Source organism: Sinomonas cellulolyticus, from assembly GCF_014656475.1.
GTDB classification, from domain to species: Bacteria; Actinomycetota; Actinomycetes; order Actinomycetales; family Micrococcaceae; genus Sinomonas; species Sinomonas cellulolyticus.
Genome location: NZ_BNCM01000007.1, coordinates 56467 through 111891 on the forward strand (window position 1 = coordinate 56467; position 55425 = coordinate 111891).

General features: G+C 70.6%; 57 protein-coding genes and 1 riboswitch (2 of these 58 cut by a window edge). Of the genes, 24 read left to right on the forward strand and 33 right to left on the reverse strand.

Annotated features, from left to right (window positions below; genetic code table 11):
• Positions 1-112, forward strand: partial view of an AMP-binding protein gene (locus IE231_RS10455; RefSeq protein ID WP_189693913.1) — the 3' end only. It extends 1658 nt beyond the left edge of the window; 112 of the gene's 1770 nt are visible here — the last part of the coding sequence; the start codon falls outside the window, past its left edge; it ends in the stop codon at positions 110-112.
• A gap of 1 nt (position 113) precedes the next feature.
• Positions 114-617, forward strand: coding sequence for a MarR family winged helix-turn-helix transcriptional regulator (locus IE231_RS10460; protein WP_189693914.1), 504 nt, complete (start codon positions 114-116; stop codon positions 615-617).
• A gap of 12 nt (positions 618-629) precedes the next feature.
• Here IE231_RS10460 and mmsB read toward each other — a convergent pair whose 3' ends face one another.
• The 4 genes from mmsB to IE231_RS10480 form a co-directional block, all read right to left on the reverse strand.
• A complete protein-coding gene (gene mmsB, locus IE231_RS10465; RefSeq protein ID WP_189693915.1) occupies positions 630-1571 on the reverse strand; it encodes a 3-hydroxyisobutyrate dehydrogenase in 942 nt (313 codons plus the stop codon).
• Positions 1572-1602: 31 nt separating this feature from the next.
• The gene (locus tag IE231_RS10470) at positions 1603-2682 is read right to left on the reverse strand and encodes an enoyl-CoA hydratase/isomerase family protein (protein ID WP_189693916.1); all 1080 of its coding nucleotides are present in this window, start codon (positions 2680-2682) and stop codon (positions 1603-1605) included.
• Positions 2682-4184 (reverse strand): CoA-acylating methylmalonate-semialdehyde dehydrogenase, encoded by a 1503-nt coding sequence (locus IE231_RS10475; protein WP_189693917.1) that lies wholly within the window; start codon positions 4182-4184, stop codon positions 2682-2684. The genes IE231_RS10470 and IE231_RS10475 overlap by 1 nt, the downstream gene beginning before the upstream one ends.
• Before the next feature lie 102 nt (positions 4185-4286).
• Positions 4287-5201: an aminodeoxychorismate lyase gene (locus tag IE231_RS10480; protein ID WP_189693918.1), complete on the reverse strand. Its 915-nt coding sequence runs from the start codon at positions 5199-5201 to the stop codon at positions 4287-4289.
• 40 nt (positions 5202-5241) lie between these two features.
• On the opposite strand from IE231_RS10480, the gene cls reads away from it, so the two are divergent.
• Positions 5242-6699 (forward strand): cardiolipin synthase, encoded by a 1458-nt coding sequence (gene cls / locus IE231_RS10485; protein ID WP_189693919.1) that lies wholly within the window; start codon positions 5242-5244, stop codon positions 6697-6699.
• A 23-nt stretch (positions 6700-6722) separates the two neighbouring features.
• Here the strand turns inward: cls and pabB are convergent, their stop codons facing one another.
• The 4 genes from pabB to IE231_RS10505 are packed head-to-tail and all read right to left on the reverse strand — an operon-like array spanning position 6723 to position 10903.
• Complete coding sequence (gene pabB / locus IE231_RS10490; RefSeq protein ID WP_229866695.1) at positions 6723-8837, reverse strand: aminodeoxychorismate synthase component I; 2115 nt, start codon at positions 8835-8837, stop codon at positions 6723-6725.
• Positions 8834-9364, reverse strand: coding sequence for a low molecular weight protein-tyrosine-phosphatase (locus IE231_RS10495; RefSeq protein WP_189693920.1), 531 nt, complete (start codon positions 9362-9364; stop codon positions 8834-8836). Before IE231_RS10495 ends, pabB begins: the two co-directional genes overlap by 4 nt.
• Before the next feature lie 44 nt (positions 9365-9408).
• Positions 9409-10029 (reverse strand): LysE family transporter, encoded by a 621-nt coding sequence (locus IE231_RS10500; RefSeq protein WP_189693921.1) that lies wholly within the window; start codon positions 10027-10029, stop codon positions 9409-9411.
• A gap of 43 nt (positions 10030-10072) precedes the next feature.
• The gene (locus tag IE231_RS10505; RefSeq protein ID WP_189693922.1) at positions 10073-10903 is read right to left on the reverse strand and encodes a methyltransferase domain-containing protein; all 831 of its coding nucleotides are present in this window, start codon (positions 10901-10903) and stop codon (positions 10073-10075) included.
• A gap of 154 nt (positions 10904-11057) precedes the next feature.
• Here IE231_RS10505 and IE231_RS10510 point away from each other — a divergent pair, with 154 nt between their 5' ends.
• The 8 genes from IE231_RS10510 to IE231_RS10545 all read left to right on the forward strand — a co-directional run bounded on the left by IE231_RS10510 (position 11058) and on the right by IE231_RS10545 (position 18522).
• On the forward strand, positions 11058-11468 hold the full coding sequence (locus IE231_RS10510; RefSeq protein ID WP_189693923.1) for a hypothetical protein: 411 nt from the start codon (positions 11058-11060) through the stop codon (positions 11466-11468).
• Positions 11469-11558: 90 nt separating this feature from the next.
• A complete protein-coding gene (locus tag IE231_RS10515) occupies positions 11559-12971 on the forward strand; it encodes an MFS transporter (RefSeq protein ID WP_255430077.1) in 1413 nt (470 codons plus the stop codon).
• A 112-nt stretch (positions 12972-13083) separates the two neighbouring features.
• Positions 13084-13302 (forward strand): hypothetical protein, encoded by a 219-nt coding sequence (locus IE231_RS10520; RefSeq protein WP_189693924.1) that lies wholly within the window; start codon positions 13084-13086, stop codon positions 13300-13302.
• 187 nt (positions 13303-13489) lie between these two features.
• A complete protein-coding gene (dnaK, locus tag IE231_RS10525) occupies positions 13490-15367 on the forward strand; it encodes a molecular chaperone DnaK (protein ID WP_189693925.1) in 1878 nt (625 codons plus the stop codon).
• A gap of 2 nt (positions 15368-15369) precedes the next feature.
• Complete coding sequence (locus tag IE231_RS10530; RefSeq protein WP_189693926.1) at positions 15370-16029, forward strand: nucleotide exchange factor GrpE; 660 nt, start codon at positions 15370-15372, stop codon at positions 16027-16029.
• A 110-nt stretch (positions 16030-16139) separates the two neighbouring features.
• Positions 16140-17120, forward strand: a complete 981-nt coding sequence (locus IE231_RS10535) for a DnaJ C-terminal domain-containing protein (protein ID WP_189693927.1) — start codon at positions 16140-16142, stop codon at positions 17118-17120.
• 3 nt (positions 17121-17123) lie between these two features.
• Positions 17124-17543 carry a heat shock protein transcriptional repressor HspR gene (locus IE231_RS10540; RefSeq protein ID WP_189693928.1) on the forward strand — a complete coding sequence of 140 codons (420 nt, stop codon included), beginning with the start codon at positions 17124-17126 and terminating at the stop codon, positions 17541-17543.
• A 139-nt stretch (positions 17544-17682) separates the two neighbouring features.
• On the forward strand, positions 17683-18522 hold the full coding sequence (locus IE231_RS10545) for a DMP19 family protein (RefSeq protein WP_189693929.1): 840 nt from the start codon (positions 17683-17685) through the stop codon (positions 18520-18522).
• Between the two features lie 9 nt (positions 18523-18531).
• On the opposite strand, the gene IE231_RS10550 is transcribed toward IE231_RS10545, so the two are convergent.
• Both IE231_RS10550 and IE231_RS10555 read right to left on the reverse strand, forming a co-directional pair.
• On the reverse strand, positions 18532-18699 hold the full coding sequence (locus tag IE231_RS10550; protein WP_189693930.1) for a hypothetical protein: 168 nt from the start codon (positions 18697-18699) through the stop codon (positions 18532-18534).
• Positions 18700-18816: 117 nt separating this feature from the next.
• Positions 18817-19407, reverse strand: coding sequence for a COG4315 family predicted lipoprotein (locus IE231_RS10555; RefSeq protein WP_229866697.1), 591 nt, complete (start codon positions 19405-19407; stop codon positions 18817-18819).
• A 145-nt stretch (positions 19408-19552) separates the two neighbouring features.
• Between IE231_RS10555 and IE231_RS10560 the strand changes: the two genes are divergently transcribed.
• Together IE231_RS10560 and IE231_RS10565 are read left to right on the forward strand one after the other, a co-directional pair.
• Positions 19553-20062: a sigma-70 family RNA polymerase sigma factor gene (locus tag IE231_RS10560; RefSeq protein ID WP_189693931.1), complete on the forward strand. Its 510-nt coding sequence runs from the start codon at positions 19553-19555 to the stop codon at positions 20060-20062.
• Between the two features lie 5 nt (positions 20063-20067).
• Positions 20068-20796, forward strand: a complete 729-nt coding sequence (locus tag IE231_RS10565; protein WP_229866733.1) for an anti-sigma factor family protein — start codon at positions 20068-20070, stop codon at positions 20794-20796.
• Between the two features lie 9 nt (positions 20797-20805).
• Here IE231_RS10565 and trmB read toward each other — a convergent pair whose 3' ends face one another.
• The 3 genes from trmB to IE231_RS10580 all read right to left on the reverse strand — a co-directional run bounded on the left by trmB (position 20806) and on the right by IE231_RS10580 (position 24385).
• Positions 20806-21660: a tRNA (guanosine(46)-N7)-methyltransferase TrmB gene (gene trmB, locus IE231_RS10570; protein ID WP_189693933.1), complete on the reverse strand. Its 855-nt coding sequence runs from the start codon at positions 21658-21660 to the stop codon at positions 20806-20808.
• Between the two features lie 91 nt (positions 21661-21751).
• Positions 21752-23056: an MFS transporter gene (locus IE231_RS10575; protein WP_189693934.1), complete on the reverse strand. Its 1305-nt coding sequence runs from the start codon at positions 23054-23056 to the stop codon at positions 21752-21754.
• Positions 23057-23092: 36 nt separating this feature from the next.
• Entirely contained in the window at positions 23093-24385 is a 1293-nt protein-coding gene (locus IE231_RS10580; RefSeq protein ID WP_189693935.1) for a M20 metallopeptidase family protein, read from the reverse strand.
• A gap of 89 nt (positions 24386-24474) precedes the next feature.
• Between IE231_RS10580 and IE231_RS10585 the strand changes: the two genes are divergently transcribed.
• From IE231_RS10585 to IE231_RS10595, 3 genes are all read left to right on the forward strand, one after another.
• Positions 24475-25539: an Lrp/AsnC family transcriptional regulator gene (locus IE231_RS10585; protein ID WP_189693936.1), complete on the forward strand. Its 1065-nt coding sequence runs from the start codon at positions 24475-24477 to the stop codon at positions 25537-25539.
• Positions 25540-25807: 268 nt separating this feature from the next.
• Positions 25808-27490 (forward strand): DEAD/DEAH box helicase, encoded by a 1683-nt coding sequence (locus tag IE231_RS10590; protein ID WP_189693937.1) that lies wholly within the window; start codon positions 25808-25810, stop codon positions 27488-27490.
• 75 nt (positions 27491-27565) lie between these two features.
• On the forward strand, positions 27566-28045 hold the full coding sequence (locus IE231_RS10595) for a pyridoxamine 5'-phosphate oxidase family protein (RefSeq protein WP_189693938.1): 480 nt from the start codon (positions 27566-27568) through the stop codon (positions 28043-28045).
• Here IE231_RS10595 and IE231_RS10600 read toward each other — a convergent pair.
• The 3 genes from IE231_RS10600 to IE231_RS10610 form a co-directional block, all read right to left on the reverse strand.
• Entirely contained in the window at positions 28014-28379 is a 366-nt protein-coding gene (locus IE231_RS10600) for a DMT family transporter (RefSeq protein WP_189693939.1), read from the reverse strand. The two genes, IE231_RS10595 and IE231_RS10600, sit on opposite strands and share 32 nt — an antisense overlap.
• A gap of 2 nt (positions 28380-28381) precedes the next feature.
• On the reverse strand, positions 28382-28711 hold the full coding sequence (locus tag IE231_RS10605) for a DMT family transporter (RefSeq protein WP_189693940.1): 330 nt from the start codon (positions 28709-28711) through the stop codon (positions 28382-28384).
• Between the two features lie 9 nt (positions 28712-28720).
• Positions 28721-28785: riboswitch (guanidine-III (ykkC-III) riboswitch) on the reverse strand.
• A 2-nt stretch (positions 28786-28787) separates the two neighbouring features.
• Positions 28788-30392, reverse strand: a complete 1605-nt coding sequence (locus IE231_RS10610; protein ID WP_189693941.1) for a sialidase family protein — start codon at positions 30390-30392, stop codon at positions 28788-28790.
• A 43-nt stretch (positions 30393-30435) separates the two neighbouring features.
• Here IE231_RS10610 and IE231_RS10615 point away from each other — a divergent pair, with 43 nt between their 5' ends.
• The 3 genes from IE231_RS10615 (at position 30436) to IE231_RS10625 (ending at position 32015) form a co-directional block, all read left to right on the forward strand.
• A complete protein-coding gene (locus IE231_RS10615) occupies positions 30436-30837 on the forward strand; it encodes a YccF domain-containing protein (protein ID WP_189693942.1) in 402 nt (133 codons plus the stop codon).
• Positions 30838-30917: 80 nt separating this feature from the next.
• The gene (locus IE231_RS10620) at positions 30918-31523 is read left to right on the forward strand and encodes a YceI family protein (protein ID WP_189693943.1); all 606 of its coding nucleotides are present in this window, start codon (positions 30918-30920) and stop codon (positions 31521-31523) included.
• A gap of 9 nt (positions 31524-31532) precedes the next feature.
• Positions 31533-32015, forward strand: a complete 483-nt coding sequence (locus IE231_RS10625; protein ID WP_189693944.1) for a 2'-5' RNA ligase family protein — start codon at positions 31533-31535, stop codon at positions 32013-32015.
• A 99-nt stretch (positions 32016-32114) separates the two neighbouring features.
• Here the strand turns inward: IE231_RS10625 and IE231_RS10630 are convergent, their stop codons facing one another.
• Positions 32115-33029, reverse strand: coding sequence for a DUF4031 domain-containing protein (locus tag IE231_RS10630; RefSeq protein WP_189693945.1), 915 nt, complete (start codon positions 33027-33029; stop codon positions 32115-32117).
• 138 nt (positions 33030-33167) lie between these two features.
• On the opposite strand from IE231_RS10630, the gene clpB reads away from it, so the two are divergent.
• On the forward strand, positions 33168-35807 hold the full coding sequence (gene clpB, locus IE231_RS10635; protein ID WP_189693946.1) for an ATP-dependent chaperone ClpB: 2640 nt from the start codon (positions 33168-33170) through the stop codon (positions 35805-35807).
• Between the two features lie 106 nt (positions 35808-35913).
• On the opposite strand, the gene IE231_RS10640 is transcribed toward clpB, so the two are convergent.
• Positions 35914-36336, reverse strand: a complete 423-nt coding sequence (locus IE231_RS10640) for a septum formation family protein (RefSeq protein WP_189693947.1) — start codon at positions 36334-36336, stop codon at positions 35914-35916.
• A 463-nt stretch (positions 36337-36799) separates the two neighbouring features.
• Between IE231_RS10640 and IE231_RS10645 the strand changes: the two genes are divergently transcribed.
• Together IE231_RS10645 and IE231_RS10650 are read left to right on the forward strand one after the other, a co-directional pair.
• Complete coding sequence (locus tag IE231_RS10645) at positions 36800-37030, forward strand: DUF3073 domain-containing protein (protein WP_189693948.1); 231 nt, start codon at positions 36800-36802, stop codon at positions 37028-37030.
• 72 nt (positions 37031-37102) lie between these two features.
• Positions 37103-37975 carry a Sir2 family NAD-dependent protein deacetylase gene (locus IE231_RS10650; protein WP_229866699.1) on the forward strand — a complete coding sequence of 291 codons (873 nt, stop codon included), beginning with the start codon at positions 37103-37105 and terminating at the stop codon, positions 37973-37975.
• 28 nt (positions 37976-38003) lie between these two features.
• Here the strand turns inward: IE231_RS10650 and IE231_RS10655 are convergent, their stop codons facing one another.
• The 14 genes from IE231_RS10655 to IE231_RS10720 form a co-directional block, all read right to left on the reverse strand.
• Entirely contained in the window at positions 38004-39200 is a 1197-nt protein-coding gene (locus tag IE231_RS10655) for a cytochrome P450 (protein ID WP_201896911.1), read from the reverse strand.
• Positions 39201-39249: 49 nt separating this feature from the next.
• Positions 39250-40437 carry a phosphoribosylformylglycinamidine cyclo-ligase gene (purM, locus tag IE231_RS10660; protein ID WP_189693949.1) on the reverse strand — a complete coding sequence of 396 codons (1188 nt, stop codon included), beginning with the start codon at positions 40435-40437 and terminating at the stop codon, positions 39250-39252.
• The gene (gene purF / locus IE231_RS10665; RefSeq protein WP_189693950.1) at positions 40434-42104 is read right to left on the reverse strand and encodes an amidophosphoribosyltransferase; all 1671 of its coding nucleotides are present in this window, start codon (positions 42102-42104) and stop codon (positions 40434-40436) included. The genes purM and purF overlap by 4 nt, the downstream gene beginning before the upstream one ends.
• A 12-nt stretch (positions 42105-42116) precedes the next feature.
• Entirely contained in the window at positions 42117-42584 is a 468-nt protein-coding gene (locus IE231_RS18505) for a hypothetical protein (RefSeq protein ID WP_306341565.1), read from the reverse strand.
• A gap of 160 nt (positions 42585-42744) precedes the next feature.
• A complete protein-coding gene (locus tag IE231_RS10675) occupies positions 42745-44241 on the reverse strand; it encodes a nucleobase:cation symporter-2 family protein (protein WP_189693951.1) in 1497 nt (498 codons plus the stop codon).
• 239 nt (positions 44242-44480) lie between these two features.
• Entirely contained in the window at positions 44481-45425 is a 945-nt protein-coding gene (gene pucL / locus IE231_RS10680; protein WP_189693952.1) for a factor-independent urate hydroxylase, read from the reverse strand.
• A gap of 4 nt (positions 45426-45429) precedes the next feature.
• The gene (gene uraH / locus IE231_RS10685; protein ID WP_189693953.1) at positions 45430-45771 is read right to left on the reverse strand and encodes a hydroxyisourate hydrolase; all 342 of its coding nucleotides are present in this window, start codon (positions 45769-45771) and stop codon (positions 45430-45432) included.
• Positions 45772-45775: 4 nt separating this feature from the next.
• Positions 45776-46321 carry a 2-oxo-4-hydroxy-4-carboxy-5-ureidoimidazoline decarboxylase gene (gene uraD, locus IE231_RS10690; protein ID WP_189693954.1) on the reverse strand — a complete coding sequence of 182 codons (546 nt, stop codon included), beginning with the start codon at positions 46319-46321 and terminating at the stop codon, positions 45776-45778.
• Between the two features lie 275 nt (positions 46322-46596).
• Positions 46597-47070: a thioredoxin-dependent thiol peroxidase gene (gene bcp, locus IE231_RS10695; protein ID WP_189693955.1), complete on the reverse strand. Its 474-nt coding sequence runs from the start codon at positions 47068-47070 to the stop codon at positions 46597-46599.
• Between the two features lie 23 nt (positions 47071-47093).
• Positions 47094-48434, reverse strand: a complete 1341-nt coding sequence (allB, locus tag IE231_RS10700; protein ID WP_189693956.1) for an allantoinase AllB — start codon at positions 48432-48434, stop codon at positions 47094-47096.
• The gene (locus tag IE231_RS10705) at positions 48431-49597 is read right to left on the reverse strand and encodes a glycerate kinase (protein WP_189693957.1); all 1167 of its coding nucleotides are present in this window, start codon (positions 49595-49597) and stop codon (positions 48431-48433) included. Before IE231_RS10705 ends, allB begins: the two co-directional genes overlap by 4 nt.
• 16 nt (positions 49598-49613) lie before the next feature.
• Positions 49614-51422: a glyoxylate carboligase gene (gene gcl, locus IE231_RS10710; protein WP_189693958.1), complete on the reverse strand. Its 1809-nt coding sequence runs from the start codon at positions 51420-51422 to the stop codon at positions 49614-49616.
• A gap of 183 nt (positions 51423-51605) precedes the next feature.
• Complete coding sequence (locus IE231_RS10715; protein WP_189693959.1) at positions 51606-52496, reverse strand: 2-hydroxy-3-oxopropionate reductase; 891 nt, start codon at positions 52494-52496, stop codon at positions 51606-51608.
• Positions 52497-52535: 39 nt separating this feature from the next.
• Positions 52536-53333, reverse strand: coding sequence for a hydroxypyruvate isomerase family protein (locus tag IE231_RS10720; protein ID WP_189693960.1), 798 nt, complete (start codon positions 53331-53333; stop codon positions 52536-52538).
• 176 nt (positions 53334-53509) lie between these two features.
• Between IE231_RS10720 and IE231_RS10725 the strand changes: the two genes are divergently transcribed.
• Positions 53510-53794: a hypothetical protein gene (locus tag IE231_RS10725; RefSeq protein WP_189693961.1), complete on the forward strand. Its 285-nt coding sequence runs from the start codon at positions 53510-53512 to the stop codon at positions 53792-53794.
• Between the two features lie 257 nt (positions 53795-54051).
• Here the strand turns inward: IE231_RS10725 and IE231_RS10730 are convergent, their stop codons facing one another.
• Entirely contained in the window at positions 54052-55266 is a 1215-nt protein-coding gene (locus tag IE231_RS10730; protein ID WP_189693962.1) for an MFS transporter, read from the reverse strand.
• Between the two features lie 66 nt (positions 55267-55332).
• Between IE231_RS10730 and IE231_RS10735 the strand changes: the two genes are divergently transcribed.
• Positions 55333-55425: the beginning of an MmcQ/YjbR family DNA-binding protein gene (locus IE231_RS10735; protein ID WP_189693963.1), read on the forward strand. 216 nt of this gene lie beyond the right edge of the window; only the first 93 of its 309 coding nucleotides appear in the window; it begins with the start codon at positions 55333-55335; its stop codon lies beyond the right edge, outside the window.

Consider the following 55425-nt stretch of genomic DNA (forward strand, 5'->3'; position numbering starts at 1 on the left):
GGAGGCACGGCACGGGGCGGCTACCGGGGCCGTCCGGACGGAAACGGCCGCCCCGGCCGCCGGGTACGGGGTCGAGTACTCTGAGACCGACTTCCCGTCTCTGAAGGACTAGCATGCCCACGCCGCTTCCCCGCGACCCGATCGCCGATGCCCAGCGCAACTGGGAACGGCACGGGTGGGGGGACGTCGCGGCGCCGATGGCGGCCATCACCGCGATCATGCGGACCCAGCAGATCCTGCTTTCCCGCATCGAAGAGGTGCTCAAGCCGCTCGGGCTCACCTTCGCCCGGTACGAGATGCTCGCGCTGCTGGGCTTCGCCCGGACGGGTGCGTTGCCCATGAGCAAGGCCAGCGCCCTGCTCCAGGTGCACCCCACGTCGGTGACGAACGCCGTTGACCGGCTCGAGGCCGCGGGGTTCGTCACCCGGACGCCGCACCCCACGGACGGGCGCACCACGCTCATCGAGCTCACCGACTCGGGCCGCGCCGTGGCCGAGAAGGCGACGGCGGCGCTCAACTCCGAGGTGTTCGGGCGCTCGGGGTTCACAGGCAGCGACGTCGAGGACCTCATCCGGATCCTCGGCGAGTTCCGCCGCGAGGCGGGGGACTTCGCGTAGAGGGCTGGGCCCTCAGACGGCTGTCGGCTCGGACTGCTCCCGGATCGTGTTGATGATGCCCGAGAAGTCCTTGCCTGCACCGTCGCCCGCGGCGAACTCGTCGTAGATCTTGGAGGCGAGCTGCCCCATCTCGGCCGAGACGCCGGTGTGGTCCAGCGCGTTGACCGCCAGGCGCAGATCCTTGGCCATGAGCGCACCGGCGAACCCGGGCTGGTAGTCGCGGTTGGCGGGGCTCGTGGGCACGGGGCCCGGGACGGGGCAGTTGGTCGTCAGGGCCCAGCACTGGCCGGAGGCGTGGGCGGCCACGTCGAACAGCGCCTCATGCGTGAGGCCGAGCTTCTCGCCGAGCACGAACGCCTCGCTCACCGCGATCATGGACACGCCCAGGATCATGTTGTTGCAGACCTTCGCCGCCTGCCCGAGCCCGTGGGCGCCGCAGTGGACCACACGCTTGCCCATGGCCTCCAGCATGGGGCGCACGGTCTCGAAGTCCTCGTCCTGCCCGCCCACCATGAAGGTCAGCGTTCCGGCCTCCGCACCGACCACGCCCCCGGACACCGGCGCGTCCACGGCGCGGTGCCCCGCGTCGATCGCGGCCTGGGCGGCCTCCTGCGCCTCGGTGACGTTGATCGTGGAGCAGTCGAGGAACAGGGTCCCCGGGGCGGCGAGCTCGAGGAGCCCCGGCTGGCCGCCGCTGCCCCGGTACACGTCCAGGACCTGCTGGCCCTTCTGGAGCATGGTCAGAACCACGGAGGCGCCCGCCGCGGCCTCGGCCGCGGATCCGGCCATCGGGACGCCGTGGGCCTTGGCTGCCTCGACCGCGGCGGGCATCGGGTCGAAACCGACCACCGAGTATCCCGCCGCGATGAGGTTGGCCGCCATCGGGCCGCCCATGTGTCCGAGTCCGAGGAACGCGATGGTGCCCGGCTTCTGGGCCGCCGGCTGGTCGGTCATGGCTTCTCCTTCGGGGTGCGGATTGATGCGGTCACGGCGCGGCCACCGTGGCGACGAGGCCGAGCTCCCGCTCGCCCAGCGGCGCGAAGAACGACTCGACATCGGCGCGGGACACGCCCGCGAGCGTCGCCGGCTCCCAGCGGGGGCTGCGGTCCTTGTCGATCACCTGGGCTCGGATCCCCTCGCGGAAGTCGTGCCCGGCCAGGAGCCGCAGCCCGATCCGGTACTCCTCCTCGAGCGCTTCCTCGAGCGCCTCCGGCACCGGCCCGCGGGCCCTCGCCCGGCGCAGCGCCTCGAGGGCCACCTTGACGGAGGTGGGGGACTTCGACTCGATCGTGTCCGCGGCCTCGGCGGCCGCGGGGGCCTCGGCTGCGCGCAGCCGGGCCACGATCTGCTCGGCATCGGCGGCGCTGTAGGCCGCATCGATCCAGCCGCGCTGCGCGGCCAGCTGCGAGAGGGGAGGCTCCGACGCGAGGCGCGCTACAGCGTCGTCCGCACGCTCCCGCTCGAGTGCCGAGGCGAGGGCGTCGAGCCGCGCCCTCGGCACGAAGAAGTCCGCGAGGCCCAGATGCAGCGCATCGGCGCCGTCGAGGTGTGCACCGGTGAGTGCCGCATGGGTGCCCGACTCGCCAGGGGCGCAGGCCAGCAGGAGCGTGCCGCCGACGTCGGGGACGAACCCGATCGTGGTCTCCGGCATCCCCGTGCGCGTGCGCTCGGTGACCACCCGATGGGAGCCGTGGGCCGAGACGCCCACCCCGCCTCCGAGCACGAGACCGTCCATGAACGCCACGTACGGCTTGGGGTAGCGGCTGATGAGCGAGTTGAGGCGGTACTCGGTGCGCCAGAAGCGCGCGGTGGCGTCGCCGCCGTCGAGCATGTCGCGGTAGATCGCCACGATGTCCCCGCCGGCGCAGAGGCCGCGGTCCCCCGCGCCGCGCACGAGGACGGTCTGCACCGACTCGTCCTCGGCCCACGCCGTGAGCTGGGCGAGCATGGCGGCCGCCATGCCTTCAGTGAGGGCGTTCACCGCGCGCGGCCGGTTGAGCACGACGACGCCGAGCCGGCCCCGGCGCTCGAACAGGACCTCCGGCTGAGGTTCTTCGGGCGCCATCAGCTGCCCGCCGGCATGACGAAGCTTGCGCCCTGGCGGACCCCGGACGGCCAGCGGGTCGTGACGGTCTTGGTCTTGGTGAAGAAGCGGAACGCGTCCGGGCCGTGCTGGTTGAGGTCCCCGAAGCCCGAGGCCTTCCATCCGCCGAACGTGTAGTAGGCGATCGGCACGGGGATGGGCACGTTGACCCCGACCATGCCGACCTCGACGCGGCTCGCGAAGTCGCGCGCGGCGTCGCCGTCGCGCGTGAAGATCGCCACGCCGTTGCCGAACTCGTGCTCGCTGCACAGGCGCAGGGCCTCGTCGTAGTCCGCGGCGCGGACCACGCTGAGCACCGGGCCGAAGATCTCCTCGCGGTAGATCGACATGTCCTCGGTGACGTGGTCGAACAGGGTGGGGCCTACCCAGAACCCGCCCTCATGGCCCTCGACCGTGTGGCCCCGGCCGTCCACGACCAGGTCCGCGCCGGCCTCGACGCCCGCGGCGATGTAGCCCTCGATGCGCTCCTTGGCCGATGGTGCGACCACGGGGCCGAAGTCCGCGTCCTTGTCCATGCTCGTCCCGACGCGGAGGTCCTTGATGCGCTCCTGGAGCTTGGCCACGAGCGCGTCTGCGGTCTCCTCGCCCACCGGGACGGCAACGGAGATCGCCATGCAGCGCTCGCCTGCCGAGCCGTAGCCCGCGCCGATCAGCGCGTCCGCGGCCATGTCCAGGTCCGCGTCCGGGAGCACGACCATGTGGTTCTTCGCGCCGCCGAAGCACTGGGCGCGCTTGCCATGGGCTGCGGCCGCCGCGTAGATGGATTGGGCGATCGGCGTGGAGCCGACGAAGCCGATGGCCTTCACCCGCGGATCCTCGATGAGCGCGTCCACGGCCTCCTTGTCGCCGTTGACCACGTTGAACACGCCGTCCGGAAGGCCGGCCTCCGTCAGGAGCTCGGCGAGGCGGAGCGGAACGGAGGGATCGCGCTCGCTGGGCTTGCAGATGAACGCGTTGCCGGCGGCGAGGGCCGGGCCCGCCTGCCACAGGGGGATCATGGCGGGGAAGTTGAAGGGGCTGATCCCTGCGACGACGCCGAGCGGCTTGCGCAGCGAGTGCACGTCGATCCCCGTGCCGACGCTGTCCGAGAACTCGCCCTTGAGCAGGTGCGGAGCCGCGCCGGCCGAGAATTCGACGACCTCAAGGCCGCGCTGCACGTCCCCCTTCGAGTCGGCGAAGGTCTTGCCGTGCTCGGAGGAGAGCAGCTCGGCGAGCTCGTCCATGTGCTCGTTGGCGAGGTCGACGAACTTCAGCAGGATCCGGCCGCGCCGCTGCGGGTTCATGGCTGCCCACTCCGCCTGGCCCTTCTCGGCACTGGAGATCGCTTCGCCGACCTCCTCCCTGCTGGCCAGCGGCAGGCGGGCCTGCACTTCGCCCGTGCAGGGGTTGAAGACGTCGCTGAAGCGCCCCGACGTGCCGTCGACGCGCGCACCGCCGATGTAGTGGGTGAGGTCGCGGACCATGGCAAGCTCCTTCGCTTGAGGGGATGTGATCCAAGTCATCTGCAATCGAAGATACTCGGACTTCCAACTAAATTCCAGAGCTGGCCGCGCTTGATGTCCCGGTCAGGGGATCCTGTCGAACAGGGCCGCGAGTTCCTCCGTCAGGGCCTTCGCGAGCGAGGGATCGGAGCCGATGGGCTTGCCGTCCAAGTGGTTCACGGGGGTCAGGAGCCGCACGGAGGAGATCAGCCACACGGCATCAGCGTCGAAGAGGTCGTCGGGGACGAGGGGTCCGTAGCCGAGCTCCCACCCGGCCTCCTTGGCCGCGGCGAACAGCGCGCCCTGCGAGGTGCCCGGCAGAATGCCCGAGTCCAAGCGCGGGGTGACGAGCCTCTTCAGGGTGACCCGGCCGGCGTCGTCCTTCTCGGCATGCGCGAGCAGCACGGTCGAGGTGGGCCCCTCGAGGACCTGGCCGTCCGAGGAGGTGAAGATGACGTCGTCGGCGCCGTGCGAGTGCGCGTACCGGAGGGCTGCCATGTTCACCGCATACGAGAGCGTCTTGGCACCGAGCAGGAGCCACGGGGCGCGCTCGCCGAGGTCGGAGTCGTAGCCGCGGTCCAGGAGCAGGACGTCGATGCCCTCCTCGCGCTGACGCTTCGCCGCGGGGGCCGGCGCGGAGGCGGCCACCCAGCACGTCGCCTCGCCCGAACCCTCGACGCCGCGCGTCGCCACGAGCTTGACGACCACCTCGGTGAGCGGCCCGACCACGCGCTGGTACTCGTCGAGCGCGGTGACGATCGCCCGCTCCCAGGCCTCGTGCCCCGGCACGTCCAACTCGAGCACCCGCGCGGAGTGCTGCATGCGGGAGAGGTGGGCTGGAAGCTTGCGGACGTGCCCGTCGAGGACCAGGAGCGTCTCGAACACCCCGTCCCCGCGCGTGGCCCCCAGATCGGTGGCGAACAGCTGCGGCTTGGAGGCGTCCTCGATCCGCCCTCCGGGGAGCGCGCGGTCGAGGAACACGAGAACGGTCTGCGTCATGGGGACAGCTTAGGCGCCCGGCAACCGTAGGCTTGGGGCCATGCTCCTGCAGCTCCCGCTCATCGGGCTCCTGCCGAACTGGCTCACGTTTGCCCTCGGTGTGGTGGACCTCGTGATCCGCATCGTCATGCTCGGCGTCATCCCCGGCAACCGCCGGCCCACCACCGCGATGGCGTGGCTCCTGGCGATCTTCTTCGTCCCCACGCTCGGCCTGGTCCTGTTCCTCATGTTCGGCAACTTCCGGTTCTCCGGGAAGCGCCGCGACCAGCAGCAGGAGGTCAGTGCACGTGTCCGGGCCGCGCTCGCGGACTCCCACGACGTCGAGACCGAGTTCGAGGGCCCGGACTGGCTGCAGTCGGCGGCGAAGCTCAACCGGGGCCTCGGGTCATTGCCCATGGTGAACGGCAACCGCGTGCGCCTCATCCCGGGCTACGAGGACGCGATCGCCGAGATGACGGAGGCCGTCCGCGGCGCCGAGCGGTACGTCAACGCCGAGTTCTACATCGTTGCGTGGGACGACGTCACGGACAAGCTGTTCACGGCCCTCGCCGAGGCGGCCGAGAGGGGCGTGGAGGTCCGCTTCCTGTTCGACCACATCGGCTCCCTCCGCATCCCCGGCTACCGCGCATTCCTCAAGCGGCTGGGCGACACCGAGATGCAGTGGCGGCGCATGCTCCCCCTCCTGCCCGTGCACGGCCAGTGGCGGCGGATGGACCTGCGGAACCACCGCAAGATCCTCGTGGTCGACGGCGAGACCGCGTTCACCGGCTCGCTGAACCTCATCGAGCGCGCGTACCACCGGCGCGGACACCGGAAGTGGGTGGAGCTCATGGCCCGGGTCGAGGGGCCCGCCGTCACCACGCTCAACGTCGTGTTCGCCACCGACTGGCTCTCCGAGACGGACGAGATGCTGGAGGCGCAGCTCGTGGCCCCCGAGCCCGTCGGGGACGAGCCGGCGCAGGTGGTCCCGAGCGGCCCGGCGTTCGCCAACGAGAACAACCTCCGCCTGTTCAACACGCTCATCTACTCCGCCCAGCGCCGCCTCTCGATCTGCAGCCCCTACTTCGTTCCCGACGACTCGCTGCTCTACGCCGTCACGACGGCGGCGCAGCGCGGCGTCGAGGTGGAGCTGTTCGTCTCCGAGCAGGGCGACCAGTTCCTCGTGCACCACGCCCAGCAGTCCTACTACGAGGCGCTCCTCATGGCCGGGGTGGCGATCTACCGGTACCCGAAGCCCTACGTGCTGCACGCGAAGCACTTCACGGTCGACGACGAGGTGGCGGTCCTGGGCTCCTCGAACATGGACATGCGCTCCTTCTCGCTCAATATGGAGGTCTCGCTCATGCTCCCCGGCGCAGAGATCGTGCAGCAGATGCGCAAGGTCGAGGACATGTACCGGGAGGTCAGCAAGCGCCTCGACCTGCACGACTGGCGGAAGCGGCCGCTGCTGAGCCGGTATGTGGACAACATCGCGCGGCTCACGGCCACGCTCCAGTAGCGCGGACGGGCTCACCCGCCGACTCAGCCCGGGAACTCGGATCCGAGCGTGCTCAGGACGGCGAAGGCCTTCGTGCGGATCTCCTCGTACTCCTCGGCAGGGTCTGAGTCGGCCACGACGGCGCCGCCCACTCCGAGCGTGAGGCGGGTGCCGCCGTCGTCCGCGGCGCCGAGCTGCTCGAGGACCAGGGTGCGGATCACCACGGACAGGTCCGCAGCGCCTGTCCGGGAGAAGTAGCCGATCACGCCCGAGTAGACCCCGCGCGGGCCCGCCTCGAGCCGGTCCAGGATCTCCATGGTGCTGATCTTCGGCGCGCCCGTCATCGACCCGGGCGGGAAGGCGGCAGCGATCGCCTCGGCCCTGGACGCACCGGGCCTCAGGCGCGCCTCGATGGTGCTCACGAGCTGGTGGACTGTCGCATAGGTCTCGACCGCGAACAGGCGTGAGACGGCCACCGAGCCGGGCACCGCGTGGTGGCTGAGGTCGTTGCGCAGCAGGTCGACGATCATGAGGTTCTCGGCGCGGTCCTTGGGGTTCGCCGCGAGCTCGGTGCGCACGAGGTCATCCGCCGCGGCGTCGTCGTCGCCCGCATCCGGGGAGCGGCGCCGGGTGCCCTTGATGGGTTCGGCGCGCAGGGCCCCGTCCGCCGCGACCGAGAGGAACCGTTCGGGGGACGTGCTCGCGATCGACAGGTCCCCGAACGCCGCGAAGGCCGCGAACGGGGCCGGGCTGCGGCGGCGCAGCCCCCTGTAGATGGCCAGGGGCGCCGCGCTGCCGCGGGGCACCGTTGCCTCGAGCGCCGTGGTGAGGCACACCTCGTAGGTGTTGCCGTCGGCGATCTCGGTCTGCGCCGCGCGGACCTTGTCCATGTACCGCGCGGCCGAGTCGCGGCTGGCGAACGCCGGCCCGGGTCGGGAGGCCGCGGCGTCAGGTGCGGCGGCGGCCCCGTCCCGGGAGCACTGCAGGACCGCCTCCGACGCCCGGTCGAGCCAGGCGTCGGCGTCGGGCGCGGCCAGGGCCAGGAGCCACGCCTCGCCCCGGACGTGGTCGAGGACGACGGCCCGCGCTGCGCAGACCAGCTGCGCGTCGGGAACCCCGGCGTCGACGTCTGATCCGCCGCACTCCCTCTTGAGCTCGTACCCCAGATAGCCGAGCCAGCCCAGCGCGAACCCGCACTCGAGGTCCGCGACGGCGGGGTGCTGGGTGCGGCCCCACTCGGCGTCGAGCCAGCGGAAGAACGGCGACCGGAAGCGCGCTGTGACGGGTGCGTCGGTCGCGGGGCCCTCCACGACCTCGGTCCAGCCCCTCCGGTGCGCCATCCCGCGCCCGAGCAGGCCGCCGCCGTCGGCCATGATGCTGAAACGATTCCTCGGCGCCGTCCCCGCGCCCGCGGGTGCACTCGCGGCGTCGGACGAGTCGAGCCACACGGCGTGGGCCGAGGTGCCGAACAGCTCCTCGAACAGCCGCTCGGGATCCGGTGCCGTGGCGAGCCTGCGCACGACGACGTCGCCGGACTCCCGCGCGGACCGTTCCGGTGCGAGCACGTCGCGCAGCTGCGGCAGACCCGCGAGCGCGTCGAGCACGCGGTCCGTGAGGCCTTCCGCCCTGTCCTGTCCGCTGTGCGAGGCGACGGTCACGGCGGCCGCCGAGGCGGCGTCGTCGTCCGCGAGCCACGCTTTCTCCTGCCCGGCCCAGCGGTCCCAGTGGGGCGCGTAGACGTCGCCGTCGCGGGCGAGCGCCCGGCGCTTGCGCTCCTCGGCGGACGCCTCGACCCAGACGAGCGCGTCGGCGAGCCCGCGCAGGGGTGCCGCGCCCGCGCCCACGCCTTCCAGGAGCACGACGTCGGCCGGCTCGGTCAGGCGCTCGGGCCCCTCCCGGTCGGCCGTCCAGTCCCAGGCGCGCCAGCGGGCAGCCTCACCGCGCCGCAAGGGTGCGAGGATCTGCTCGGCGCAGCGCCGGATCCCCTCGGCGAGCCCGTCCCACCCCGGGTAGAGGTCCTCGAGATGCACGAGCGCCACCGAGCGGTGCTCGCGCAGCGCCGCCGCGAGCTCGACCGCGAGCGCTGTCTTCCCGGCCCCTGAGCGGCCGTCGATCGCGATCACGACCGGCCGGGCCGGTCCACCGGCCACGCTGCTCACGCGTCGCTGGGCAGGGCGCACTCGGCGAGCTCGCGCCGTACGTGGGCCACGATCCCCGGCACGGACGCGGCGATGAGCTTCCACGTCACTTCGAAGTCGCTCTGGTCGCCGAACCACGGGTCCTCGATGCCCTGGTCGAGGTGGTCGAGGTGCGCGACGGCGGGGTCGAACTCCCGCATCATGCGGACCTTGTCCTCGGTTCCGGCGGGGGCGTGCTCGCGGAGGTGCCCGTAGTGGTCCACGTCGAGGGCGAGGATGAGCTCGCGCTCGGTGTACCACGAGGCCTCGAACTGGCGCGCCGTGTGGCCGCTCGTGCGCAGGCCGTGCCCGTCCAGGACCCGGGCCGCGCGGGGGTCGATGGGCCTGCCCGCCTCCCAGCCCGTGGTGCCCGCGGAGTCGACGGCAACCCGATCGGCCAGCCCCGCGGCACGCAGTGCGTCGGCGAGCATGAACTCGGCCATGGGCGAGCGGCAGATGTTCCCGGTGCAGACCGTGATGATCCGGTAGGGGCTCGCCATCGAGTTCATGCGACTAAGCATAGGGTCCTCGCGCTGCACGGTACGCATCGCGGTCAGACGACGGCCAGGAGCACGCCGACGCCGACGAAGAGGACGCCGAACACGCGGTTGAGCACCCGCTGCCCCTGCTCGCTCCGGGTGAAGCGCTGGAAGCTCTTCGCGGCGAGCGCGAAGAAGAACCACATCACCACGATGTCCACCACCACGATCGTCGCCCCGATGACGAGGTACTGGCTCCACAGGGGCAGGTCGGGCCGCACGAAGCCCGGGATGAAGGCGAGGAAGAAGACGATCGCCTTGGGGTTGAGGAGGTTGACCCACAGTCCGCGCTGGAACATGGACCACGCGGGCTCATTGGCAAGCGCCGCGACGGCCTCGTGCGAGGTGTCCGGCTTGCTGAGGAACTGGCGGATGCCCAAGTACACGAGGTACGCGGCCCCGAGGTAGCGGATCACGTTGAAGGCCACAGGCGAGCTCGCCACGAGCACCCCGAGCCCGGCGGCGACGATCGCAAGGTGTACGACGAGCGCTGCCTGCTGCCCCAGCACTCCCCAGATGGCGCGGCGGAATCCGGAGGTGAGCGAGTTGCTCATCGTGTTGATGGCGCCGGCGCCGGGGGTGAAGCTGATGAGCAGGCAGGCGCCCACGAGGGCGCCCCAGACTGAGAAGGGCACCAGACAAGCCTAGGGCCCCCCACAGGCCCGGGCTCGCGCCGGTCTAGGCCCGGGCGATGACCTCGCCGTTGGGGATAAGGAACCAGCCGTCGGCGGAGGAGCCCCAGCGGTGCCAGCCGGCGGCGATGCGCTCGAGGTCGGCCTGCTGCGCGAACCCGTAGTCGAGGGCCTGTTCGGCGAAGGCCGAGTGCAGCACCCGCTCGCCCCAGACCCTCGCCTGCCAGGCCCTCTGCTGCGGAGTCGCGTAGAGCCAGTTGCTGGAGGTGGGCGCGACGTCGGTGAAGCCGGCCTCCTGCATCCAGCTCACGAGCCGCCGGCCGGCGTCGGGCTCTGCGCCGTTGTGCCGGGCGATGCGCTGGTAGAGGTCCATCCACTCTTCGAGCTCGGGCAGCTCTGGGTACCAGCTCATGCCGTGGAAGTCCGCGTCCCGCACGGCCACAATGCCGCCCGGCTTGGCCACCCGCCGCATCTCCCGCAAGGCCGCGACCGGGTCGGTGAGGTGCTGGAGGACCTGGTGGGCGTGGACCACGTCGAAGGCCTCGTCCTCGAGATCGAGGTCGTACACGTTCCCCGTCGTGAAGGAGGCGTTGGTGAGGCCGCGCTCCTCGGCGAGGGCGCGCGCCTGGGCGACGATCTCCTCGGAGCGGTCCAGCCCCAGCACCGTCCCGGGCTCGACCAGACGGGCGAAGTCGCACGTGATGCTCCCCGGACCGCAGCCGACATCGAGGACGGACAGTCCGGCGGCGAGGTGGGGCACCAGGAACGCGGCCGAGTTCGCTGCCGTGCGGGCGGCGTGGGCCTGCACGACGCTCTCGTGGTGGCCGTGGGTGTAGACGTCGTCGGGGGTCTGGGCGGCGCTGTCCGGAGCATCCATGCCTCCACGGTACCGAAGCCGTCACACAGGGCTGTGAGGTTGGCTACGAAAGGGCCCAAAGCGTCGGGTAGGCAGGTCAGCGGTCCGTAGACTGGAGAGCGAATCATATACGACTTTGAGGGCCGATGGTGCCCCTCGCCCGAGAGGAGCGCGAATGTCCCTGGCCCAGAACTCCCAGACCGCCGCCGGAGTCCGTCGCCGTGGCCGCATGCGCCTCGGCGAGGACATCCTTCTGGCCCGCCACGGCAGCAGCATCGTGAGCATGCGGCTGGACCGCCGCGCCGACTGCATGGTCGCCACCCTGCGCGACGGCAGCATCGACTGCGCCTCGAACCGGATCCTCGCAACGGGTCCCTCGCCGCTAGCACGCTTGGGGGCCCAGGTGCAGGCCCTGCGGGAGGACCGCGCCGAGGTGAGCCGCTCCGAGGTCAAGACGCTCCTCAAGTTCAGCGCCATCTGGCTCGCCATCAGCGTCGTCTTCACGGTCGGCGTCGTGTGTCTCGCGGCGTTCGCCCCGGGCGGTGCGGACGCGGTCGGCCAGTCGATGATGTACCCCGCCTTCTGATTCGAGCCGCCGTACTGCCTGGGGCTCGCAGCGTCTCGCGTGGCCCCCGGCTGGGCGCCGTGAAGGGTGGGGCACCCCTAGGCTGGTCCGGTGACTCCCGCCTCTGCGTGGAACCCCAGGCTCGCGCTCCTGGTCGCCGCCACCTATTTCATGGAGTTCCTCGACGGAACTGCGCTGGCGACCGCCCTGCCGGCGATCGGCTCCGACTTCGGAGTGGCCCCCGCTGACGCGAACGTGGCCATGACGGCCTACCTCATCACGGTGGCCATGGGCATTCCTGTCAGCTCGTGGCTGGCCGAGCGCCTCGGGCCGCGTCCGGTCTTCATGGCTGCCATCATCGTCTTCACGGTTGCTTCCCTCGCGTGTGCCCTGAGCCCCGGCCTCGCGCTGCTGACCGCCTTCCGTGCAGTCCAGGGCTTCGGCGGAGCCATGATGGTGCCTGTCGGCTCGCTCGTCGTACTGCGGAGCACGCCCAAGGAGGAACTGCTGCGGGCCACCGCGTTCCTTGTCTGGCCCGGCCTCCTCGCCCCGGTCCTCGCGCCGCTCGTCGGCGGGGCACTCACCCAGTTCCTCTCGTGGCACTGGATCTTCCTCATCAACCTCCCGCTCGGCGCCGCGGCCCTCGTAGCGGCCGCGAGACTCGTCCCGGCGGGTGGGGCGGACGCGGGGCGCCGGCTCGACTGGCCGGGCCTGGGGCTGACCACGCTGGGCGTCGCGGGCGTCGTCGTGGGGCTCGAACTGCTCGGCCACGGCGGGGACTCCGCGTGGGGCCTCGCCGTTGTCGCCGCCGGTGCGGCCGCTCTCGCCGGAGCGGTGGCATGGATGCGCCGCGCGTCCCAGCCTCTCTTCGATTTCCGGGTCCTTGCGGTGCGCACCTTCCGCGCCAACCAGACGGGGGGATTCGTCTACCGCCTCACGATCTCCGCGGTGCCGTTCATGCTCCCGCTCATGCTCCAGGACGGGTTCGGCTGGGATCCGGTGCGCGCCGGGCTCATGGTCGCTGCGGTGTTCGTCGGGAACATCGGCATCAAGCCCGCCACGACCCCGCTCATCCGGGCCCTCGGCTTCAAACCCGTGCTCGTCGGGTCGGCGGCCGCCTCCGCGCTCACCTTCGCAGCCTGCGCGCTCGCCACCCCGCAATGGCCGGATGCCGTCCTGTTCGGCGTCTTGCTGCTCTCGGGCGTGTTCCGTTCCATCGGCTTCTCGGCCTACATGACGCTCCAGTACGCCGACGTCGGAGCCGAGCAGCTGCCGAGCGCCAACGCAATCTCGAACACGTTCGTCCAGCTGGGGAACGCGCTCGGGGTGGCAGTGGGCGCGCTGCTCATCCGCCTCGCCGGTGCCGTGATGCACGACGCCGGTCTGGTCGCCTCGGCGGCCACGGGCGCCGCGGCGCCGTACCAGGCGGCGTTCGCGGCGATCGCGGTGCTCATGCTCCTCTCGGTCGCGGACAGTGTCCTGCTCCCGCGCCGCGCCGGGACCCAGGTGAGCGGACGCCGCTAGCCGTCCTTTGCGAGGCCTTGCGTCTGGCTGGGCTGATTGGGTTCAAGAGGCTCGGTCAGGGCAATGAGAGCGGGTCAGACCTTTCCACCCCGCCAAGCAGGAGGTTGCCCTGATGATTGAGAAGCTGCATGACATGGGGATCAAGAGCGAGTATGCGTACATGGCAGGATTCGGGTCGATCGGGCTCTCGTTCGTCTCCTGGCTCATCAGCAGGCTCAACCCGAACCACGACCGAGCCCAGTCAGACCGCTGGGGGATCTTCGTGGGCCACTGGGCATCGACCTTCTTCACCGTGGGCATCGCCCTCAGGCTTGAGGAGAAGGGCCGCTGAGCTTCGTCCTGGCCTTCTAGACCCTGACTTCCTCTTGCAGCGAACATGAGTCATGCCGACTCAAGTTTATTTGACATGGGATCGTTGCTGCGTAGACTTGAGTGCAGACCGCTCAACTTGGTGAGGCCTCTTCGGCCCTCTGGGTCCGGGCGATTCACGCAAGACCAGCAACCAGCAGGAGGAACCTATGTCCCGTGCAGTCGGCATCGACCTGGGCACCACCAACTCCGTCGTCTCCGTCCTGGAAGGCGGTGAGCCGACCGTCATCGCAAACGCCGAGGGCGGCCGCACGACCCCGTCCGTCGTTGCGTTCTCCAAGACCGGCGAGGTGCTGGTCGGCGAGATCGCCAAGCGCCAGGCGGTGAACAACGTCGACCGTACGATCGCCTCCGTCAAGCGCCACATGGGCACCGACTGGACGATCTCGATCGACGACAAGAAGTACACGCCGCAGGAGATCTCGGCGCGCATTCTCATGAAGCTCAAGAACGACGCCGAGTCGTACCTGGGCGAGAAGGTGACCGACGCCGTCATCACCGTTCCGGCGTACTTCAACGACGCCGAGCGCCAGGCCACCAAGGAGGCCGGTGAGATCGCCGGCATGAACGTCCTGCGCATCATCAACGAGCCCACCGCGGCCGCCCTCGCCTACGGCCTCGACAAGGGCAAGGAAGACGAGCTCATCCTCGTCTTCGACCTCGGCGGCGGCACCTTCGACGTCTCCCTCCTCGAGGTCGGCAAGGACGAGGACGGTTTCTCGACCATCCAGGTCCGCGCCACCGCCGGCGACAACCGCCTCGGCGGCGACGACTGGGACCAGCGCATCGTCGAGTACCTGCTCAAGCAGCTCAAGGTCAAGGGCGTTGACCTGTCGAAGGACAAGATCGCCCTCCAGCGCCTCCGGGAGGCTGCCGAGCAGGCCAAGAAGGAGCTGTCCTCCTCGACCAGCACCAACATCTCGCTGCAGTACCTCTCCGTCACCCCGGACGGGCCGGTCCACCTCGACGAGTCCCTCACCCGTGCCAAGTTCCAGGACCTCACGAAGGACCTGCTCGAGCGCACCCGGAAGCCGTTCCACGACGTGATCGCCGAGGCTGGCATCAAGGTCGCCGACATCGACCACGTGGTCCTCGTCGGCGGCTCGACCCGCATGCCCGCCGTGTCCGAGCTCGTCAAGGAGCTCACGGGCGGCAAGGAGCCGAACAAGGGCGTGAACCCCGACGAGGTCGTCGCCGTCGGTGCCGCGCTCCAGGCCGGTGTCCTCAAGGGCGAGCGCAAGGACGTCCTCCTCATCGACGTCACCCCGCTCTCCCTCGGCATCGAGACCAAGGGCGGCGTGATGACCAAGCTCATCGAGCGCAACACGGCCATTCCGACCAAGCGCTCCGAGACCTTCACCACGGCGGACGACAACCAGCCCTCCGTGTCCATCCAGGTGTTCCAGGGCGAGCGCGAGTTCACCCGCGACAACAAGCCGCTGGGCACGTTCGAGCTCACCGGCATTGCCCCGGCGCCGCGCGGCATCCCGCAGATCGAGGTCACCTTCGACATCGACGCCAACGGCATCGTGCACGTGTCCGCGAAGGACAAGGGCACCGGCAAGGAGCAGTCGATGACCATCTCGGGCGGCACCGCGCTGTCCAAGGAGGACATCGAGCGCATGGTTGCCGACGCCGAGGCGCACGCAGCCGAGGACAAGAAGCGCCGCGAGGCCGCCGACACCCGCAACTCCGCCGAGCAGCTCGCCTACTCCGTGGACAAGCTCATCGCCGACAACGCCGACAAGCTGCCCGAAGAGGTCAAGACCGAGGTCCAGGCCGACGTCGACGCCCTCAAGAAGGCGCTCGAGGGCTCCGACAATGACGAGGAGGTGAAGGCCGCGTTCGAGAAGCTGCAGCACTCGCAGACCAAGCTCGGGGAGGCCATCTACGCCTCGTCCCAGGGCGGCGCGGCAGCGGGCGACGGCGCGCAGGCCGGCACGCATGACGCCGGCTCGGCTTCGGGCGCGAACGCGGACGAGGACATCGTCGACGCGGAGATCGTGGACGAGGACGAGAAGAAGTAACCATGGCACGCCAGGGAAACGAGAACGAGCACGAGAATGAGCGCCCTGACCCCGTGATCCGGGACAACCGCAAGGTTGACCCGGTCACGGGCCAGGCCCGGCACTCCGACGCGGGGGACCCCCAGGCCCCGCACCCGGAGCACGAGGACATGCGCCCGGTCGACGAGCCCCACGACGCTGACGACGCCCTTGCCCAGGCCGAGCAGATCCTCAAGGAGGCCGCCGCCGAGCAGGAGGGGCCGAGCGCCGTCGAGGCGGAGCTCCGCAACGACCTGCTGCGGCTCCAGGCCGAGTACGTCAACTACCGCAAGCGCGTGGACCGCGACCGCGCGGTGGCCGGCGAGGTCGCCGTGTTCGGCGTCCTGAACTCGCTGCTGCCGGTGGTCGACGACCTCGACGCCGCGCGGGCGCACGGCGACCTCACCGACGGTCCCTTCGCGGCCATCGCGGCGAAGCTCGAGGCTGTGCTCACGAGCCAGGGGCTCCAGCGGATCGACCAGACGGGCGTCGAGTTCGACCCGAACATCCACGAGGCCCTCATCCAGCAGCCGGCCGAGGGCATCAGCGTGGACACGGTCCAGCAGGTCCTGCGCGTGGGCTACAAGACCGAGTCCCGCCTGCTGCGGGCGGCCCAGGTCATCGTCGCGGTTCCGCAGGGCTGACACCCACCACCGCCGCGGCGGCTGCGGGGCCCCGCAGCCGCCGCGGCTTCGCGGCAATCTCGCCTTCGGGGCGGAAACTAGACTTTACAGACAAGATTTAAGGAGCGTTCGTGGCCAGTCAGGATTGGGTGGAGAAGGACTTCTACGCCATTCTCGGCGTGTCCAAGGACGCCTCCGAGGCCGACATCAAGAAGGCCTACCGCAAGCTCGCCCGCAAGTACCACCCCGACCAGAATCCGGGGGATGCCGAGGCCGAGAAGAAGTTCAAGGACATCACCGAGGCGAACTCCGTCCTGTCCGATCCCGAGGAGCGTCAGCAGTACGATGCCATCCGCGCCATGGGTGGCGCCCGCTTCTCCGCGGGCGGCCCCGGTGCCGGAGCCGGCGCGGCGGGATTCGAGGACCTGTTCGGCGGCCTGTTCGGCGGCGGCGCGGGTCGTCACTCGCGAGGGTTCAGCACCGGCAACCTTCCCCCGGAATTCGCCGACCTCTTCGGTGGCGGCGGGTTCGGAGGCGCTGGCTTCCAGCCCCCGCCCCAGAAGGGCGCGGACCGCCAGGCCACCACGACGATCTCGTTCGCCGGCTCGATCCGCGGCACCACGGTCGGCATGCGCGAGCAGAACGGCGAGGTCATCGACGTCCGCATCCCCGCGGGCATCCGCGACGGCCAGAAGGTCCGCGTCCGCGGCAAGGGCGGCCCCGGCTCGGCCGGCCCGGGCGACCTCATGGTCACGGTCCACGTCAAGCCGCACGGCTTCTACACCCGCGACGGCGACAACCTCCGCATCCACGTCCCCGTGACCTTCGACGAGGCCGCGCTCGGAGCGCAGATCGAGGTGCCTGCCGTGGACGGCTCCACGGTGAAGATGAAGATCCCCGCAGGCACGAGCTCCGGCCGGACCCTGCGGGTCAAGGGCAAGGGCGTCAAGACCTCCAAGGGCTCTGGCGACCTGCTGGTGACCGTTGACGTCGTCGTGCCCCAGAACCTCTCGAAGGAGGCCGAGGAGGCCGTCAAGGCGTTCGCCGAGGCCACCGCCAAGAACGGCCAGTCCGATCCGCGCGCCCACCTCGCGGAGAAAGCGAGGCTCTAGGCCATGGCCATCGACCCGTACGCGCCGATCTTCGTGATCTCCGTGGCGGCGGAGCTGGCCGAGATGCACCCCCAGACCCTGCGCCAGTACGACCGTCTGGGGATCGTCTCGCCCTCCCGCCAGGGCGGCCGGCAGCGGCGCTACTCCCAGCGGGACGTCGAGATGCTCCGCGAGGTCCAGCGGCTCTCGAAGGACGGCGTCTCGCTCGAGGGGATCCGGCGGATCCTCGAGCTGGAGAACCAAGTGGCCGCTCTGCGCTCCCGTGTCACGGAGCTGCAGGCGGAGCTCTCCAACGCACGCCGAAGCGCGGATCCGCGGCGCGTCTTCGCCGCGGGGGTCGCGGGCGACGTCGTCTCCCTCGCCGGCGGCCAGCGTCCCGAGGGACGGTCCCAGGCGCTCGTCGTGTGGCGGCCCAAGCACTGACGGTTTCCGTCTCTCCAGGACTCCGCCTCCCCAGAACCTCGCCCAAGGTTCGCCCAGCGTTCACCGGGTGCAGGCACCCGGGCTGGGCCCGGCGTCGTACGTTCGAGGGGTGAGTGACCGCACGACCGAGGAGCCCCGCATGAGCACCAGCCAGCACCCCGTTGTCCTTCCGGCCCCGGCCCTCCACGCGGGCGACGAAGCCCTCGTGGACGCCAACGTGGACGTCGTCAACGCGATGTACGAGGAGCTGCTCGACGAGCGCGAGATCGCGCCCAACGCCCTGCGCAGCTACATGGTGGACTTCTACCTGACGCAGATGCTCGACGGCGGATTCGCGCAGTACGTCTTCACCGCGGGAAACCGCAGCAGCACCGACCGGCTCGTCCGCGAGGGCCTGCGGGAGATGGGCGCTGCCGAGCACGCGACGCTCTTCGAGGAGCTCGTGTCCGCCTACGGCGCCCTCACCGAGGACGAAGCCGACGCATACCTCGACGGTGACGACGCCGAGTCCCCGGCCGTCGCGAGGCTCGAGGCCCTCGACGAGCGCTTCGAGGAACTCCAGGACGACCATGACCTCGTCGCGCTCAATGCGGCGTGGCTGCGCGGCCAAGAGGGCGTCCTCGCCCTCGACGACGACGCGATTGAGGACGAGATCGCCCGCCGGGTGGGACTGATCACCGACCTCGAGGAGCGCCGGAGCGCCGCCCGCGTGGACGACCTCGCAGACATGCCTGAGTTCGAGCTCGTGATCCGCGAGCTCTGCGACGTGGCGGGCCACGAGCTGAGCGCCATCACGATGGGCGACCCCAACTACCTCCACGACGGGGTCAAGACGCTCGCCTGGCGCTTCACCACGGACCAGGGCGAGTACCTCATGGTCGAGGAGGAGGACGAGGCCTACATGATCGACCCGGAGGACGGCTCCGTCCTCGCCGCCGTCGAGTTCGAGGAGCTCGACGAGAACGAGCACGCCCGCTGACGGACCCCGTCAGGCGCCGTACTGGGGGCAGGCCTCGTTCGAGCAGCCTTTGTCGCGGGGCACCCACCTCTCGCCCTCCTGCTGCCACACGATGTGCCGGTGCTGGCCGCACAGATCGCACGTCGGGGCCACGAAGCTGTGCTTCTCTTCTTCCGTGTAGGTGCGGAAGTCTGACATGGTTCCTCCTCCACCGCGGGGTTTTCCCACCCTACCCCCGGCCCACGCGTTAGGGGAGGGCAGGATTCCGCGGCGGCGGAAGGCTGCCCTCCCCGGTTCATGGAGCGGCGCTGGCAACTACTTGAGGGCCGAGGTGATCATCGTCCCGTCGGCTCCGATGACGTACCAGACGCTCGCCACGCCTTGGCCGTTGGCCTGCTCGGGCGCGGTGTCCTTCTGGTAGTAGTAGATCGGCATCCCGTTGAGCGTGACCTGGTCCTTGCCGTCTGCGGTCTTGATGCTGCCTACCTTGGCCGTGACTCCCTGCAGATTCGGGCTGCCGGTCGAGGTGACGGCCGGCCACAGTGTCGCGCAGCCGCCGGTGCAGGCGCTCGTCGTCGCGCCCGTGTTGTCCCGCGTGTAGTAGTAGACGACCTTGCCCTGGCCGTCCACCACGATCGTCTGGCCGCCGATGGTCGCGGTCTTGAGGGTCTCGCTCGTCTGCGCGGCGCCCCCCGAGCTCGAGGAGCTGGCCGAGCCTGAGCTGCTTCCCCCGGCTCCGTAGCCCATGCTGTCCGAGCCGCCGGCCGAGCCGGAGGAGGAAGCCGTACTCGACGAGGAGGCGGGTGACGGCGCGGCCCCGCTGCCCGTGCTGCCTCCGCACCCCGCCAGCGCGAGGGCGGGAACGGCCCACGCCGCCGCCATCCACAGGGCTGCCCGCTTGTTCATGGCTCTGCCTTCCTCTCCTGCGGCAGCGTTCCCGCCGCTGCCCACACACACGCCTGCGGGAGGAAGATGGTTCAGCAGGCATCGGATCCGCCTCAGGATGAACCGGATCCGCCCTGCACACGTGTTCCACGGCAAGGAGGCCGCCATGCCGATGGATGAGGACGCCGTCGCGGCGCTGTACCGCGAGCACGGCGCCGCGCTGCGCCGGTTCGCCCGCGGTGCCGTGGGCAGCGAGAAGGCCGAGGACATCGTCCAGGAGGCCATCATCCGGGTCTGGAGGCAGGCGCCTCCCGAGACGCAGGGCCTCCGCCCCTACCTCTACCGGACCGTGAGGAATCTGATCGTGGACCAGCATCGACTCGCCGGACGGCGTCCCCGCACCGTCGCCCCGGTGGACGAGGCGCAGGACAGCTTCGCCGTGGCCGTCGACGCCGAGCGCATCGACGAGCTCCTGGACCGCGTGGTCATGGAGGAGGCACTCTCCCGCCTCACGCCCGAGCATCGGGCGGCCCTCGTCGCGGTGCACTACCGCCGCCTCACGGTGGCCGAGGCCGCGCGGGAGCTCGGTGTCCCGGCCGGCACGGTCAAGTCCCGCTGCTTCTACGCGCTCAAGGCACTGCGGACCACGCTCGACGAGATGGGGGTGGACCGGTGAGCACCATGCCCTTCGGCCAGGAGCACGACTCGCTCCGCGTCGACCTCGGCGCGTACGTCCTCGGCGCGCTCACCCCCGAGGAGACCCGGGCTGTTGAGGGGCACCTCGCCGTGTGCGCCGAGTGCCGGGCCGAACTCGCCTCGCTCGAGACCCTCCCCGCCCTCCTCGACGCGGTGCCCGGGGCCCGCGCCGAGGAGATCGCGCTCCGGGGATCCCACTCGCGCGAGCCTGCTCCGGGCGCTCTGCCGCGTGAGCTCCTCGCGCGGGTGGCCCGGCGGCGTCGTGCGCGGACGGCCGGGTGGGCCGGTGCGCTCGCCGCCGCGGCTGCGGCGTTCTTCGTCGCGGGAGCCGCGCTTGGCCCGGTGCTGGGGCCGGGCCACGGACCAGCTGCCCAGCCGTCACCGAGCACCACTGCCTCGGCATCCGCCCAGACCCCATCCCAGACGCTCACCCTCACCTCGGCGGACGGGGCGCACGTGGACCTTGCCCTCGTGCACAAGGCCTGGGGTACCGAACTGGACCTCACCTGCCGCGGGATGCCGAGCGGCGGGGTGTTCACGGTCTGGGTCGTCGGATCGGACGGGGCAGCCCAGCAGGCCGCGAGCTGGAGCTCCGGCGGATACTCGTCGCGGGCCGTGCTGACCGGCGCGACGTCGATCCAGCTCGCCTCGATCCGCAGCATCGAGATCCGCGACGCCGCCCAGCAGACCGTCGCGAGCACATCCGTGAGCTGACGCCCTTGACTACACGCGCACGGCCGTGAGGTCGAAGATCACGCGGCCGGCGCCGTGCGCCTTGTTCTCGAAGCTCGTCAGCACGCGGCCCTCGAAGCGCGGCGCCCAGCCGCCCACCTCGTCGACCTCGCCGGTGGCCTCGCAGTCCACCCCCGAGGCCCAGGCGGCGGTGAGGGGGCTCGCGGAGCCGGCCAGCTCGCCGTCGTGCGCATTGCGGAAGTCCGGTGAGTGGGCGATGACCTCCCGCATCTGCTGCGCGTAGCCGGACCAGTCGGTCGCGAGCCGCCACACGCCGCCCGGAGCGAGCGCGCGGCCCGCGAGCTGGGCGAACGAGTCGCGCACGAGGCGGCGCTTCTGGTGCTTGGACTTGTGCCAGGGGTCGGGGAAGAAGACCCACAGCTCGGCCACGGAGCCGGCGGGGAGCATGGTGCCGAGCACCTCGGGCGCGTTGGCCTGGACCACGCGGACGTTGGTGAGCCCCCGCTGGGCGATGCGCAGGAGCGTGTTCGCGAGGCCCGGCTTGTAGACCTCGACGGCGAGGTAGTTGCGGGTCGGGTCGGCCTCTGCCGCAGCGACGATGGCCTCGCCCAGGCCCGATCCGATCTCGACGACGAGCGGCGCCGCCCCTTCCGCCGCGGGGCGCCCGAACTCGGCCTCGGCGTCGAACACGTAGTCCGGGTGCACGGAGGTGTCAGCGACGTGCCGGGGAACGTCCACCACGAAAGAGTCAGCATGCTCGTCCCACGCCGCCTGCCGCCGCCCCTGAAGCCGAGTCCCGCGGCGCACAAAGCTCACCGGCTGCCGCCGGTAGGTGCCGAAGGAGGCCTGGGAGCCGGGGGTCACGGGATTGGGTTGCTCGCTCATCGCCTTAAAGGCTACGGCTTGAGGAGGGCACGGAACGCACGACGGCGCCCCCTCGCCAAGCGTGCGGGGGGCGCCGTCGTGCGGGGGAGCCTCAGTGGCGCAGGTCCTTGCCCTTCGTCTCCGGAAGGCCGAACACGGTGAGGATCGAGACGGCCACCATCGCCACGGCGTACACGTTGAACGCCCAGGACGCGTGCAGTACGTCGGCGAAGAGCTGCTGGAGGTACGGCGCGGTGCCGCCGAACAGGGCCACGCAGATCGAGTAGGGCACGCCCACGCCCACGGTGCGGATGTGGGCCGGGAACATCTCGGCGTAGGCGGCCGGCACGATGGCGGCGGAGCACGCGATGAAGATGAGCATGACGGACATCGAGACGAACAGCTGCCACGCGGAGTCACGCAGGAACCAGGTCATCGGGAAGTGCAGCACCGCGATGGCCACGCCCCCGATGATCATGACCTTCTTGCGCCCGATCCGGTCGCTCAGCTTCCCCCAGAGCGGCAGGGCGATGAGGAAGACCACGTTGGCTCCCACGCCGGCCCACAGTGCCTCTGAGGGGTTGATGTGGAGGCTCGAGATCGCGAACGCCGGGGCCACCACGCCCCAGACGTAGTAGATGATGGTCAGGCCCACGGTCATGCCGATGACCTGGATCGCCTGCTTCCGGTGCTCCACGATCGAGCGCCAGATCGGGTGCTTCGGGCGCTTGGCGCCGGCCCCGGTGAGGCCCTCGAACGCCTCGGTCTCCGGCATGCGGAACCGCATGATCAGTCCGTAGAGGCCCAGCGCCGCGCCGAGGAAGAAGGGGATGCGCCAGCCGAAGGCATCCATCTGGGCCTTGCTGAGGACGCTCGTCAGGAGGACGCCGAGGAAGGTGCCGAACAGGACGCCGACCGTGCCGGAGACGTAGATGAGCGAGGACCACAGGCCGCGCTTCTCGCGCGGCGCGACCTCGGAGAGGTACGTCTGCGAGGACGGCAGCTCGCCGCCGTGGGCGAGGCCCTGAATGAGCCGGGCCACAAGGAGGGTGAGGGAGGCGAAGGCGCCCACGGCGGTGAACGTGGGGGCGATCGCAATGAGCAGGCTGCCGAACGCGGCGAGGGCCACGGCGAACGTCATCGACGTCCTGCGCCCGATCCTGTCGCCGATCCAGCCGAAGATCAGGCCACCGAACGGGCGGGCGAGGAATCCGACCGCGAACACGGCGAGCGTGGACAGGATCGCAGAGGTGGGATCGGCTCCGTTGAACAGCTGCTTCGAGAAGAACGGCGCGAAGGTCGCGTAGACGTTCCAGTCGTACCATTCGACGGCGTTGCCGACGCCGGTGCTGAAGACGGTCTGGCGCGTGCTGGGCGCCTTGCGGAGACGTCCGGCAACGTCGGTGTTGGTGGACATGTCTGCCTTTCGGGGTGGGGGTGAGGGGTGGTGGGCTCAGGCGCCAGCGAGGGCTGCGAGCTTGGACAGGGCGAGGTGGGCGTAGAGGGCGGTGCCGTCCGCGAGGACGGAGTCGTCGAACGTCGCGAACGGCGAGTGGTTGAAGGCGGCGGTGGCGGGGTCGACGCCGGCGGGCACGGCGCTGAGCCCGATGAAGCTGCCCGGCACCTCCGCGAGCACCCGCGAGAAGTCCTCGGAACCGGAGAGGGGGTTCGCCAGGCGTGCATGCCGCACCGCGGCCCCGGAGCCCGGAGCCTCGCCGAACAGCTCGGCGATCGCCCGCTCCGCGAACTCGGTCTGGGCCACGTCAGTCACGGTCAGGGGGTACTCCGCCTCGTACCGGACCTCGACGTCGAGGCCGTGGGCCTGCGCGATGCCCTGCAGGAGCCGCGGGATCGCGGTCTGCATGCGCCCCCGGTGGGCGTCCGAGAAGGTGCGGATGGTCGCATCGAACTCCGCGGTCTCCGGGATCACGTTGCGCTTGGATCCCGCTGCGAGGCGCCCCACGGTGATGACGGCGGGGTCGAACATGTCGAACTGGCGCGTGAGCATGGTCTGCAGTGCGAGGACCATCTCGGCCGCGACGGTCACAGGGTCCTTCGCCATGTGCGGCGCGGAGCCGTGGCCGCCGGCGCCGAGCACGCGGACGAAGAGGCCGTCCGAGGCGCTCATCATCACGCCGGGCCGGGTCACGAACTGCCCGTGCGGGGCCATCGAGGAGAACACGTGCATGCCGAACGCGGCGTCCGCACGGCGCCCCGACGCGTCGAGCACACCCTCGCGGACCATGACGGATGCGCCGTCGAAGCCCTCCTCGCCGGGCTGGAACATGAAGACGACGTCGCCGGCGAGCCGGTGGCGGTTGTCCGCGAGGAGCGTCGCGGCCCCGAGCAGCATCGACGTGTGCAGGTCGTGGCCGCACGCGTGCATGGCCCCGTCGATCCTCGACGTGAACTCTGCGCCGGTGCGCTCCTGCACCGGCAGCGCGTCCATGTCGGCCCGGAGGAGCACGGTCGGCCGAGCGGCGGCCGGTGCGGCTGACGACGACGGTGCGTCGCCGCCGTCGTGCGCGTCTCCCCGGCGTGCGGTGCCTCCCGTGCCGCGCAGCACGGCGGTGACCGAGGTCGTGTCCGTGCCCGTGGAGACCTCGAGGCCGAGCCCGTCGAGGGCGGCGAGGACCTTCTCCTGGGTCCGGGGGAGTTCGAGTCCGATCTCAGGCTCCTCGTGGAGCGCGTGCCTCAAGTGGGTGAGCGTGCCTTCGAGGCTCCGGGCGTCGGCGATGAGGTCCATGATTCCTTTCCTGTGACGTGCGCCACGCGGCGACGTCCTCAGCCAGTGTGTGGCGCACATCGGAGAAGCGGGATAAATTCGTCGGTAAGATGCAGGAGCAGACGCCGTACTGGCAGAAACATGCAGCAGCGCCGGAACTCGACCTTCTGACGGAAGAGGATCTGGAGCTCATCAACGCCCTGCAGATCGCCCCCCGGGTCACGTGGCAGGACGCGGGCGCGATCCTCGGCGTGCGCCCCGCGACGCTCGCCGCCCGCTGGGAGCGCATCGAGGCGGACGGTCTCGCCTGGATCACCGCGTACGGGGTGGGGGACTCCACGGAGATGACACTCGCGTTCGTGGACGTCGACTGCACACCCGGGGAGGTGATGGCGGTCGCCGATGCTCTCAATGGCATCCCCGAGGTCCAGACGGTGGAGCTTCCCGCCAGCCACCACGACGCCATGCTGACCGTCTTCACCCGCTCGCTCTATGACTACGCGAACGTGGTCGCCCCCCGGATCCTGGCCATCCCGGGCGTCGAGAGGATCCATACCGCCCTCGGCGGCAGGCTCCACCAGGCAGGCCACTCGTGGCGGATCCCGGCCCTCGACGCCAGGAAGTCCGCGGCCTTCGCCGGGCTGGCAGTGCACCCCCGGCACCCCGGCGCGCTGACGCCGGCGTGCCGCGACCTGATGCCCCTGCTCGCGCAAGACGGGCGGGCCACCGCGGCGCAGATGGCCAAAGACCTTAGGCGCCACCCGTCCACGGTCCAGAGGCAGCTGGCCAGGCTGCTCGGCTCCGGGCTGATCGCGTTCCGCTGCGACGTGGCCCAGCTGGCCGTCGGGTTCCCCGTGATCTGCACGTGGTACGCGAAGGTGCCCTCGGGGCAGCACGCTGCGGCGGCGGCCGGGATCCGGTCCCTCCGCTCGGTGCGCCTGGCCGCCTCCATCACCGGCCGCGCGAACTTCATCGTCACGATGTGGCTGCGCTCGGTGGCTGACGTCGTGTCGGCAGAGCTCGCCATGGCGGAGAAGGTGCCCGGAATCGAGTTCATGGAGAGCATCATCGTGCTGAGGGTGACCAAGCGCATGGGGGTGCTGATCGGGCCCGACGGGCGCGCCCAGGGGCGTGTTGCGCTGCCGCGGGAGGCAATGCCCGCCGGCCTCGACTGAGTGGTGCCCTGGGGGGCGGCACCCCGGTCTGGCCAGGCGTGCAGGCACCCGGAGTCAGCCCCTGCTAAGATGGATCTTTGGGTCGCCGCGCCCGCCCCGGACTCCCCGGACTGAGCGCCGCGCGACCTGCGTCGATGAACGCGTTTCCAGGCCCCGCAGCCCCGACCCTCGAGGGTGGGCAGTGGTGAGGCCAGACTCCCTTTCCTCGGCGAACCCTGTGGGCCGCTTTGGCCTACGGGGACGATCCGACGCTGGAGTTCCTACAGCCATGGCTGATCAGACCTTCTCTTCCCTCGGCGTGCCCGCGCCCCTGTCCCGCGTCCTCGCGGAGCAGGGCATCGAGTCGCCCTTCCCCATCCAGACCAAGACGCTCCCGGACACCCTGGGTGGCCGCGACGTCCTCGGCCGCGGCCGCACCGGGTCCGGCAAGACCATCGCCTTCGCCCTGCCGCTCGTGGCACGCCTCGCCGAGTCCGGCCGCGCCGGCTCGGGCAGGCGGCGTCCGGGCCGGCCCACGGGCCTCGTCCTCGCCCCGACCCGCGAGCTCGCCACCCAGATCGACGCGACGGTCGCGCCGCTCGCCGCGGCCCTCGGCCTGAACACCACCGTCATCTACGGCGGTGTCTCCCAGGCCCGGCAGGAGCGCGCGCTGGGTGCCGGAGTCGACATCGTCATCGCCTGCCCGGGCCGTCTCGAGGATCTGGGCCGGCAGGGCATCGTCAATCTGGGCGATATCGCCGTGACCGTCCTCGACGAGGCTGACCACATGGCGGACCTCGGCTTCCTGCCTGTGGTCAAGCGCATCCTCGACCAGACCCCGGACGGCGGCCAGCGGCTTCTGTTCTCGGCCACCCTGGACAACGGCGTGGACAAGATCGTCAAGCGCTACCTGCACAACCCGCTCACCCACTCCGTGGACGCCCCGCAGGCCGCCGTGAGCACCATGGAGCACCACGTCCTGCTCACCCAGGACGCCGCGTCGAAGAAGAACCTCGTCGAGCTCCTCGCCTCTGGCCAGAGCCGCCGGGTGCTGTTCATGCGGACCAAGCACCACGCCAAGCGCCTGGCGCAGCAGCTCACCAAGGCCGGCATTCCCGCCGTCGACCTCCACGGCAACCTGTCCCAGAACGCGCGCGACCGCAACCTCGCGGACTTCGCCTCGGGCGCGGTGCGCGTGCTCGTCGCCACCGACGTCGCGGCCCGCGGCGTGCACGTGGACGACGTGGAGCTCGTGGTCCATGTCGATCCGCCGGCCGAGCACAAGGCGTACCTGCACCGCTCCGGCCGCACCGCCCGCGCCGGTTCGGACGGCACCGTCGTCACGATCGTGCTGCCCGAGCAGAGGCAGGATGTCCGCAAGCTCCTGCGCGACGCCGGCGTGAAGGTCGAGCTGACCCCCGTCACCACCTCGTCGCCCGTGGTCGCCGAGCTCGTGGGCGAGCGCGCCGCGTACGTCGACCCGGCCGACCGTGCGGCGGCGGTCGCGGCCAAGATGCCCCAGCAGGGCGGCGGGAAGTCCACCGGAGCGAACGCGCAGCGCAAGCGATCGCGCGGCCGGGGCGCCGGTGCTGGCGCCGACGTAGTGCAGGGCGCGCATGACGGCGTGGCGCGCCGGGGCGGCCGGGGCACCGGAGGCACTGGGCACCGCAACGACGTGGGCGCTGCCCGCAATGAGAAGGCGCCGCGGAACGAGCGCGCGCGCGGAGAGCAGGGTGCCCGCAGCGAGCAGCCCAGGCAGCGGCGGCAGCAGGGCTCCGGCGCCTCGCGGGGTGCGGGCGCGACCTCGACCGTGTGGACCTCGACCACTGGCGGCACGTCGGGCGGAACCTTCGCCTCGGGCGGCCGCGGATCCGAGGGCCGGCGTGCCTCGTCTGGTCAGGGCGGCAGCTCGGCTGGCCGGGGCCGGAGGGGTCCGCGCCGCGCGAGCAGCCCGGCTTCGAACGACCGCTGACGCCTCGCCGAGGGCTGCGGTCCTAGGGCCGTTGGCCTCTCGATGCCTCCTCGGGGACGGTCATAGACTGGCAGCATGACCACGCATGAGGCCCATGTCCCTGCCAACGGCGTCCGCAACCTCTCTCCTGAGGACGCGTGGGAGCGCGCCCGCACCATGGTGGTGGGCCGCCTCGCGTTCAGTGGCGGCGACCGCCTCGAGCTGTTCCCCATCAACTATCTGGTGGACCGGGGCACGGTGCTCTTCCGCACCGCGCCCGGGACCAAGCTCGCGGCCTCCATGGAGAGGCTGGCCGTCGCGTTCGAGGTGGATGGCTACGAGGCAGACACCAACGAGGCGTGGTCCGTCGTGGTGCACGGCACCCTTGAGCCGGTGCTCGACACCGCCGCGATCGTGGACGCCGTAGCCCTGCCCCTGTTCCCGTGGCAGAGCGGCGAGAAGGCCTTCTTTGTGCGGATCGTCCCCTCCGAGGTGACGGGGCGCCAGTTCACGGTCGCGGACCCGTCGCGCTGGGTGTCCCAGTTCACCGGGGCCCACCGCGCGTCCCAGGAGTAGCCTCCGGGGTCTCCGGGGTGCGGCCGAGCGCCTTGAGGCCCGCGGAGCAGGCGACGATCCCGCCGATGAACACGACCTTGAGCCAGCTGAAGCGCTCCGCGCCCGTCAGCATGGCCCATGCCACCGTCAGGGAAGCCCCCACGCCGACCCAGACGGCGTAGGCGGTCGCGAGGGGGATGCGGCGCACGGCCAGGGCCAGCCCCGTCATGCTTGCGATCGCTGCCGCCGCGAAGACCATGGTCGGCACGGGCCGGCTGAAGCCCTCCGACGCGCCGAGGGCGCTCGCCCAGACGGCCTCGAGCACCGCCGAGGCGAGCAGTGCGAGCCAGGCCACGCCTACGCCACCGCCTTCAGCCCGGCCACGCACGCGGCGATGCCGAGCAGCAGGAGCAGCCGGGCCGCCGTCGTGCGCCGTGTGCGTGAGGGTTCGAGCCCCCGCGCCATCGCGTACACCGCGGTGAGCACGACGCCCACGCCCACCCACACCGCGTAGCCGGTGCCCACCGGGATCTCGGTGAGGGACCATGCGAGGCCGCCCATGCTCGCGGCGAGCGCCAGGAGGAAGAGGAGCGTGGGAAGGGGCCGTCGCAGACCGTGGGAGCGTTCGAGGGCGGCCGCCCAGACGGCCTCGAGGGCTCCGGAGGCGATGAGGATGACCCAGTGCATGGCGGCCTTTCGAGCCAGTCTTGTCGCGTTCCGGGTACTGGGTTCCCTCGTCCGGGAGGCCGTTTGGCCTCTGCGGCTACGGTAGCAGGGCGCCTGTGGCGGTCGAGAACCGCAGCTGGCGCTCGAGCCCGAGCGCGGGCACGGCGAACCGCGCCGTCAGCTCGCCGGCCGCGATGTCGGCATCGCTGACGGTGAGCGCGGGGTACGGCGCGCCGAACACGGCACGTCCGCCCGGCGGGAGGTCCACAGGAAGCGTGGCCCCGCCCGGGTGCTCGAGCACGACGCCGTCAGCGGCGACCCGTTCGGGAAGCCGGACGCGGACGTGGAAGGCGAGGATGTCCCCGGCGCGCAGTCCCGGCCTCGGCCGCCCGTAGTTGAGCAGCTGCGCCTCGCGGGTGCCGAGGATCATCCCGCCGGCTGCCGCGTATCCCTGCCCGACCTCCTTCCAGGCGCTCGCGTCCACGCCGCCCGTCTCCATCGGATACACATGGTGCTCGCCCACGTGGACCCACTCGTCCGGCAGGCCCGGCGTGACGGAGCGGAGGATCACCTCGAGGGTCGGCTCGCCGGGAGGCACGACGCCGCTCTGGCGGCCGTCCGCGGGACCGGCGGCCTCGAGCTCGGCTCGGGACACGGAGGCGAAGACGATCTCGGTATAGCCCTGACGCTCGTACAGCACACCGATCCGCCCGTCCGGGAGTTCTGCCGCACACGAGTAGCCGGAGCTGCCCTCGCACACGACCAGTTGGTGCGGCCACGTCCTGCCGCCGTCGGGGGACAGGCTCAGGGCAGTGTTGCGGCGCAGCTCGGGGTCGAGGTTGCTCGAGATGAGCAGGGCTGACGGGGAGGCAACGGGCGGGCGGCCGCCGTCCCGGTCGATGGGGGCGCCCAGCGCGAGCAGTGAGCCGTTGTCGCTGGGGTCCGGAAGGCCCGGCATGGGAACGGGCGTGCTCCAGGAGGCCCCGCCGTCATGCGATACGGCGGCGAGACGCGCGGGGGTGGCGCGGGAGTGCAGCAGGAGGGAACCGTCCGGGAGGGCCGCGATCGCTGATTCGTTGGTGCCGGCGCCGACCGGGCTGCCGAGCGTCCAGGCCTCGCCGTGGTCGTCGCTGAAGGCAGCCGCGGCGGTGATCTCACCGCGGTCGAGGAGGACCACGGGCACCACGAGCCGCCCGGCGAAGGGTCCGGTGGGAACCCAGAGGCCCGCGCCGGAGGCCGCGAAGATCCCCGTGATCCCCGGCCGCTTGAGCTGCGAGGTGAGGCGTCTGTGGGACCAGGTCGCGCCGTCGTCGTCCGAGACGGAGACGTCCACGTGCTGCACTCGCTCCTCGGGCTGGAGGCCCTCGACGGCCTCGAAGAACCCGGCGAGCGTGCCAGCCGCGTGGAACAGGAAGATCCGGCCCGTGGCCCGGTCCACGAGGAGGGCCGGGTCACCGAACCCCTGCAGACCGCTGCCCGTCCGGACCACGTCCTGTGGACCCCACGTTGCGCCCGAGTCGTGCGAGCGGCGCACGAGGAGGTCGATGGGGCTCGGCAGGTCGTCGAGGTTCGGACGGCCGTCGTAGGCCGCCAGCACTGTGCCGGCATTGGTGACCGCCAGGGCGGGGATCCGGTACTGCGCGTAGCCCGCCTCGCCGCGGCGGGCAAGCGTCTGCTCGTGCCGTCGGGTGAGGTTGGACATGGGACAACTATAGGCTGGCCGTCCTCTGGGAGAGACTGGAGGCATGAAGACCCTCCTGAATCTCATCTGGTTCATCTTCGGCGGCTTTGTCCTGGCACTGGGCTACTTCCTCGCCGGCCTGATCTGCTGCGCCCTCATCATCACGATCCCGTGGGGGATCGCCTCCTTCCGGATCGCCTCCTACGCGCTCTGGCCGTTCGGCCGGACCATCGTCAACAAAGGCGGCCGCGTCGGCACCGCGACTACGCTCGGCAACATCGTGTGGCTGCTCGTGGCGGGCATCTGGATCGCGATTGGCCACGTGGCCACCGCGATCGCCATGGCCACAACCATCATCGGCATCCCCCTGGCCATCGCCAACCTCAAGCTCATCCCGGTCTCGCTGATGCCGCTCGGCAAGGAGATCGTGCCCACAGACCGTCTTCTCGCCAGCTACGGACGGTGACCCGGCGCGTCCAAGCGGGTGCGGCGCTCTTGGACACGACGCGGAGCGCACTATAGGTTTGGTCTGATAAGGAGGCACGAATGCCCGAACTCGATAGTTCCCTTGCCGGCGAGTGGAAGTTCGATCCCGCGCACACACGGGTCGGCTTCTCCACCCGCCATGCAATGGTCACCAAGGTCCGCGGCGCGTTCAACGACGTCGAGGGCACCATCTTTGTCGACGCGGACGAGCCCACCAACTCGTCCGTCAACGTCACCATCAAGGTGGCGAGCATCGACACCCGCAACGCCCAGCGTGACGAGCACCTGCGCACCAACGACTTCTTCGATGCTCCGCACTACCCGGAGATCACGTTTGTCTCCAAGCGCATCGACCAGGTCGAGGAGAACAGCTTCATCGTCTCGGGCGACCTGACGATCCGCGGCGTGACCAAGGAGATCGCACTGCCGCTGGAGTTCGTCGGCATCGAGACGGACCCCTTCGGCAACATGCGTGCCGGCTTCGAGGGGTCCCGCCGGATCGACCGCAAGGACTTCGGGGTCAACTGGAACGCTGCGCTCGACTCCGGAGGTGTCCTGGTGTCGGACCGCATCCTGCTCGAGTTCGAGATCTCGGCGATCAAGACGGTTCCGGGCGGCGATTCCGCCGGCGACGAAGCGAAGGCCGAGCAGTCGGACCACAGCTGACGCGCTGACATGGACGACCTCGGCGATTCCCATCCCTTCGTCGCGGTCGCTTTCGTCGAACCTGTCGCCGCGATGCGGTTCGGCAAGCGGCATTGGCCGCTCCATGTGACGCTCGTACGTTTCGACCTGGCCCCGGAGGCCGCCCTCGAGGCAGTCTCCGGGGCTCTGTCGTCTTTCCATCCGTTCCGCATCCGCGTCGGCCACGACGCCGACTTCGGCTATCGGGGACGTGTCCGCGTCTCGCTCGTGGAGCACGACGCCGCTCTGGCGGCGCTGCACGAGCGGACCCTCGCTGCCGTGGCCAGCTTGGGCGGCCGTATCCACAGTCCACACCACACCGGCACCGGGTTCCGGCCCCACATCACGGTGACCGGCGACCGGCGGGTCCACGAGGGCGAGGACGTGCTCCTGCGTACCGCGGCGCTCGTGGACATGGCCCCGGACGGCGACAGCGAGTGGCGCCTGCCCGTGGCGCTCTGGCCGCGGCCCTGACCGCTGCCGTACGCTCTGGCCCCGGTCTGGGATGGCAACCGGCCCGTTCGCGGCGTGTTCCGCGAGCTAGCGGTGAGAAGCGGGCAGGAGCGCCCACCCTCACTCCGAGGTCGTGATCCACGAGCCCGCTTCGAGCTCCCGGCGGAGGTTCTCGCGGGCCCGGGCACTCCACAGGCCACGGGCCGCGGGGGTGTGGAACAGCGGGTCCAAGCCCAGGAGCGACTCGAGGACGGACGCTCGGCCTGCCCGGAACACCTCGTCGGGCACATGGCCGAACTCCTCGCGTACTTGTGCCGCATAGCGCCGGTACCCGGCGAGGTCCCGGCCCAGCACGGCAAGGTCGGCGTCGCACAGGAGCTGCCCCCCGGTGTCATGCGCTTCGGGGGAGTGCGCCGTGGTGAGCCGCACGAGCCTGCCCACCTCGGCCACCTCGGCATCGGGCAGCCCCGCCCCGCTCAGCCGTTCCTCGGCGAGCACGGCGGACTCCTCCTCGTCCTGGCCGGGGCGCGGCGGGTCGGTGGAGTAGACAGCATCGTGGAACCATGCCGCGAGAGCCACGGGCCGCGGCACTGCCCGGGCTGAGCCGGCATCGGCGATCGTGTCCAGAGAGCCCAGGACGGCAAACAGGTGGGCGCGCGTGTGGTACCGCCGATGCGGCTCGGCCCAGCGGTGCAGCAGTTCGCGGCCGAGCTCGGCGTGCCCGGGCAGGAGGGCCTCCCAGCGCTGAACGAGCGGAAGCTCGAGGGCGTTGGGCCGCTCGCGCGCCGGTACCCGCAGGCCGGAGGAGATGAGCGCCCGGGCGAGGTCGCGGCCCGTCACGTGCCGCGCCCCGAGCGCCACGAGTTCGGCGTGGCGACGCTCCGGCACGTCATAGTGGTCCTCGTCGAAAGCCCGCTCCGGGATCCCGGCAGTGGCGGCAAAGGCGTGCAGCTCGGCCAGCGACGCGTCCGAGACGAGGTGCGCGAACACGGTCCCGTGGGCCGGCCAGATCGGGGAATCGATGAGGATTGCCATGGCCACCAGCATCCCACTCCAAGAAGCGCTGCATTTGGCTGTCAAAGTTGAGCAAGATACACTCAACTTAGATGCGTTGACCTAAGTGAGGTCAGCGCGGTTGGATGGGTCCGGAAGCTGCGTCGAAGGGAGCATGTTGTGGACGTCAAATTCACTACCAAGAGCCAGGAAGCACTGTCTGCCGCGGCGATGAATGCCTCGACGGCGGGCAATCCCCAGGTGGAGCCCGCCCACCTGCTCAAGGCCCTCATGGACCAGCGGGACGGCGTCGCCGTGGCGCTCCTGCGCGCAACCGGTGCCGACCCCGACGCCGTGAGCGTCGCGGCCAGCACGGCCATCAAGGCCCTCCCGTCGAGCTCGGGCACCACCGTGGCCCAGGCGCAGCTCAGCCGCCAGGGGCTCCAGGTGATCCAGGCCGCCCAGCAGCAGGCCGAGCAGATGGGGGACAGCTTCGTCTCCACCGAGCACCTCCTGCTCGGGCTCGCGGCCGACGGCGGCCCGGCTGGCGCCGCGCTGCGGGACAACGGTGCGGCGCTCGAGTCGCTCAAGGCCGCCCTTCCGGGCGTGCGGGGCGACCGCAGGGTGGATTCCCCGGACCCTGAGAACACCTTCCAGGCGCTCGAGAAGTACGGCACGGACCTCACCGCCATTGCCCGCTCCGGCAAGCTCGACCCGGTGATCGGACGCGACTCCGAGATCCGCCGGGTCGTCCAGGTCCTCTCCCGCCGCACCAAGAACAACCCTGTGCTGATCGGTGAACCCGGCGTCGGCAAGACTGCCGTCGTGGAGGGCCTCGCCCAGCGCATCGTGGCCGGGGACGTCCCCGAGAGCCTGCGCGGCAAGACCCTCATCGCCCTGGACCTCGGCTCGATGGTCGCAGGCGCGAAGTACCGCGGCGAGTTCGAGGAGCGGCTCAAGGCCGTCCTCGAGGAGATCAAGGCCTCCGAGGGCCAGATCGTCACGTTCATCGACGAGATCCACACCGTGGTCGGCGCCGGCGCGACGGGCGATTCCTCGATGGACGCCGGCAACATGCTCAAGCCCATGCTGGCCCGCGGCGAGCTGCGACTCATCGGCGCGACGACGCTGGACGAGTACCGCGAGAACATCGAGAAGGACGCCGCTCTCGAGCGCCGCTTCCAGCAGGTGTTCGTCGGCGAGCCGAGCGTGGACGACACCATCGCGATCCTCCGCGGTCTCAAGGAGCGCTACGAGGCGCACCACAAGGTCGCGATCGCCGACTCGGCCCTTGTCGCGGCCGCCACGCTGTCCAACCGCTACATCTCCGGGCGCCAGCTCCCGGACAAGGCGATCGACCTCGTCGACGAGGCGGCGTCCCGACTGAGGATGGAGATCGACTCGGCGCCCGAGGAGATCGACCAGCTGCGCCGCGCCGTCGACCGGCTCACGATGGAAGAGCTTGCCCTCGAGGACGAGACCGATGCCGCGAGCGTGGAGCGGCTTGCTGCGCTCCGCGAGGACATGGCGGACAAGAAGGAGCAGCTCGCGGGGCTCAATGCCCGGTGGGAGGCCGAGAAGGCGGGCCTGAACCGGGTCGGCGAGCTCAAGGCGAAGCTCGACGAGCTGCGGTCGCTGGCCGACAAGGCCCAGCGCGAAGGCGACCTCGGGGAAGCCTCCCGCATCCTGTACGGCGAGATCCCCACGCTCGAGCGCGAACTCGCCCAGGCAAACGCGGAGGCGGCCGAGCAGGACACGGGGGGCAAGGCCACCATGGTGGCCGAGGAGGTCACCGCGGACGACATCGCCGAGGTCATCTCCGCCTGGACGGGCATCCCCGCCGGCCGCATGCTGCAGGGCGAGAGCCAGAAGCTCCTGCACATGGAGGAGGAGCTCGGCAAGCGGCTCATCGGCCAGAGCAAGGCGGTCGCCGCGGTCTCCGACGCCGTGCGGCGCGCCCGCGCGGGGATCAGCGATCCCAACCGGCCCACGGGCTCCTTCCTGTTCCTCGGCCCCACCGGCGTCGGCAAGACCGAGCTCGCGAAGGCGCTCGCGGACTTCCTCTTCGATGACGAGCGCGCCATGGTGCGCATCGACATGTCTGAGTACTCGGAGAAGCACGCCGTGGCCCGGCTCGTCGGTGCCCCTCCGGGCTACGTCGGGTACGAGGAGGGCGGCCAGCTGACCGAGGCCGTGCGCCGGCGCCCGTACTCGGTGATCCTGCTCGACGAGGTCGAGAAGGCCCACCCCGAGGTCTTCGACATCCTCCTGCAGGTGCTCGACGACGGGCGCCTCACGGACGGGCAGGGCCGCACCGTGGACTTCCGCAACGTGATCCTCGTCCTGACCTCCAACCTCGGCAGCCAGTTCCTCGTGGACCCGGACCTGAGCGAGGAGTCGAAGCGGGAGGCCGTCATGAGCGTGGTCAACGCCTCGTTCAAGCCCGAGTTCCTCAACAGGCTCGACGACGTGATCATGTTCGACGCGCTCTCCGTGGACGAGCTCTCCCGGATCGTGGAACTGCAGGTCGCCTCGCTCCAGTCGCGGCTCACCGAGCGCCGGCTCACCCTCGAGGTGAGCGATGCTGCGAGGGCCTGGCTCGCGATGACCGGCTACGATCCCGCGTACGGCGCGCGGCCGCTGCGCCGGCTCGTGCAGCGTGAGATCGGCGACCGCCTGGCCCGGGAGATCCTGGCAGGGGAGATTGCCGACGGTGACACGGTCCTCGTGGACGTGGCAGATGTCACGGTCGACTTCAAGGACCTCGCGGGCGCCTCGAGCGGACTGAGCGTCACGCGCAAGGAGCCCGCGGTCCAGTAGTCCTCAGGCCGGTAGGAGGATGGACTCGGGCCCCCTGCCGCCGGGAAACGCACTGCGGTCCCGGCGGCAGGGGGCTTATGCCACCCTGAGCGGGGGGTGTCGCCGATCAGTGGAGGAACGAAGCGGTGAGCGTGTTCCCGTCCGTGGTCACGATGTAGCAGTCCATGCGCCGGTCGCCGGAGGCCCAGCCCTCCTGGCTCGGGTAGGCCGAGCTCTGCTTGAGGTTGCCCGTGTTCTCCGGAAGCTTGATGTCAGGCGCCTTGCACAGCTGGCCTGCGCGCTGCTCGAGCGCTTCGCGGCCGGGGTAGGCCTCCTCGGCGGGGGCGTTCTCGACGCCGACGAGCTGCGCCGAGTGGGGCTGGGAGCACTCCACGGTGGTCCCCGAGGTGGCCGCGGCGTCGAAGTCGACGAAGCAGTCTCCCTTCGCGTACGCGGTGGAGTCCACGGCGGGCTTGCGGCCCGCGCCGGCCAGTGCCGCAATGCCCCAGATGATCAGTCCGACGGCCACGATTGCCGCGATCAGGTACACCGTTCCCCTCCGACGGCGACGGGCACGCGCTTCGCGCCGTGAGCCCAGTCCTGGACCGTCAGAGCCTGCCGTCCCGCGGCCCATCCAGTCTGGGCGGCCCGACTGGCGAGACTGGCCAAGACGTCCCAAGCGGCCGAGCCAGCGGGGGCGGCTCAGCCGGCCCAACCGGCCGGCCGAGCCGCCAGGATCTGCTGGAATTGCAGGCTTCGGGGCGCGGGCAGGCTTGGGCGGGGGCGGGGGAAAGTGCCCCGGGCGTGGGGCGCCGGGGAGGTTGGGCGTGCTCATGCACTGGGCTCGCTTCCTTGTAGCTCACACGGCCAGTGGACAGCGCCGAGGCGAATACGCATGCCGGCGCAATTACATGTAGTCTAGACCTACGACAAATTGATCAGACACTCCGGGGCCTCGCGAGCATGCCCTTCGCGACAACCTCCGGGACCGACGCAAAAGAGGGGGTCACGCCATGGGGCGCGGCCGTCAAAAGGCTAAGGCAACCAAGCAGGCCCGGGACATCAAGTACTACAGCCCTAGTACTGACTACCGAGCTCTCGAGCGCGAACTCGGCTCGCAGGGTGGCCATTCTTCTCACCGGTACTCCGACGACTCCGAACCGGACTACTCCGAGTACGAGGACAAGTACGGGGATCAGTTTGCCGACGATGACGATGACGAGGACTCCCGCCGGATCGGCTGAGCACTGAACTCGTTCGAACACCCCGCCGTCGCTGGAGCGCACGCCGCCGCTCTGAGGTCCATTGCGCGCGAGGTGACCGAGACCGCGGAACCGCAGGCCCCCGCCGTCGCCCGTGAGGGAATCCTGGGGATGCTCCGGGAGGGGGCAGTGCTCGCGCTCACCGGCGCTGGGGTGTCCACGGCGTCGGGAATCCCCGACTACCGCGGCCCCCAGGGCTCATGGCGTAAGCACCGCCCCATGACATACCAGGAGTTCCGGCACGATTCCGAAGCCCGCCACAGGTACTGGGCGCGCAGCTACATTGGCTGGCGGCACCTGAACCGTGCAGAGCCGAACCGCGCCCACCGCGTGCTCGCGGACCTCGAGTCGCGCGGTTCCCTGGCCGGGGTGGTCACCCAGAACGTGGACGGCCTGCACGCTGCCGCCGGGACCCGGCACCTCGTGACACTGCACGGCGACCTGGACAAGGTGGTGTGCCTCAACTGCGGCAACGTCGAGGGCCGCACCAATCTCGATGAGCGCCTCGCCCAGGCCAACCCCGGCTACGCCGAGGCGGTCGCCCACGATCCCGCGGCCGTCAACCCCGACGGCGACGTGGAACTCGACTCCCACTGGATCGGCCGTTTCGTCATGGTCCCGTGCCTCGTGTGCGGCTCCGACATGCTCAAGCCGGACGTGGTCTACTTCGGCGAGAGCGTTCCCCCTGCACGCAAGGAACGCGCGACGGCGATGCTCGCCTCCGCACGCAGCCTCCTCGTGCTCGGCTCGTCGCTGGCCGTCATGAGCGGCTTCAGATTCGTCCTGGACGCCGTCCATCAGGGGAAGCCCGTGGGGATCGTGAACCAGGGGCCGTCCCGGGGTGACACGCGGGCGCAGTGGCGTTGGCGCACGGAGGTGGGGGGCGCCCTCGAGGAGCTCTCCGCGCTGCTGGCCCTCGGCGCATAGCAGACTTCCAGGGGCGTTGCCCCTGGCGTCAGGCGAGCCGCACGCCGACCGTGCTCCAGCCTCCGGAGGGATAGGCTGCGCGCCGGGGCTCCTCTCCCGCGGGCTCGATCGACGCGGTGGCGCCGAGGAGCTCCTGCAGGAGGACGCTGAGCTCGAGCCGCGCGAGCGGGGCCCCGGGGCATGCGTGGATGCCTTCCCCATAGAGCAGGTTGTCGGCCGGGTTGCGGTCGAGCCTGAACTCGTCGGCGTGGTCGAAGACGGCTTCGTCCCGGTTCGCCGAGGCCCAGAGCACCACCACGCGCTCCCCGGCGGGGATGATGCGGCCGCCCACTTCGACCTCCCGCGTCGTGCGGCGCCGGTTCGCTATCAGCGGCGCATCGATGCGGAGGATCTCGTCGCTCGCGCGGGCGAGCAGCCCGGCGTCGTGCCTCCGGGCGCGGAGGTCGCCCTGCACGTCAGGATGGCGGGCGAGGAAGCGGACCAGGATCCCCACGCTCGCGGCAATCGTGCCGAGCTCGCCGACCGTCCAGTTGCGTACGATCGAGACGATCTCCTCGTCGGTGAGGGGACGGCCGTCGATCTGCTCGCCGAGGAGCTCGGTGGTGGCGTCCATGGGCGGCTCGGCGCCGGAGGTCCGAGCCTCTCGGCGCGTCTCGAGCTGTTCGCGGATGTACCCGTCGAACTCCAGGGCGATCGCGGACATCGCCTTGCGGTCCAGCCTGAGTGTCGCGGCCTGGTTCTTCCGGGTCCACTCGCGCAGGGGGCCGTGGAGTGTTTCCGGCCAGCCCATGAAGGCGCACTGGACCTCATTCGCGAAGGGCTCGGCCAGCGCGGCCATGGCATCCACCTCGGTGTCCCGGGCGAGGCCGGCGACGAGCCGGTGCGCGATCCTGCGGCAGGTGGGCTCGAAGGCGTGCATGCGCCAGGGCGTGTAGTACTTGTCCACGATCGCCCGATATGGCCCGTGCTCCGGGGGGTCCATACCGTTCGGCACCGTCAGATGGGCGGAGACGGCGTTCGAGAACGACCGGGGATCCTCGAGGATGGCCCGGTTGTCCGCGTGGCCGAACACGGCCCAGTTGCCCTGGGCACCGAGCGCCACGGGGCAGCGGCCCCTCATCGCGTCGTACGCCGCGATCTGGTCGGCCTGGACCTCCTCGGAACGGGGATCCCAGTCGAACGCGGGAACGGCGTCGCGCGCCGTGTCATCACGCTTCTGCTCCACGGGCTCCACGGTGCCAGACGGCCGCCGCGCGGGGAAGGTCCCGCGCCGGTCAGGCGTAGGCGTTCACGAGGCGGACGGCGCCGCCGTCCACGCCCTTGGCGCCCTGCACGTAGTCGGAGCCGCCAGTGGCCGCCAGGCTGGGGTCGTCGGCGCCGACCGCGCCCATGACCCACGCGGGCAGCCCGCGCTCGGCCAGACGGGCGAGGGCCGCGTCAGCAGCGTCGGGTGCCACGATCGCGACCATGCCCACGCCGAGGTTCAGCGTCCGCTCGAGGTCGGCCTGCGGCACGTTCCCCAGCTGAGAGATGACCTTGAAGATCGCCGGGAGCTCCCACGTGGAGCGGTCCACGGTGGCCAGGAGGCCCTTGGGGAGCACGCGGGCGAGGTTGGCTGCGAGGCCGCCGCCGGTCACGTGGCTGAAGCCGCGCAGCGGAAGCCCAGTACCGGAGTCCGCGCCGTTGAGCGCGCGCACGAGGTCGAGGCAGTCGGCGGCGTACACGCGCGTCGGCTCGAGGAGCTCCTCGCCGAGCGTGCGGCCCAGCTCCGAGACCTGGCGGTCGAGGGCCCAGCCGGCGTGGTTGATGACCCGGCGCACGAGCGAGTACCCGTTCGAGTGGATGCCCGAGGACGCCATGCCGATCACGACGTCGCCCTCCCGGACCCGATCGGGACCGAGCAGCGCGTCGGCCTCGACCACACCGGTCGCCGCGCCCGCGACGTCGTACTCGCTCTCCCCGAGGAGACCGGGGTGCTCGGCGGTCTCGCCGCCCACGAGCGCGGTGCCCGCGACCGAGCAGGCAGCCGCGATGCCGCGGACGATGTCCGCGATCCGCTCAGGGACGACCCTCCCGCACGCGATGTAGTCAGTCATGTACAGCGGCTCCGCGCCGACCACCACGATGTCGTCCACGACCATGCCCACGAGGTCGAACCCGATGGTGTCGTGCACGTCCATGGCCTGGGCGATCGCGACCTTGGTGCCCACGCCGTCCGTGGACGTCGCGAGCAGCGGGCGCTTGTAGGACGTCAGGCGGGAGACGTCGAAGAGCCCGGCGAAGCCGCCGACGCCGCCCAGCACCGAGGCGTTGTGCGTCGCCTTCACGGCGTCCTTCATGAGCTCGACGGCGCGGTCCCCGGCCTCGACGTCGACTCCAGCGCCAGCGTAGGTGATCACCGTGCTGGCGGTCCCGGACTGGGTGGTGCCGGCGGGGCGGGGCTGTGCGGGCGTGGCGCTCATACGGTCTCTCTCCTGGCGGCGTCGGGCGTCTTGTCGGCATCGGTCAGCAGGGGCTCGAACTCCGAGTCCGGACCCGGGTCGCAGCCGGTCGAGCCGGGGTGGCCGCCGTCCTCGCCCTCGGCGATGGGGACCCTCTCCGGCTCGGGCAACCCGGCAGCGGCATCGTCGCCGTCGTGCGCGATCTCGGCGTCTGCGGTGCGGGTTCCGCGGCGCTCGAGCACGTTCTTCCCGAGCTTGTCCGCGCTCGGCAGCTCGATGGGGTACCTGCCGGTGAAGCAGGCCGTGCACAGGCGCTCGCGCGGCTGCTGGGTCGCGGCGATCATGCCGTCCTCGGAGATGTATCCCAGGGAGTCAGCGCCGATGGCCTGGGAGATCTCCTCGATCGTTGCGCCGTTGGCGATGAGCTCCGCGCGGGAGGCGAAGTCGATGCCGTAGAAGCACGGCCACTTCACCGGCGGCGAGGAGATCTTGACGTGGACCTCAGCGGCGCCCGCCTCGCGCAGCATCCGCACGATGGCACGCTGCGTGTTGCCGCGGACGATCGAATCGTCGACCACGACCACGCGCTTGCCGCGGATCACCGACTCGAGGGCGTTGAGCTTGAGCCGGATGCCGAGCTGGCGGAGGGTCTGGGAGGGCTGGATGAACGTGCGGCCCACGTAGGCGTTCTTGACGAACCCGTGGGCGAACGGGATGCCCGACTCCTCCGCATAGCCCACCGCGGCCGGGGTGCCGGATTCGGGGACGGGGATGACGATGTCGGCGTCGTGCGTGTTCTCGCGGGCGAGCTGGCGGCCCATCTCCACGCGGGACTCGTAGACCGAGCGGCCCGCGATCGCTGCATCCGGGCGCGCGAGGTAGACGTACTCGAAGACGCAGCCTGCGGGGGTGGGCTTGCCGAAGCGCTGGGAGCGCACGCCGTGCTCGTCGATCGCGATGAACTCGCCGGGCTCGATCTCGCGGATGAAGCTCGCACCGACCGTCGCGAGGGCCGACTGCTCGGATGCGACCACCCAGCCGCGCTCAAGGCGCCCCAGAACCAGCGGACGGATCCCGTAGGTGTCCCGCGCTGCGTAGATCGTGTTCTCGTCCATGAAGACGAAGCAGAAGCCGCCGCGGATCTTGGGCAGCAGCTCCATCGCGGTCTCCTCGAGCGTCTGGCCCTTCCGGCCCGCGAGGAGCGCCGTCACGAGCGCCGTGTCCGAGGTGTTGCCCTGCTTCATCTCGCCGGTGAGCTCGCCGCCCGTGAGGTCCTCGATCATGTCGCGGAGCTCTGCGGTGTTGGTGAGGTTGCCGTTGTGGGCGAGGGCCACCGTGCCGGACGAGGTGGCGCCGAGCGTCGGCTGCGCATTCGCCCAGTGGCTCGCGCCGGTCGTCGAGTAGCGGCAGTGGCCCACCGCAAGGTGCCCGGTGAGCGAGTTCAGCGTCGACTCGTCGAACACCTGGGACACGAGCCCCATGTCCTTGTAGACGCTGATGCGCTCGCCATCGCTCGTGGCGATGCCCGCCGATTCCTGGCCTCGGTGCTGGAGCGCGTACAGGCCGTAGTAGGTGAGCTTGGCGACCTCCTCGCCGGGCGCCCAGAGCCCGAAGACGCCACAGGCGTCCTTCGGGCCCTTGTCGAGGGGATCGAGGTCATGGGAGAGGAGTCCGTCAGCGCGTACCACTGGCCAATTGTCTCACGGAGCAGGGGCCGGGCCCGCCTCGGGGCCTTCGGCTGACGGTGCGGCGGCACCTCCACGCGAGGCGCCGCCAGCGGACGACGGCGCGTGCTCGCCGTCGTGCGCCGGAGCGGCCGGCCCAGCGGGCAGCTCAGCGCCGTCCGGCGGCGTGGTGGCCTCCGGCCGCGTCGTGGCCTCCGGCGGCGTGGTGGCCTCCGGCTCGTCGACCTCCTCCACGACGGCCCGCTCCGTGCGGCGAAGGAGGACGCGGTCCAGGATGAGGGCCACCACCCCGCCCACGAGCACGCCAGCCGCGGCGAACAGCACGAGGAAGTATCCGAAGACCGAGCCCTGGGTGTAGTCCTTCGGGGCCGGGACGGCGTACGAGGTCACGGCCGCGACGACAACGCCGAGCAGGCCGCCGGCCACGAGGAACGGGACGTACTTGGGCGCACGGCGGACGGTGATCTGGCGCTGGGTGGGCATGGGTCCAGTCTACGGGGCCGTGCGCTGCAGAGGTGGCCGGTGACCAGAGACCCCGCAACGCTCCGCCAGAGACCCCGCAACGCTCCGCCAGAGACCCCGCAACACTCCGGTTGCGGGGTCTCTGGCGGGCTGTTGCGGGGTCTCTGGCCTCAGGTGGCGATCAGTGCCCGTGGGCCCCGTTCCTGGCCTTGACCGGCACCTCGTTGCCCTCCTTGTCGAGGATCCTACCGTCCTCGCAGCGGTCGCCCTCCTCGAGGCACTCGAGCACCTCTTCGGGAATGACGCGGACCGGCGCGGCGCCGAAGACCGACGGGTCATGCGGCGTGCCCCGCTTGAACACGTTGAAGATGATGTTCAGCAGGACGGCCATGATGGCGGCGGAGCTGATGCCCGAGTCGAAGATGACCTGGAACCACGAGGGGAAGTGGGCATAGAACGTCGGGCTGACCACCGGGACGAGGCCGAACGCGATTGACGTCGCCACGATGACCAGGTTCATGTTGTCCTTGTAGTCCACCTTGGACAGGGTCCGGATGCCCGAGGCCGCGACCGTGCCGAAGAGCACGACGCCTGCGCCGCCGAGGACGGGCATGGGGATCGCTGCCACGACCCGGCCGAGCACAGGGAGCAGGCCGAGCACCACCAGGACGCCGCCGCCCGCTGCGACCGCGAAGCGGCTCTTGATCCCCGTGACGGCCACGAGGCCGACGTTCTGTGCGAACGCGCTCTGGGTGAAGCCGTTGAAGACCGGGGACACCGCGGAGGAGAGCATGTCGGCACGGAGGCCGTTGGCGATGCGCTTCGAGTCGACCGTGGCCCCGGTGACCTCGGCCACCGCGAGGATGTCCGCCGTCGTCTCCGTGAGGATGACGAGGACCACGATGACCATCGAGATGATCGCGGCGGGCTCGAAGGTCGGGAGGCCGAAGTGGAACGGCTCGGGGAAGGCGAAGACAGGGCCGTTGAGGACCTGGGAGAAGTCCGCTTTGCCGAGGAAGACCGCGATGACCGTCCCGATGACGATCGAGAGCAGGATCGACAGGCGCGAGACCATCCCGCTGCCCAGCTTGCTCAGGATCATGATGACCGCGAGCGTGAGCGCCATCAGGCCGATGTTCGCGGGGCTGCCGTAGTCCGGGGCCTTGGCGTTCCCGCCCAGGGCCCAGCCGGCAGCTACCGGCACGAGCGAGAGGCCGATGGTGGTGATCACCACGCCCGTCACCACCGGCGGGAAGAAGTGGATGATCTTGGCGAAGAACGGTGCGACGAGGAGGCCGATGACCGAGGCGGCCATGACGGCACCGAACACCGACGGAAGGCCGCCGCCTCCGTTGACGATCGCGAGCAGGGTGGCGACCGAGGCGAACGAGGTCCCCTGCACGAGCGGCAGCTGCGAGCCGAACCACTTGACGCCGAGCGTCTGCAGCAGCGTCGCGAGGCCGCCGATGAAGAGGCAGGCCGTGATCAGCAGCGCGAGATCGGGGCCTTTGAGGCCGGCCGCCGAGCCGATGATGAGCGGCGGCGCGATGATGCCGCCGTACATCGTCAGCACGTGCTGGAACCCGTACGCGAACGCAGTTCCGAGGGGAAGCTTCTGGTCTTCTGGCCGTGCAGCCTCGGTCTGTGCCTCAGATGCGGGCGCGGACTTTCGGGACATAGCGGACCTCCTTGTCAGCTGTGATATTCCGAGTGCGCAACTTGGGGTGGAGGGGATGGATGCCGCGGGCGGCCGGCCCCAGGGAGGGCGGTGCCGCCCGCGGCGGTCTGGTGGCCCCCGGGAGGGGGCGGTATCGCCTCAGGCGAGGCGATCGGGAGGAGGACGACGGCGGCCGGAGTTCACCGCCGTCGTGCACGCCTCCCGTGGGGGTACAGCGGGCGTGCTGGAGCCGGTGGGGCTCAGCAGAAGCCGGTGATGCCGTCCCACGCGTCGTTGTCCGCGGAAATGGACTCCCGCTGGAAGTTCGCCTCGATGAGGCCGTACGGGCGGTCAGCCGCGTAGAAGACCTCGTTGGGGTTGTCGAGGCCGAACGGCGTCAGGTCCACGAGGAAGTGGTGCTTGTTCGGGGTCGAGAAGCGAAGCTCCTCGATCTCCGGGTGGGCCTCGAGGACCTTCTGCGCCATCCCGTACAGCGTGTGCTGCAGGGCGTACGAGTAGCCCTCGGTGAAGCCCTCGAGCAGGAGCGCCTTGACGTCGTCGTACGACTTGTTGAAGTCGACCGAGCCGTTCGCGATCGCCTCCGGGCTGTAGCGCCAGCGGGCCGAGACGTCGGTGGCCAGGATGCGGTCCGTCGTCTCCTCGAGCGTGGTGAAGCGGTCCTTCGGGTAGCCCACGAAGCCCGACTGGGTCGACTTCAGGACCGTGAGGTCGTTCAGGCCGGAGATGACCTGGATGGTGTCCCCTTCCTTCACGACCACCGCGTTGCGGACCTCCTGGCCCTTGCGGACGAAGGAGTGGTCGTGGCCCTCGGCCTTGCCCTGAGACGGCGCTGAAATGCGCTCCCAGGCGTACTGCTCGGCTTCCCAACGGCCGCCGGTGACCCAGCCGAACTCGGACGTGAAGTGGTTCGCGAGGCGGATGAGGAACTGCTCGGGCGAGCCGACGCCATCACGGGCGAACCCGAAGACGGTGTTCTTCTGGGTGTCGGTCGGGACGACGTGGCCGTTGTCGCCGTCGAAGTGCGCCGCGTCGAAGTCGCCGCGCAGCTGCGACGTGACGCTCAGGTCCTCGATCTCGTGGCGGTCGGTGTCGCGGGTGACCTTGACGACCCGGACCTCGGCCTTGCCGTACTGGTTCTTGCCCAGGACGATCTTGGTGTTCTCGTTGCTGTTGTTCTGCGCCATGGCGCTAGCTCCCTCGGTACGTTGAAAAGGCGAAAGGACTCAGCAGGAGCGGCACGTGGTAGTGCGCCTCCGCCGCGTTGACTGTGAAGGTCAGCGAAACCTCCGGGAAGAAGGTGTCCTGTCCGATGCCGGCGAAGTACGGTCCGGTCGCGAACTGGAGGCGGTACTCACCGCTGTCCAGCTGCTCGGGGCCGAGCTCTTTCACCCGCCCGTCTGCATCGGTGATGCCCGTGCCAATCCGGGACCATGCGCCGCCGTCGCGGGCGTAGAGTTCGACGGCGACACCTGCTGCCGGCTTGCCGGCAGCGGTATCCAGAATGTGGGTGGTCACATGTGAGACGCTCACGCGCTCAGGCTCCTTTCGAAGCGAAGGTCCCGCCGTGGGAAGGCTCGGCGCTCTGCTCGGCCACGCTCTGCTCGAGGCGGAGCACCGCGATTTCGCGCAGCTGACCGGCGACGACGCGCTCCTCCTGCTCGGGCGTGTGGCCCAGCCGCTCCCGGAGCGACTGGAGCATCTCGTCGGCGCTCCGGCCGGCCGCGCGGATCAGGAAGACCCGGCCGAACTTCTCCTCGTAGGCTCGGTTGCCTTCCGCCAGCGCGGCGGCGATCCCTTGGTCGCCGTGGTCCACGCCAGCCTGCTCGCGGCGGGACATGGCGGCTTCGGTGCTCTGCGCCCTGGGCGTCTCGCCGATGCGGGGATGGTGGGCGAGAGCCGATTCCAGCTCTGCGCTCGTGAAGGGGTGGGCCGCGGTGCGGGCAGTCTCGAGGAGGGCGTCCAAGCCCGCGAACGGGCGGGCTGCGGTGATCTCCTCGACCCAGCGGTCGACGTCGAGGCACGGCTTCAGGAGTTCTCGTGCCTTCTCGGCGGGGGCGGCGTTGAACTGTTCAAGCAGCATGCTTGTCTGGTCCTCAACTGCTCAATGCTGGCATCCACGGTGACGGCTATACGGAACAGCGGTGTCCAGAACATCTGGGTTCCGTATCGTGGAACTGTTATTTCAGCATGTGCAATTAGTCTGCCCTACGGATGCTGTGACTGTCAACACATCCGGGTGATCTGGGATACATAATTTTAGCGGAAGTCCGGCCGGTCACGCCGGAGGACACAGAAGGGCCCCGGACCAGGTGGTCCGGGGCCCGGGCAGCGGCTTGTTGGGCCGGCCGCGGCGTCTCAGACGCCGAGCTTGCTCCTCAGCGCTGCGACGTGGCCGTTCGCGTCCACGCCGTAGTCGATCGACTCGATGGTGCCGTCGGGGGAGACCACGGCGGTGGAGCGGAGGATGCCCTCGCGCACCTCGCCCTTGACGATCCTTTCCCCCCACGCGCCCCAGGCCCGGGCGACGGCCGCGCCGTCGTCCGCCAGGAGCGGGAAGGTGAGCGAGTAGTCCTCGGCGAACTTCGCGATGTCCTCGACGGGGTCAGGGGAAATGCCGATGACACTCACCCCCGCCGCGTTGAGCGCGTCGAGGCTGTCCCTGAAGTCGCAGGCCTCGGTGGTGCATCCGGGCGTGGCGGCCTTCGGGTAGAAGTACACGACCACCCGCCGGCCGCGGAAGTCGTCGAGGGAGACGGTCTTCCCGGACTCATCCGGGAGTGAGAACGTGGGGGCCTGCTGCCCAGCGGTGAGCTTCGTCAGTGCTGTCAAGGGTTCCTCCTGGTGATTGGGCTTCACGCGGTGCCGCGGCGGATCAGTTGGCCCTTCGGCTCGTTGAAGTCCACCTCGGTGCCGCGCACGAAGGTCCTGCGCACCACGCCTGAGAGCGCCTTGCCCTGGTACGGCGTGATGTGGTTCTTGTGATGCAGCTTCTCTGCATCCACGATAAACGCCTCGTCCGCGGCGAAGACAGCGAGGTCGGCGTCGTAGCCCGGGGCGAGCGTGCCCTTGCGCTGGAGCCGGGCGAGCTCGGCGGGCTTGCGGCCCATCCACTCCACGACGCGCTCGAGCGGGATGCCGCGCTGGCGCGCCTCCGTCCAGATGATCGACAAGCCCAGCTGGAGCGAGGAGATGCCGCCCCAGGCGACGCCGAAGTCGCCGTTCTCGAGGTCCTTGAGGTCAACGGTGCTGGGGGAGTGGTCCGAGACGATGCAGTCGATGACCCCGTCCTCGAGCCCCTGCCACAGCAGCTCGCGGTTGGAGGCCTCGCGGATCGGCGGGCAGCACTTGAAGGCCGTGGCCCCGTTCGGGATCTCCTCCGCCAGCAGAGTCAGGTAGTGCGGGCAGGTCTCGACGGTGAGCTTCACGCCGTCGCGCTTCGCCGAGGCGATCATCGCGAGGGCGTCGGAGGACGAGAGGTGCAGGATGTGCGCGCGGGCGCCGGTCCAGCGGGCGCGCTCGATGACCTCCGCGATCGCGATGTTCTCCGCGCCGCGCGGGCGGGAGTGCAGGAAGCCCTCGTACTCGTCGCCATCGGGGCTGGGCGCGCGGTCGATCGCGCGGGAGTCTTCGGCATGGACGATCATGAGGCCGTCGAAGCCCGAGAGCTCCGCCATGTCCTTCTCGAGCTCGTCGGGCTCGAGCGGCGGGAACTCGTCCACGCCCGAGTGCAGCAGGAAGCACTTGAAGCCGAACACGCCCTCGTCGTGCAGCCCGCGGAGGTCGCCGGTGTTGCCGGGGATGGCGCCGCCCCAGAAGCCGACGTCCACGAAGGCCTGGGTCCGGGCAGAGTCCCGCTTGACGTTGAGCGCGTCGACCGTGACGGTCGGCGGGATCGAGTTCAGCGGCATGTCGATGATTGTGGTGACGCCGCCGGCGGCTGCGGCCTTCGTGGCGGACGCGAAGCCCTCCCACTCGGTCCGGCCGGGCTCGTTGACGTGCACGTGGGAGTCGACAAGGCCGGGGATGAGCGTCTCATCGTCGGCGAGCTCGATCGTCTCCTTGCCTACGAGGGCATTGCCGAGCGGCTCGAGCGCGACGATGCGCCCGTCCACGATGCCGACTTCGCGGGGCGCGATGCCCGCCGTCGTGAGGACCTTCCGGCCTCGGATCACCAGGTCGTATTCGGTAGTCACCGCACGGGCTCCTTCCTGCTGTTGCTGTCAACGATTGTCACGGCCAGATCTCTCCCGAGGCGCCGCAGGAGGCTTGCAGCCTCCCGGATGCACGTGTCCACGTCCGGCTCGAGGTCCGTGAGCGCGTGCACGGAGGCGAACCCAGCCTTGGCCCGGGATGCGGCGTCGAGCTGGCTGCGCCCGCACACCGCGACCACGGGGATTCCGAACGCCGCGGCCTCCGCGGCGACGCCCACCGGTGCCTTCCCGGACAGGGACTGCGCGTCGAGGCTGCCCTCGCCCGTGACCACGAGGTCAGCGCCGGCGAGCTTCCCGCGCAGGCCGGTGAACTCGACGACGACGTCGATCCCGCGCCTCCGCTGGGCCCCGAGGGCGAGTGCAGCGTACCCCACGCCGCCCGCCGCGCCGGCTCCCGGGATGTCCTTCGAAGCGGCGGCTGCCGGGCCGAGCGCCTCGCCGAGGATCCCGGCGAACCGCGCCAGGGCGGCGTCGAGCGCCTCCACGTCCGACGGCGATGCCCCCTTCTGCGGGCCGAACACGGCCGCCGCTCCACGAACCCCGAGGAGGGGATTGTCGACGTCGGCAGCCAGGGTCAGCTGGGCGCCGTCGAGCCGGGTGTCGAGGCCGGACAGGTCCGCTGCGGCGATCCGCGCGAGGGCCGCGCCTCCGAGCGGGAGGTCGAGCCCGGCGTCGTCCGTGAACCGCGCGCCGAGGCCCGCGAGCATGCCCGCGCCGCCGTCCGTGCAGGCGCTGCCGCCCACGCCGAGGATGATGCGTCGGCAGCCCGCGTCGAGTGCCGCGCGGATGAGCTGGCCGGTGCCGAGGCTCGTGGCACCGAGCGCGTCGAGCGTTCCGCCGAGCAGGACGTCGAGGCCGGAGGCCGCGGCCATCTCGATGACCGCGGTCCTGGTCCGCTCCGGGCCGTCCGAGACGGCGAACTCGGCCGTGAGCGGCTGCCCCGTCGGACCGGCGACCACCGCCCGGCGCGGGGTGAAGCCCGCGCCGAGCGCTGCGCTCACGGTTCCCTCGCCGCCGTCGGCCACGGGGACCTGGACGAGCTCGGCCTCGGGCAGCACCTGGCGGATGCCGGCCGCGAGGGCGTCGGCCACCCCTGCGGCGGTGAGGGACCCCTTGAACTTGTCGGGGGCGAGGACGATCTTCATGGTGTCGGTCCCGGCCCTAGCTGCCACTGCCTGCGGCCATCGCCACGATGGCGGTCGGCGCGTCCTCGCGGCGCTGGGCGAGCTCCTCGAACTCCGTCACGTTGTCCAGCTCCGTGCCCATCGCGATGTTGGTCACGCGCTCCAGGATGCACTCCACCACCACGGGAACCTTGTACTCGGCCATGAGCGCGCGCGCCTTCTCGAAGGCGGGGCCCAGGTCCTCGGGGTGCTCGACGCGGATGGCCTTGCAGCCGAGCCCCTCGGCCACCTTGACGTGGTCCACGCCGTAGCCGGCCGCGATGCTGCTCCCTGATCCCGGCTCCGCGTTGATGTTCTCGAACGCGAGGGACACCTCGAAGTCCATCTCGAAGCCGCGCTGGGACTGGCGGATGAGGCCCAGATAGGAGTTGTTCACCACGACGTGGATGTACGGAAGCTGGTGCTGTGCGCCCACGGCGAGTTCCTCGATCATGAACTGGAAGTCGTAGTCGCCCGAGAGCGCCACCACCGTCTCACCGGGCTTGCCGCGCACCACGCCGAGGGCCGCGGGCCCGGTCCAGCCCAGAGGGCCCGCCTGGCCGGCATTGATCCACTTCCGCGGGCCGAACACGTGCAGCAGCTGCGCGCCGGCGATCTGGGACAGGCCGATCGTGGTCACGTAGGTCGTCTCGGGGCCGAACGCCCTGTTCATCTCCTCGTAGACGCGGAACGGCTTCAGGGGCACGTTGTCGTAGTGGGTCTTGCGCTGCATCCTGCCGCGGCGCTCCCGTGCGGAGTCGGCCCACGCGCTGTAGTCGGGGAGGGTCCCGGCGGCCTTGCGCTCGCGGGCCACCTCGAGGATCGCGTCCAGGAACGCACCCGCGTCGGAGACGATGCCGAAGTCGGGGGAGAACACGCGGCCGATCTGGGTCGGCTCCACGTCCACGTGCACGAACGTGCGGTCGGCGGTGTACTTGTCCACGGAGCCCGTGTGGCGGTTGGCCCAGCGGTTGCCGATGCCGATCACGAAGTCGGACTCGAGGAACGTCGCGTTGCCGTACTTGTGGGCGGTCTGGAGGCCCACCATGCCGGCCATGAGGCGGTGGTCGTCCGGGATGGTGCCCCAGCCCATGAGGGTCGGCACCACGGGGACGTTGAGGGTCTCTGCCAGCTCGACGAGCTGCGGCGCCGCGTCGGCGTTGATGATGCCGCCGCCGGCCACGATGAGCGGCTTCTCGGCAGCGGTGAGCATGTCCAGGGCCTTCTCGGCCTGCTTCCGCGTGGCGCGCGGCTTCTCGACGGGGAGCGGCTCGTAGGCGTCGATGTCGAACTCGATCTGGGCCATCTGCACGTCGAACGGCAGGTCCAGGAGCACGGGACCGGGTCGGCCCGTGCGCATGAGCTGGAACGCCTTCTGCACCGCACCGGGGACCTGCCCCGGCTCGAGGACGGTCATGGCCATCTTGGTCAGCGGCTTGGCGATGGACTCGATGTCCACGGCCTGGAAGTCCTCCTTGTGCAGCTTCGCCACGGGCGCCTGGCCCGTGAAGCACAGCATCGGGATGGAGTCGGCCTGCGCGGCGTAGAGTCCCGTGATCATGTCCGTGCCGGCGGGGCCGGACGTGCCCAGGCACACGCCGATGTTGCCGGCCTTGGCGCGGGAGTAGCCGTCCGCCATGTGCGAGGCGCCCTCGACGTGGCGGGCGAGCGTGTGGCGGATGCCGCCGTGGGCCTTCATGGCCGCGTACAGGGGGTTGATCGCGGCGCCCGGGAGGCCGAACGTCTCGGTAGCCCCCTCCTTCTCGAGGATGGCCACGATCGCGTCGACAGTGCGCATCTTTGCCATTGCCGTTGCTCCTTACTGGGAAGTCTCTGCTGGGTCTTGGGGAAGTGGTGGGGGAAGTGGGGCCGGCCCCGGGGTTGCGCGCCCGGGGCCGGCGGTCTGTGGGGCACCGCCCGCGCGACGCGGGGTGCCGTGCGCACGACAGCGAGCGGTCGCCGTCGTGCGTGCAAGGGAAGTTCTGCGGGGCTACTTCTTGCCGGAGAGCTCGTTGGTGAGCTTGAAGAGGCCCGAGTGGTCGAGGCCCCCGTCGCCGCGGGCCACGAGGGCCGAGACGAGCTGGGCGACGGCTGCGCCCAGCGGGACCACCACGCCAGCTTCGCGGGCGGCCGAGGTGACGATGCCGAGGTCCTTGTTGTGCAGGGCCAGGCGGAAGCCCGGGTCGAAGTTGCGGTCGAGCATCTTCTGGCCCTTCTGGTCCAGGACCTTCGAGCCGGCGAGTCCTCCGCCGAGGACCTTGAGGGCCGCGTCCGTGTCGACGCCATATGCCTCGAGGAACACGATGGCCTCGGAGAGCGCCTGGATGTTGACGGCGACGATGAGCTGGTTCGCCGCCTTCACGGTCTGGCCGGAGCCCGAGGGGCCTACGTGGACGATGGTCCTGCCGACCGCCTCGAGGATCGGGAGGGCGGCGTCGAAGTCCGCCTTCTCGCCGCCGACCATGATCGAGAGCACGGCGTCGATGGCACCCTGCTCGCCGCCGGAGACCGGGGCGTCGAGGGGGCGGATGCCGGCTTCGCGGGCGTCAGCGGCGAGGCGCGCTGCGACGTCGGGACGGATCGAGGACGCGTCGATCCACAGGGCGCCCTTCGGCGCGTTCGCGAAGACTCCCTCCGCTCCGGAGACGACGCCCTCGACGTCGGGGGAGTCCGGGACCATCGTGATGACGACGTCTGCGTCCTTGACCGCCTCCGCGATGCTCGCTGCCCCCTCGCCGCCCTCGGCGACGAGCTTGGTCACCTTGTCCTCGCTGCGGTTGTAGCCGGTGACCTGGTGGCCGGCCTTGACGAGGTTGACGGCCATGGGGAGGCCCATGATGCCGAGGCCGATGACTGCGATCTTGGTCGGGGTGGTGCCCATGTGATTCTCCTGGGAAGTCTTGGCGTGATTGCTGTCGGATCAGGCGGAGGCGGCGGGGCGGATGGCCCACGTGAAGGCCTGGGCCTGCGGGGCCTTGTACTCAAGGCCGATGTAGCCGGTGTAGCCGAGCTCGCGCGAGCGGGTGATCCACTCGCCGAGCGGGAGCGCGCCCGTGCCGGGGGCGCCGCGGCCCGGGTTGTCGGCGATCTGGATGTGGCCGAAGTCCTTCGCGTGCTCCTCGATGACCGTGGCGACGTCGTCGCCATTGACCGCTAGGTGGTAGAAGTCGGCGAGGAGCTTGACGTTGTCGACCCCGGCGGCCTTGGTCTTCGCGATGACCGCGAGGGCGTCCGCCGCCGTCTTGAGCGGGTAGGCCGCGGTCCCGGAGACGGGCTCGAGGAGCACCGTGCCGCCGATCCTGGCGACTCCCTGCGCGGCGGCGACGAGGTGGGCTACGCCGAGCTCGTCCTGCTCGTCGGCGGATGCGCCCTCGAGACGGTTCCCGTACAGCGCGTTGAAGGCCTTGGTGCCGGTGCGCTCGGCGATGCCGACGACGGTGTCGATGTTGTCGAGGAATTCGCGCTCGCGGCCGGTCCACGAGACGAGGCCGCGGTCCCCGGCGGGCATGTCGCCGGCGAAGAAGTTCAGGCCCGAGAGGTGGACGCCGGCGCTGTCCAGCGCGCCGACGAACGCGTCGACGTCCTTGTCCGCCGGGACCGCCTCGGCGAAGGGCCACCAGAACTCGACGGCGTCGAAGCCGGCTGCCTTGGCCGCCGCCGGGCGCTCGAGGAGGGGAAGCTCGGTCAGGAGGATCGAGCAGTTCACGGTGTACGTCATCGTCGGGGCCTTTCTCGTCCGGACTATCTTTCCAGATTGTGGAAGGAAACTTTCTCTTGATGAAAGTGTAGGACGAAGATGTGATGCCGGTCAACCTCTTGGATACCAAAGGCTCTCCGGAGCGCCGCACCTTTGGTCACTGGGTAATCCGGCCTTCCTCGGGCAATGATGGAGGCATGGCCACGTACAGAGCACTGGAGCACTCCTCGAGCAAGGATCCCCACGACTGGGGCCGAGCCATGGCAGTCGCCCTCAAGCGCCTCCTCGAGACGGCGCAGACCGACCGAAGCTACCTCGAGCACAAGCACCTCATCGGGCAGGACATCGTCATGCGCATTGAGGCCGAAGAGGAGGGCGCCTGTGTCCACCTCAGCTGGCATCCTCAGAACCAGGACGACGCCCCGCCGGACGAGGACGAGAGCACCGAGGAAGCCATCGAGGGCTCGGGCCGCGGCGGCTGACGGCCCGCACTGCCCGCCTGACCCGGGGGGCTTCCCTCCGGAACCCGGGTCCCCGCTCAATGATGAGGGGTCATGTCCCTAGCCTGAGGGGTCACATCTCTAGAGAGGCCACTCTCCTTTATGGGGATGTGACCCCTCATCGGGGATGTGACCCCTCATCGGGGAGGTGACCCCTCATCGGGGATGTGACCCCTCATCGGGGATGTGACCCCTCATCGGGGATGTGACCCCTCATCGCGGGGTGGTGACCGGAACCGTCAGGGGCGGACGGCGCGCCACGCTCCCGCGGCGGCGCCGAGCAGCAGGCCGGTCGCCGCGAACACCCCGCCCGTGCCCAGTCCCGCCGCGAGCAGCCCGACGGCGGGCGGGATGAGCGCCTGCCCCAGCCGGTTGGCCGTGATCCGGGCCGCAAGCCAGGTCCCGGCCGTGCCGGGGGGTGCCGCGAGTGAGACGACGGTCATGGTCAGCGGCTGCACGATCCCGAGCGTGTACCCCGCCACGATGAGCACCGCCGTGAGTGCCCAGCCCGGCAGCGGCGCCGCCATCCCGAGCACGGCCAGCGCACCCGCAGCGGTCCCCCACAGGATGAGCCACTGCCGGCCGAACCGCGCCACCAGCCGGGACATCGCGAGTCGCGAGGCCATCGTCGCGACCGCCCGCACTGTCAGGAGCGCGCCGACGGCGGCGGCCGGGATCCCGCGCTCCACGCCGAGGGCGGGCAGGTACACCTGGATCAGGTCGATCGCGCACAGGACCATCATCGAGACACCGATCGACGCCGTGAGCCGTCGCCGCCCCTCGGCGTCCGCAAGCACGCGGCGCATCGGGAGGCGGGACGGGCCCGTGCGCACGACGCCGCGGCCCTCCCCACGCTGCTGGGCCGCCGCGCGCCTCGGACGGCGCAGCGACAGGGGCAGCGTCACGGCGAGCATCGCGGCGGCAGCCGCGAGGTACCAGCCGAAGAGCGGGCCGGTGTGCGGGAGGACGGAGCCGCCGCCGACGACAGCCAGCAGGGACGGGGCGAGCGCCTGCCCCGCCGAACCGGTGAACGTGTAAAGGCCGAACAGCGAGTCGAGGCTGCGCTGCTGTGTCCCCTCGCCGGCCGCCTCCGCGATGCGGGCCTGTTCGCCCAGGAGGCTGACGAGGTGACCGAGCCCGAGCGCGACGTTCCAGCCGAGCAGCCACCAGACGTCCGGCGTCGCCGCCAGGAGCCCCACGCCGGAGCCCACCATGAGCACTGCTCCGGCGAGGAGCAGCGCGCGGCCGTGGCCGGCGTCGTTCATCCGCCCCACCCACACCGCGGCCGCGAGCGGCAGGAGCGAGAAGCTGGCCACGATGAGGCCGAGCAGCGCTGCGTCGACGCCGAGCTCGAGGGCGCGGTAGGACGCGGTGGGGCGCACGATGTAGACGGCGAGCTGGAGGAAGAAGGCGTGGGCGAGGACAGCCCAGGGGTAGCCGCTGCGGTTGGTCATGTCGAAGCCACGTTAGCCCGTGGCGGCCCCTTGAACCGCGCCGTGACGCGTGGCACCGTGGGCCGCATGGCCACCGAGGAGGACGTCCGCCAGCTGTGCCTCGCGCTGCCCGGGGTGACCGAGCGGCCCAGCTGGAACCAGCCGGCCTGGTTCGGCAGG

What these genes read in the sequence shown, in the direction of transcription:
- IE231_RS10565 (WP_229866733.1), top strand. Translation starts at nt 20,068, where the DNA reads ATGCCCTTCGGCCAGGAGCACGACTCGCTCCGCGTCGACCTCGGCGCG.
- IE231_RS10725 (WP_189693961.1), top strand. Translation starts at nt 53,510, where the DNA reads ATGGCCACGTACAGAGCACTGGAGCACTCCTCGAGCAAGGATCCCCAC.
- trmB (WP_189693933.1), bottom strand. Translation starts at nt 21,660, where the DNA reads ATGAGCGAGCAACCCAATCCCGTGACCCCCGGCTCCCAGGCCTCCTTC.
- IE231_RS10605 (WP_189693940.1), bottom strand. Translation starts at nt 28,711, where the DNA reads ATGCACTGGGTCATCCTCATCGCCTCCGGAGCCCTCGAGGCCGTCTGG.
- IE231_RS10495 (WP_189693920.1), bottom strand. Translation starts at nt 9,364, where the DNA reads ATGAACTCGATGGCGAGCCCCTACCGGATCATCACGGTCTGCACCGGG.
- IE231_RS10575 (WP_189693934.1), bottom strand. Translation starts at nt 23,056, where the DNA reads ATGTCCACCAACACCGACGTTGCCGGACGTCTCCGCAAGGCGCCCAGC.
- IE231_RS10715 (WP_189693959.1), bottom strand. Translation starts at nt 52,496, where the DNA reads ATGGGCACCACCCCGACCAAGATCGCAGTCATCGGCCTCGGCATCATG.
- uraD (WP_189693954.1), bottom strand. Translation starts at nt 46,321, where the DNA reads ATGCTGCTTGAACAGTTCAACGCCGCCCCCGCCGAGAAGGCACGAGAA.
- IE231_RS18505 (WP_306341565.1), bottom strand. Translation starts at nt 42,584, where the DNA reads ATGCCCACCCAGCGCCAGATCACCGTCCGCCGTGCGCCCAAGTACGTC.
- IE231_RS10560 (WP_189693931.1), top strand. Translation starts at nt 19,553, where the DNA reads ATGCCGATGGATGAGGACGCCGTCGCGGCGCTGTACCGCGAGCACGGC.
- IE231_RS10675 (WP_189693951.1), bottom strand. Translation starts at nt 44,241, where the DNA reads ATGTCCCGAAAGTCCGCGCCCGCATCTGAGGCACAGACCGAGGCTGCA.
- IE231_RS10505 (WP_189693922.1), bottom strand. Translation starts at nt 10,903, where the DNA reads ATGGATGCTCCGGACAGCGCCGCCCAGACCCCCGACGACGTCTACACC.
- purM (WP_189693949.1), bottom strand. Translation starts at nt 40,437, where the DNA reads ATGAGCGCCACGCCCGCACAGCCCCGCCCCGCCGGCACCACCCAGTCC.
- IE231_RS10580 (WP_189693935.1), bottom strand. Translation starts at nt 24,385, where the DNA reads ATGGACCTCATCGCCGACGCCCGGAGCCTCGAAGGCACGCTCACCCAC.
- IE231_RS10590 (WP_189693937.1), top strand. Translation starts at nt 25,808, where the DNA reads ATGGCTGATCAGACCTTCTCTTCCCTCGGCGTGCCCGCGCCCCTGTCC.
- gcl (WP_189693958.1), bottom strand. Translation starts at nt 51,422, where the DNA reads ATGGCAAAGATGCGCACTGTCGACGCGATCGTGGCCATCCTCGAGAAG.
- IE231_RS10620 (WP_189693943.1), top strand. Translation starts at nt 30,918, where the DNA reads ATGCCCGAACTCGATAGTTCCCTTGCCGGCGAGTGGAAGTTCGATCCC.
- IE231_RS10520 (WP_189693924.1), top strand. Translation starts at nt 13,084, where the DNA reads ATGATTGAGAAGCTGCATGACATGGGGATCAAGAGCGAGTATGCGTAC.
- pucL (WP_189693952.1), bottom strand. Translation starts at nt 45,425, where the DNA reads ATGGCGCAGAACAACAGCAACGAGAACACCAAGATCGTCCTGGGCAAG.
- dnaK (WP_189693925.1), top strand. Translation starts at nt 13,490, where the DNA reads ATGTCCCGTGCAGTCGGCATCGACCTGGGCACCACCAACTCCGTCGTC.
- IE231_RS10540 (WP_189693928.1), top strand. Translation starts at nt 17,124, where the DNA reads ATGGCCATCGACCCGTACGCGCCGATCTTCGTGATCTCCGTGGCGGCG.
- IE231_RS10645 (WP_189693948.1), top strand. Translation starts at nt 36,800, where the DNA reads ATGGGGCGCGGCCGTCAAAAGGCTAAGGCAACCAAGCAGGCCCGGGAC.
- IE231_RS10625 (WP_189693944.1), top strand. Translation starts at nt 31,533, where the DNA reads ATGGACGACCTCGGCGATTCCCATCCCTTCGTCGCGGTCGCTTTCGTC.
- IE231_RS10510 (WP_189693923.1), top strand. Translation starts at nt 11,058, where the DNA reads ATGTCCCTGGCCCAGAACTCCCAGACCGCCGCCGGAGTCCGTCGCCGT.
- IE231_RS10555 (WP_229866697.1), bottom strand. Translation starts at nt 19,407, where the DNA reads ATGAACAAGCGGGCAGCCCTGTGGATGGCGGCGGCGTGGGCCGTTCCC.
- IE231_RS10595 (WP_189693938.1), top strand. Translation starts at nt 27,566, where the DNA reads ATGACCACGCATGAGGCCCATGTCCCTGCCAACGGCGTCCGCAACCTC.
- cls (WP_189693919.1), top strand. Translation starts at nt 5,242, where the DNA reads ATGCTCCTGCAGCTCCCGCTCATCGGGCTCCTGCCGAACTGGCTCACG.
- IE231_RS10730 (WP_189693962.1), bottom strand. Translation starts at nt 55,266, where the DNA reads ATGACCAACCGCAGCGGCTACCCCTGGGCTGTCCTCGCCCACGCCTTC.
- IE231_RS10615 (WP_189693942.1), top strand. Translation starts at nt 30,436, where the DNA reads ATGAAGACCCTCCTGAATCTCATCTGGTTCATCTTCGGCGGCTTTGTC.
- IE231_RS10705 (WP_189693957.1), bottom strand. Translation starts at nt 49,597, where the DNA reads ATGAAGATCGTCCTCGCCCCCGACAAGTTCAAGGGGTCCCTCACCGCC.
- IE231_RS10720 (WP_189693960.1), bottom strand. Translation starts at nt 53,333, where the DNA reads ATGACGTACACCGTGAACTGCTCGATCCTCCTGACCGAGCTTCCCCTC.
- IE231_RS10610 (WP_189693941.1), bottom strand. Translation starts at nt 30,392, where the DNA reads ATGTCCAACCTCACCCGACGGCACGAGCAGACGCTTGCCCGCCGCGGC.
- IE231_RS10630 (WP_189693945.1), bottom strand. Translation starts at nt 33,029, where the DNA reads ATGGCAATCCTCATCGATTCCCCGATCTGGCCGGCCCACGGGACCGTG.
- IE231_RS10585 (WP_189693936.1), top strand. Translation starts at nt 24,475, where the DNA reads ATGCAGGAGCAGACGCCGTACTGGCAGAAACATGCAGCAGCGCCGGAA.
- IE231_RS10550 (WP_189693930.1), bottom strand. Translation starts at nt 18,699, where the DNA reads ATGTCAGACTTCCGCACCTACACGGAAGAAGAGAAGCACAGCTTCGTG.
- mmsB (WP_189693915.1), bottom strand. Translation starts at nt 1,571, where the DNA reads ATGACCGACCAGCCGGCGGCCCAGAAGCCGGGCACCATCGCGTTCCTC.
- IE231_RS10480 (WP_189693918.1), bottom strand. Translation starts at nt 5,201, where the DNA reads ATGACGCAGACCGTTCTCGTGTTCCTCGACCGCGCGCTCCCCGGAGGG.
- IE231_RS10470 (WP_189693916.1), bottom strand. Translation starts at nt 2,682, where the DNA reads ATGGCGCCCGAAGAACCTCAGCCGGAGGTCCTGTTCGAGCGCCGGGGC.
- IE231_RS10475 (WP_189693917.1), bottom strand. Translation starts at nt 4,184, where the DNA reads ATGGTCCGCGACCTCACCCACTACATCGGCGGTGCGCGCGTCGACGGC.
- IE231_RS10530 (WP_189693926.1), top strand. Translation starts at nt 15,370, where the DNA reads ATGGCACGCCAGGGAAACGAGAACGAGCACGAGAATGAGCGCCCTGAC.
- IE231_RS10460 (WP_189693914.1), top strand. Translation starts at nt 114, where the DNA reads ATGCCCACGCCGCTTCCCCGCGACCCGATCGCCGATGCCCAGCGCAAC.
- IE231_RS10545 (WP_189693929.1), top strand. Translation starts at nt 17,683, where the DNA reads ATGAGCACCAGCCAGCACCCCGTTGTCCTTCCGGCCCCGGCCCTCCAC.